Consider the following 57,671-nt stretch of genomic DNA (forward strand, 5'->3'; position numbering starts at 1 on the left):
GTCCGGCCATTGCCGGGCGAGATAACTGACCACTGAACCCACGCTGCACATGTCCTGCTCGCCCGGGCCGAAGTTCCACGCACCGGCATAGGCCGGGCCTTCTTCGTACAGGCGCTCGGCCAGCAGCAGGTAGCCGGCCAGCGGCTCCAGGGCGTGCTGCCAGGGGCGCACGGCCTGCGGGTAGCGCAGGGTGACCGGCTCGCCGGCCGACCAGGCCTTGAGCACGTCGGGGATCAGGCGGTCGGCGGCAAAGTCGCCGCCGCCCAGCACGTTGCCGGCGCGCGCGGTGGCCATGGCCAGGCCGTGTTCGGCGTGCTTGGCGGCGGGGAAGAACGACGCCGCATAGGATTGCGCCAGCAGCTCGCAGCAGGCCTTGCTGCTGCTGTACGGGTCGTGCCCGCCGAGGGCTTCGTTCTCGCGGTATGGCCAGAGCCATTCCTGGTTGGCGTACACCTTGTCGGTGGTCACCAGCACGCAGGCGCGCACACCGCCCACCTGGCGCACCGCCTCCAGCAGGTTGAGGGTACCCATGACGTTGCTCGAATAGGTGCCCAGCGGGTCGCGGTAAGCCTCGCGCACCAGCGGCTGCGCCGCCAGGTGCAGGACGATCTCGGGTTCGGCCTCGGCGATCACCTCAAGCAACGCGCCCAGGTCACGCAGGTCGCCGCGCACATCCTTGATGCCGGTGCCGGCCTGGGCCAGTTCGAACAGGCTCGGTTCGCTGCCAGGGTCCAGGGCAAAGCCTGTCACCTGTGCGCCCAGCTCACGCAGCCACAGCGCCAGCCAGCTGCCCTTGAAACCGGTGTGGCCGGTCAGCAGGACCCGCTTGCCCTGCCAGAACGCCGGGCTCAGGCCCACTGCTTCCATGGGGCCTCCCCGCTTTGCCAGAGTTGCTCGAGGTGGTTCTTGTCGCGCAGGGTGTCCATCGGGTGCCAGAAGCCGTCGTGCTGGAAGGCGTTCAACTGCGATTCGGCGGCCAGCCGGGCCAAAGGTTCGGACTCCCACGAGGTCTGATCGTCGGCGATGTAGCCGAGCACCTTGGGCGACAGCACGAAGAAGCCGCCGTTGATCCAGCCGCCGTCACCGCGGGGCTTTTCGACGAAGCCTTTGACCTGGTCGCCGTCACGCTCAAGGGCGCCGTAGCGGCCTGGCGGTTGTACGGCGGTGACGGTGGCGAGCTTGCCATGGGCGAGGTGGAAGTCCACCAGGGCGCCGATGTTCAGGTCGGACACGCCGTCACCGTAGGTGAAGCAGAAGGCTTCTTCGTCTTCCAGGTAGCGTGCGGCGCGGCGCAGGCGGCCGCCGGTCATGGTTTCCTCGCCGGTGTCCACCAGGGTGACGCGCCACGGCTCGCTGTAGTTCTGGTGCACGTCCATGCGGTTGGCGCGCATGTCGAAGGTGACGTCGGAGGTATGCAGGAAGTAGTTGGCGAAGAAATCCTTGATCGCATAGCCCTTGTAGCCCAGGCAGATCACGAAGTCATGGATGCCGTGGGCCGAGTACTGCTTCATGATGTGCCAGAGAATTGGCTTTCCGCCGATCTCGATCATGGGCTTGGGCTTGAGGTGGGACTCTTCGCTGATACGCGTGCCCAGTCCACCGGCCAGAATTACCGCCTTCATGTTGTCCCCTCTTGTTCGTCACCGGCCATGGCTCGTGTGGCTGCACGATTTATGGCGATATCAGAGGGGACTTGCAGGAAACGCGCCAGAGTGATGCTGCCGGCGAATGTCCATACCCGTCAGCCGACAAAACCCGAGGCCGCTCTGCGGCCTTTCGCGGGCAAGCCCGCTCCCACACGTTCGGCGAACGTCCAAGGCTTCACGCAATCCGGTGGGAGCGGGCTTGCCCGCGAAGGGCTGCACAGCAGCCCCGTCATACACTGGCCTCAGCCCGGCATCCAGCCGCTGTACCAGTGCTGCACGTGGTCCTCGCGCAGCACGTAGTCGCGCAGCACTTCCTGCCTCAGGCGGTCGCCCTGGCGGTAGCTTTCGTCCGGGTCGGCCAGGTGCATGCGGATCGCCTGCAACCACTCCTCGGTGCTGTTGGTCTTGATCCGCGTGCACGGCAGGTAGCCTTCGTAGGCGCGGGTGTCGGTGACGATGACCGGGTAGCCGCACACCCCGTACTCCAGCAGGCGCAGGTTGCTCTTGCAGTCGTTGAAGATGTGGAACTCCAGCGGCGCCAGGGCAAGGTCCAGGTTCAGGCTGGCCAGCTTGGCCGGGTACAGCTCCATGGGCACCGGCGGGTGGAACTCCTTGAGGTACGGGCGCAGCGCCGGCGGGCACATGCCGAAGAAGATCCAGTCCACTTCATTGGCCAGGGCCTTGACCACCTCGGCGATCACTTCAAGGTCGCCGGTGTGGCTGGTACCACCACCCCAACCGACCCGCGGCTTGCGCGAACTGCGGCGCTGGCTGCGCAGGCCGGTCCACAGCTGCTCGGCAAGCATGTTCGGCATTACCCGGATGTCGCTGTGCGCACCGTGCAGCGCATCGGCCAGGGCCTGGGTCGAGACCACCAGGCGGTCGCAGCGCTCGATGCCGCGGCGCAGCGATTTCTGCAGGTCGTGCGGCACGTGCTTGAGGTGGTCGTTCTTTTTCGGCACATCGACCACATAGTCATCCAGCTCGTAGATGCAAAAGCCCTTGGAAAAGGTCTTGAGGCGCTCGATCTCCTTGACGAAGTTCTCTTGGTAACGCCCCTGCACGACCACCACATCCGGCGCGCTGCGCTCAAGCTCCACATTGGTGGGGATCTCGAAGTATTGCTGCTGGGTCACCCAGCCGGCTTTGTCCAGCTCGTTCAGCGGCTGGATCACCCGGTAATGGCCGACGGCGCCGGTGTTCATCGGCAGCGCCAGCACATGGGGCAGCGAGCGCCCGGCAAACGGCATCCAGCCGGCCTTGAGGCCCGGCTCCAGGCAAAAGCCGGAGCCGCCCAGGGCCAGGTTGATGTTGTAGGCCGGGTCCCGTGCCACCATCGGCATCCAAACCTTGGCAAACACCTCGTGCTGCTGCACCAGGCGCGCCTGGCGCTCGGCGCTGCGGGCAGCGTCGGATGCGGCGTCTGCCGGGCGGTCCAGCACCAGCCGGGCATCGGGCGCCCACACCACCAGGTAACCGGCCTGGCCCAGGCGCAGGCCAAGGTCGATATCGCTGAAGGCAACGCCGAACTGCGCATCGTTCAGGCCACCGACGCTGTCGAACAGCGCCTTGCGCACCAGCAGGCAGTCGGCCGTCACCGCCGAGTAGTTCTGCGCCACCTGCAGGCGTTGCATGTAGCCGCCCGCCTCTGCCGGCTCGCCAACGAAGGGTGATGCCACCCCGCCACGCAGGCCCAGCACGCTGCCCGCCTGGACCACCAGGCCGCGGGCATCGCACAGCTTGGCACCGACTGCGCCGACTTCTTGACGTTGGCCATGGCCAAGCAGCGCATCGAGCCAGCCCGGCTCGGTGACCACGGCGAACGGGCTCAGCATCAGCAGGTAGTTGCCCCGGGCCTGCTGCGCTGCAAGGTTCTGCTGCGTGGCGAAGCTGGTTTCTTCACCCAGGCTCAGCACCCGCAGCTTGCCGCCGCCCAACTGCTGCATCGCCGCCAGCCAGGCGTGAATGTCGGCGCCTTGGCTTGCGTTGTCGACGATCAGCACTTCGTAGTGCGGGTAGGCGGTTTTTTCCAGCACGCTTTCCAGGCAGCGCTCGAGCGCCGGCAACTGGTCGCGCACACTGATCACCAGGGTTACCAGGGGCTGCGCGGCATGCAGGTAACGCACCTGGTTGATCAGCCCGTCGCTGTTGCGCAGCTGGTAGGTGACGCCCAGGCGCTCGAGGTGGGCCTTGAGCAGTTGCGGGTTTTCCTCGATCACGGCCGCCGACGACAGCCAGGCGGCATAACCGAAGGTGCTCTCGCCCAGCACTTCAGGGATGTGCTCGATGACTTGCGGGCCCTGCGCTTCCACCAACCGCCAGAGCAGGTCATGGGGGGCCAGTTCGCGGTAGCCGGCGGCAAAACCGCCCAGGGCCTGCAGCGCACTGCAGGAGAACGCCAGCATGCGCCCGGTGTAGGGGTAGCCGCGCATCAGGTCGAGGTTGAAGTCGGGCTTGAACACCGGCTCCTGGGACTCCCCGTCACGCAACACACCCTCATCGCCATAGCAGCAGGCGATCTGCGGGCGCGACACGATGCGTTCGGCCAAAAGCATCAGGCTGAAGGCGCTGAGGCGGTCGCCGGCACGCAGCAGGTAAACCCAGTCCGCCCCGCCCAGTTGCGCGAGCTGGCCGTTCAGTTGCACAGCCCAGTCGGCCTGCAGCGGCTGGCTGATGACCCTGGCGCCCCACTCCCGCGCCTTGGGCGAGCGCGACAACACCAGGGCGGCATCGGCGGCGTAGGCCTGGCCTGCGATGCTGTCCAGCGTCACTTGCAACGCCTGGGCATCGCCGTCGCTGTCGATCACCACCGGCACGATGCGCGGGCGCACCGGCCAGTGCTCGCTCAGGCGCATCAGCCGCGCCAGCACCAGCGGGTCCTGGCGGCAGGCCAGCCATTTGCCGTAGAGCTCGGCAAAACTGTCGCTGTCGCTGCCAACCTTGGAGTCATGAATGGCTTGCAGGCAGCGCAGGGTGTGCACCAGGAACAGGTTGTCCCAGGCACGCGGGGCGTCAAGCTCGTCGCCCTGGAGGAACTGCACCCGCACCCAGCCGCTGAACGGCTCACCCTCGCGGGTGCGCGCGGCGAACATGTCGCGCAGGTGCTGCGCCTCTGTCGCGGCGGCGGTCTTGATGTCGGCCTGGCTGCTCAACTGGCCCGGGTGGAGCCGCTCGATGCAATGTACCCCGGCAGTCACGCCCAGGTGCCCACGGCGCAGCAGGCACACGAACAGCACCAGATCGAGCAGCGCCACGAACCCCGGCGCCAGCGCCGGCAGCAGCTCGCGCAGGTCACTGGCGCGCAGCAGCACGCAGCTCAAGCCACCGATGAAATTGAGCTGGCGCGTCTCGAAGAAGTCCAGCAGATCGCTGCCATTGAACAGCGTGGCGCCAAAGGTGAGCGGGCTGGTTTCCAGGCGCTGCGGCAGGATGTGATCGCCTTCATCCCCCAGGTGGCGGCGGGCCGCGACCAGGCTGATCTCGGGCTGCGCCCTGAACAATTGCACCTGGCTGGACACGCAATCGGCCATCAGGCGGTCATCGTCGCAAAGGAACTTGATGTAGTCGCCCTGGCTTTGCTCAAACCCCTGCTGCAGGTTACCGGCAAACCCCAGGGGCTGCGGGTTGCGCAGGTACAGCAGCGGGTGGCGGGCCAGTGCGCGCAGCTCCTCGACCGAGGCTTCGATCTCGGGCCCGCGGCTGTCGTCGCAAACGATGATTTCGAGGTTTTCGTAGTCCTGGGCCAGGGCGCTGGCCAGGGCCGCACGGAAGAACCGCGGGTTGCAGGCGGGGATGACGAGGCTGACCAGGGGGGCTGGGTTCACGACACAAATCTCTCGACAGGCGACTGCCCGCAGAGAATTCAGAACAGTCGCTACCACAGGGGAAACACGGCGCCGTCACCCTTGCCCCGGGCGGGCGGAGGGTGACGGCAGCAGGCGCACTCAGAGGGCGTTGAACAGGCTCAGCTGGCTGATGCGGGCAAACGCGGTCTGCGACGCTTCGAGCATGGCCTTCTGCTGGGTCAGGCGGATCACCACTTCGGCAGGGTCGGAGTCGCGGATCGACGACTGGGTGTTGGTGTTGGCGATGGTCAGGCTCTCGTTGGTGGCCTGCTGGATTTCCAGCGCCTTGCCCCGGGCACCGATATCGGTGACGGCAGTGCTAAGCGAGTCCTGGCCGCTCTGGATGTTGGCAATGGCCGAGTCCAGGTCGGCACGCAGCTGCTGGTAGGCCGCCGCGTCACCTTCGATCGGCTTGCTCAGGGCAGTGCGCAGCTGGGCCACGGTGTCCAGTACGTTCTGGGTCTGGTGGTTGTCCACGGTCACCATGTACTGGTCGCCCGACTGCTGCGGCGGCGTGGTGCTGAAGGTGAAGTCGACACCGGCGGCCGAGGCCACGTTGCCGGCCATGGTGCCGCTCGCCACCGGGCGGCTGTCAGCGGTCAGCGGCTGGGCGTACAGCCCGAAATCGGTGGCGCTGGTGAACTTGATCACCGCACCGCCGTTGGGGAACATCGCCTGGTACTTGGCCGGGTCGGTGATGCTTGCCGAGGTTACCTGGGCGCTGGACGGGTTGCCCGGGCTGCGGGTGGTGTTGATGGTGTCGGGCTTGCTCTGCAGGGTGAAGCTGTGGCCTGCCACGGCGGTGTCCGGCACGTCGCCATCCTGCAGGTTGATGTTCAGGCGCAGGTCGACACCACGGAAGCTGACCACCGAGCCGCCAGCGACGTTCGGGTCGAAGGTGCCGCCCTGGGTGGCCTCGGCGGTGACGTCGTTGCCCAGGCTGTCGGTGATGCTGAACTGGGTGCTGCTGAGCATGGTGATGGTGTACGGCTGGCCGCTGCGGAAGCGGTCGTTGTAGGTGACGCTGCCGGACACCTGGCCGTTGGACAACTTGACCCGGCCATCATCCACTGCCGGGGTGGCCAGGGTGGTTTCGGTGCGGCTGGTGTTCAGGGCCTGCTGGAACACGCTGAAGCCGGTGCTGTTGCCGGCCATCTTGAGCATGTCGCCGACCTGCAGCTCGAGCTGGGTCTGGTCGCCCTGGTAAGAGTAGGTGCCATCGGCATTGCGCACGAACGGCGCGGTGTCGGTCTTGGAGCCGGCGAACAGGTACTGGCCGTTTTCATCGCGGCTGTTCATCAGGCTCAGCAGCTGGTCTTCCAGCTGGCCCAGCTCGGCGGCCTTGGCCTTGCGCTCGGTGTCGGTGTAGCCGGCGTTGCCCGACTCCAGCGCCAGCTCGTTGACCCGCGTCAGGATGGTGTTGATCGAGTCGAGCGTGGTCTCGGCCTGGTTCAGCGAGTTGGTGATGTTGGTGGCGTTGGTCTTGTACTGCGCCAGCATGTCTGCCTGATTGCCCAGTTGCAGCAGGCGCGCCGCGCCCACCGGGTCGTCGGCAGCGGTGTTGACGCGCACGAAGGAGCTGGCTTCTTCGTTGGTCTTGACCACGTTGGAATAGTTGCGCTGGTAGTTTGCCGCGCTCGACTGGTAGAACTGGGCCGTGGAAATACGCATGGGCAAACTCCTTAAAGCGCAGCGATCAGGGTGTTGAAGATTTCCTGCGCCGTCTTGATGATCTGCGACGAGGCGGTGTAGTACTGCTGATACTTGACCAGGTTGCCGGCCTCTTCATCCAGCTGCACGCCGGACACCGAATCGCGGGCGGCGGTGGCCTGGGTGAGGATGACACCGGTGGCCTGGGAGTCCATCTGGCCCTGCTTGGCCTTGGCACCCACGCTTTCCACCAGCTTGCCGTAGGCGTCGGTGATGCTGATGCCCTTGGTCGAACCGATGTCCATGGTCTGCTTGGTCTGCAGGCCTTGCAGGGCCAGCGCGTTGCGGTTGTCCGAGGAGCCTGCGCCGGTCAGCGCGACGCTGAAGGTATCGCCCTCTTTGGGCGAACCGGCGATGTCCATCTCGAAGGTGAAGTTCTTCTGCGTGCCGCTGGCGTCGTTGATCGGGTTGCCGGCGCTGTCGACCATCGGCACGCTGAAGCTCAGGGTGTTGCTCTGGCCCGGCACGAAGGTGCCGGTGCCGATGCTGTTGCCCTTGGCATCGAAGGCTTCGTAGGTTTGCGGCGAGGTGGTCTCGCTGCCGAACACCAGGCGTACCGGGGTCGAATACTTGATGCCGGTCTGCAGGTCGAGGCGCTGGGCCGGGTCGGCGATGTCCAGTACCGAGGTCAGCACCGGCTGGGTGATCACACCAGTACCTTTGTTGCCGCTGTTGGTGGTGGCGGTCAGCGGTGCGGCCAGGGCCAGGCGCTTGGCGTCGGTAAGCACCACGTCCATTTCGGCCGAGGCATTGCGGGTGGGGGTGATCTTGAAGCTGTCGCCCACTGCCGCGGTACCGCTGGCCAGGTCGATGCTGAAGCCATCGATCACCGGCGCCGGGTCGTCGTTGGTGCTGAAGGTGCCCATGTCGGTGCCGTCAGGCAGCTTCTTGACCTGGTACTGGTCGGTGCCAGGGCCGACGAAGGTCACTTGGTAGTCGCTAGTGCTGAGCTTGCCGGTATCGCGAATGACCACGTTCAGGTCGGCGCTGCCGGTGTTGCCCACCTTCGGCGTGCTACGCGCCGACATGGCCTTGTCGCTGTTGATGTCGTTGAACAGCGCCGCGCCGAATTCACCGTTCTTGTCGATGCCCTGCCCCAACTGGGAGTTCATCTGTTCGGCGACCACCAGGGCGATACGGCCCAGCTCGTTCATGGCCGGGGCCAGGGTGTCGCTGCGGTAGCGCAGCAGGCCGCCCATCTCGCCACCGGTGATGCTGCTGGTGATGTCCATGGTGGTGCTGCCGCGGTCGATCTTGACCGCGTACTGGGTCGGGTCGGTGGCGCTGGGCTCGGCGCTCATCTTGTTGGTGGTCTTGCCCAGTACCAGCGACTGGCCGTTCTTCAGGTAGACGTCGATGCTGCCGTCACGCTCGACGGTCTGCACGCCGACCAGCTCGTTGAGCTGGCGCACGGCTTCGTTGCGCTGGTCGAGCAGGTCGTTGGGCTGGCCGGTGATCGCCGATACCTTGGAGATCTGCTCGTTGTACTGGGCAATGCTCGAGGTCAGTTCGTTGATACGCGAGGTCAGCGAGCTGAGGTTGCCGTTGATGTTGGTGTTCTGCTCCTTGAACTGGGCAGACAGGCTGTTGAAGCGATTGGCCAGGGCGTCGGCGTTGCTCAGCAGCAGTTGGCGCGAGGCGTCTTCGGTCGGCTTGTTGGCTGCGCTTTGCAGGGCCGAGAAGAAGTTGGCCAGGGCACTGGTGATACCGGTGTTGCTGTCGGACAACAGGTTGTTCAGCGGCGTCACCTGGTTCAGGTAGGTGGTGCTGTCACTGTTGAGCGAGGTGGCGGTTTGCAGCTGCGCGTCGAGGAACGAGTTGTACACCCGGCGAACATCGGCCAGCGTGGTGCCGGTGCCCATGAACACCTGGCCCTCCTGCACCGAGCCCTTGCTGCGCTGGATGTTCTGCTGACGGGAGTAGCCGGCGACATCGGCGTTGGCGATGTTGTTGCCGGTGGTATGCAGGCCCGACGAAGCGCTCGTCAGCCCGGACATGCCAATGTTGATCAAACTCGCCATGGTTCAAGCCCTTAAAGTTTCGTTGTGGTACCGAGCGACGCGTAGCTCTCGTACGACTTCATCTGTCTTGCGATCTGCGAGATCTTGCTGGCGTAGTTCGGGTCGGTGGCGTACCCGGCCTTTTGCAGCTCTCGCACAAACTGTTCCGGTTTATCGGCCGACTTCACCGCTTCTTGATAGCGAGAGTTGTTCTGCAACAGGCTGACCAGGTCGTGGAAGCTGTCCTGGTACGAATCGTACGAACGGAACGCTGCGGTTTCCTTGACGAACTGGCCGTCGCGGAACTCGCTGGTGATCGCCCGCGCCTCGCCACCCTGCCAGTTGCCCGTGGCCTTGATGCCGAACAGGTTGTGGCTGCTGCTGCCGTCGCTGTTGCGCATGACCGACTTGCCCCAGCCGGTTTCCAGGGCGGCCTGGGCCACTAGGTAGCGCGGGTCGACGCCAATGCGCTTGGCGGCCTGCTCGGCCATCGGCAGCATGGTGGCGACGAATTCGTCGCTGCCGGCGAAGGCCTTTTGCGGCGCCAGCGGCGGCTGGGCCACGGCGCGCCCAAGAATGCGCATGCCGTTGCTGCTGCTGGCGGCGAAGGCCTGGGCCGGCTCCCAGTCCCCCTTGACCACGCCATCGACCAGTGGCTGGCCGTCGCGGGCCGGCACGGCGGCAGTGTTGGTGGTGGCCGCCGACGGCACGATACCGGCCAGCAGGCGGTCGGTGAGCTTGCCTGGCAGCGCCAGGCGGCGCGAATTGAGCGCCGCCACATCGTTGCGGTGGACGCTGGCCTGGGTGGCGTTGGCTGCGGCATCCACCTTGGTGCCCCACAGCGCCGGGGCATTGCCCTCGATACGCGGGAACGGGCTGGTGTTGACCGGCGCGGCCTTGTTTTTCGACAGCTGGCGCACCAGCACGTCCTGCAAGCCGATACCACCGCCCTCGCGGGACAGGCTCACGGCCAGCTGCTGGTCGTACATGTCGCGGTACTGCTTGACCGTCGAGCTGTTCATCGGGCTGTCTTCGTCGGCCATCACATCGGTGGCCTTGCGCGATGCCTTGAGCATTTCGCTGACGAACAGCGACTCGAATTCCTGGGCCACCTTGCGGATGTTGGCCTCGCTGTCACGGTCACCGTGCTTGAGCGAGTTCAGGCGGTTGAGGTCGGTGAACGCGCCGCTGTCGCCACTGCTCGAAACCAGGCTTTTGCTGTCCATTGCCACCGCCCTCAGATCACGATCAGGTCGGCTTGCAGGGCGCCGGCCTGTTTCAGGGCTTCGAGGATCGCCATCAGGTCACCAGGGGCTGCGCCCACCTGGTTCACCGCACGGACGATTTCATCCAGCGTGGTGCCCGGGCCGAACTTGAACATCGGCTTGGTTTCCTGCTCGGCATTGACCCGCGAACGTGGCACCACGGCGGTTTCGCCATTGGAGAACGGGCCGGGCTGGCTGACGATCGGGTCTTCGGTGATGGTCACGGTCAGGCTGCCGTGGGTCACCGCGGCCGGCGACACCTTGACGTTCTGGCCAATGACGATAGTGCCGGTACGCGAGTTGATGATGACCTTGGCCACGGCCTGGCCCGGGTCGATCTCGAGGTTTTCCAGGATCGACAGGTAGTCGACGCGCTGGTTCGGGTCCATCGGCGCACTGACCCGCACCGAACCACCGTCCACGGCCTGGGCCACACCTGGGCCGAGCAGTTCGTTGACCTTGTCGACGATACGCTTGGCGGTGGTGAAGTCGGGGCGGTTTAGGTTCAGGGTGAGGCTGTTGCCCTGGTTGAAGCCGCTCGGCACCGCGCGCTCGACGGTGGCGCCGGCAGGAATGCGGCCGGCCGACGGAACGTTGACGGTGATCTTCGAGCCGTCGCGGCCCTCGGCATCGAAGCCGCCCACCACCAGGTTGCCCTGGGCAATGGCGTAGACGTTGCCGTCGATACCCTTGAGCGGGGTCATCAGCAGGCTGCCGCCGCGCAGGCTCTTGGAGTTACCGATCGACGACACGGTGATGTCCACCGCCTGACCGGGCTTGGCGAAGGCCGGCAGGTCGGCATGCACCGACACCGCAGCGACGTTCTTCAACTGCACGTTGCCGGAGCCTGCCGGCACCTTGATGCCGAACTGCGACAGCATGTTGTTGAAGGTCTGCAGGGTGAACGGGGTCTGCGTGGTCTGGTCGCCGGTGCCGTTCAGGCCCACCACCAGGCCGTAGCCGATCAGCTGGTTGGTACGTACGCCGGAAATGCTGGCGATATCCTTCAGGCGTTCGGCGTGGGCGGCGAACGCGCAGGTCATGAGCAGTGTCGCGGCAATCAACCGCCTAGCGTTGAACATGGTCATCCGTACTCAGAAGGGCCAGAGCGGGCTGATGAAGAAGCGATCGAGCCAACCGGGCTGGCTGGCGTCGGCGAACGAACCGGTACCGGAATAGGTAATGCGCGCATCGGCCACCCGGGTGGACGGTACGGTATTGTCGGTGGCGATGTCGTCGGCGCGGATCATGCCGGCGATACGCACCAGCTCTTCACCGGTGTTCAGGGTCATCCACTTTTCGCCGCGCACAGCGATGATGCCGTTGGGCAGCACCTCGGCGACGGTGACGGTGATCGAGCCGGTCAGGGTGTTGCCTTGCGATGCCGAGCTTGCCCCCTTGGTCGCACGGGTGCCTTCGTAGCCGGCATTGAGGGTGAGGTCGCCGCTGCCCAACGGGTTGTTGGTGTTGGGCACGGTACCGAACAGCGAGGTCAGGCCGATGTCGGCCTTGCTGTCCTTGGCGATCTGCGAGCCTGCGTTCTTGCTGGCCGAGGTGCGCTCGTTAAGGGTGATGGTGATGATGTCACCCACCCGGAACGCCTTGCGGTCGGTGTACAGGCTCTGCTCGAAACCGGCCTGGTAGATCGAACCGTTGTTGGCCGCTGCCGGCAACGGGGTGCGCGGCAGAACCGGCGCGTAGTACGGGTCGTTGGGCTTGGGCGTCGGCGCGACGCAACCGGCCAGCGACACCGCCCCCCCCAGGGCGAAAACGGACAACAGACGCTTCATGTTGCATACCTCACGGTGTAACGAGCTTTATGGCTTACAGCTGCTGGGTGACGAACGACAGCATCTGGTCGGCGGTGGAGATGACCTTGGAGTTCATCTCGTAGGCACGCTGGGTGGTGATCATGTTGACCAGCTCTTCCACGGTGCTCACGTTGGAGTTTTCCAGGGTTTGCTGCAGGGTGGTGCCGAAGCCGTTCAGGCCTGGGGTACCGACCTGTGGCGCGCCGCTGGCGGCGGTTTCCAGGAACAGGTTGTCACCGATGGCCTGCAGGCCGGCCGGGTTGATGAAGTCGGCGGTCTGGATGTTGCCGATGACCTGCGAAGCCGGGTTGCCGGCAACGGTGATCGACACGGTGCCGTCCTGGCCGACGGTGAAGGTCTGGGCGTCGTTCGGTACGACGATCGCAGGCTCCAGGGTGAAACCGTTGGCGGTCACGACCTGGCCGTCGGAGTTCAGGTGGAAGGTGCCGTCACGGGTATAGGAGACGGTGCCGTCCGGTTGCAGCACCTGGAAGAAGCCGCGGCCGTTGACGGCCATGTCCAGCGGGTTCTCGGTGGTTTGCAGGCTGCCGGTCTGGAAGTTCTTCTGGGTGCCGACGATGCGCACACCGGTACCGACCTGCAGGCCCGAAGGCAGTTCGCTGTCTTGGGTGGATTGGGCGCCCGGCTGGCGTTTGATCTGGTACAGAAGGTCAGCGAACTCGGCACGGTCACGCTTGAAGCCGGTGGTCGAGACGTTGGCCAGGTTGTTGGAAATGACGGTCAGGTTGGTGTCCTGGGCGGACAGGCCGGTTTTAGCGACCCAAAGAGCCGGAAGCATCAGTATTCTCCTCGTGCGCCTGTTTTACGGCACCCGTTCAAGTGTGGTTAGCCGATTTGCAAAACACGCGCCATGGCTTCATCGCCTTCTTTGGCTGCGTTCATCATTTTCACGTGCAGTTCGAACTGGCGGGACAGGGCCAGCACCGAGGTCATTTCTTCGACGGCGTTGACGTTGCTGCCCTCGAGGAAGCCCGAGACCACGCGCACGTTGACGTCGACATCGGCCGGCTGGCCGCTCTTGGTGTGGATCAGCCCGTCGAGACCCTTGGTCATGGTCTTGATGTCGGGGTTGACCAGCTTGATGCGGTCGACCTCGGCCATCACTCGCGGGTCTTCACCCATGGAGCGGATGCTGATGGTGCCGTCCGAACCCACCTCGACCTTTTGCTCCGGCGGGATGGCAATCGGGCCGCCGTTGCCCATGACCGGCATGCCGTTACCGGCACGCAGCACGCCGAGGGCGTCAATGTTCAGGCTGCCGGTGCGCACGTAGGCTTCGCTGCCGTCGGGCGCCTGCACGGCGATGAAGCCCTTACCGGACACTGCCACATCCAGCTCGCGGCCGGTTTCGACCATCGGCCCTTCGCTGAAATCAGTGGCCGGGCGCTCGGTCATGGCGAAGGCCCGCGACGGTAAAACGTCGCCGAATACCGGCATCGAGCGCGCCTGTTCCAGGTCTCGCTGGAAACCATTGGTGGAAACGTTCGCCAGGTTGTTGGCGTGGGCCTTCTGCGCCAGCGCGTTCTGGCTGGCGCCGGTCATGGCCACGTAAAGCATCTTGTCCACAGTCATCCTCCGCTGCACTGGCGAACGCTTGCCGCTCGCCGTTGCTGTGCGAAGTGCTGAGCAAGTTTCACGCCAAGTGCCTTAAAAAAGCCAAAGCCCCGTGTTTACGGGGCTTTGGCCTTATCCGCCCAGCACTAATGCCCAGACAGAGACAAAATGTCGGCGGACTATGTGCCGCCGGCGGCAAGAATTGTCCGCCCTTGACGCCACCAACACGAACCGTCAGGTCACGGTGAAGACATCTCCGTTGCTGGTCTGGAACGACTCGATGGTGTTCGAGCCGGCATACCAATCAGTCAGTTTGACGCCTGTGTCGAGCTTGCCAGCATTCCAGTCAGCCTGGGTGAAGAGGAACGCATCATCCCCCAGGCGACTGAGAATAACGTCGCTGAAAGTCGCGAACTGCTTCAGGATGACCGTATCGACGCCGGTAGTACCGGTGTCCTGGATGGTCACCTGCGAGCGAGAGTCGACCGTATAGGTATCCCCCCCTTCACCCCCGTCAGCAGAACCCGAGGCGTACAGCCTCAACTGGTCGATCCCGTCACCACCATAAAGCTTGTAACCAATGCCGTTACCCACCAGTTGGTCGTTGCCCGCATCACCAAAGGCTGTGCCGCTAGCAGTCTGGATGTAGTCGTTACCAGCATCACCGTGCAGGATGGAGCCGACATCATTGCCACCACCGTAGATGCTGTCATTGCCATCGCCACCATTGATGATGTCAGCCTGGGCCATCAGCTTGTTTTCGTCACGCGAGAGCATGCCGAAGTCACCGTAGTAGATACCGTCCCCATAGAGGAAATCGTTACCCCCACCGCCATTGATGACGTCACTGCCTTCCGCGCCAAAAATGGTGTTGGCGTAGGCATCTCCGTTCAGCACATCGTCATGGGCAGACCCGGCCAGCCCCTCGATACCGATCAACACATCGCCTTCAGCATCGCCTCCATGAGCAGTACCGGCCGCAAGGTCAACCGAAACTCCTGCACTACTGGTGACGTACCAGGCTGCGTCCTTACCGGCACCGCCGTTGATCACATCGGCACCTGCGCCACCCACGAAATTTTCGTTCGCAGAGGTGCCGATGAAGGTATCGTCGAACGATGTCCCTTCCCAGATTTCGATGTTGGTGTAGACGTCGCCCGCTGCAAGCCCAGTCAGTGGCTTGGTCAAGTCGAGCACCAGCGCTTCGCTTGCGTCAGCGAAGCTGACAAGATCATTGCCACCGGCGCCATCGAAAATATCAGCGCCAGCGGTGCCGACAAATTTGTCACTCGTGTTTGAGCCGACGAACTTCTCGATGCTGACAAAGGTGTCGCCTTCGGCATATCCAGTATGCTGGCCGGTTTTCAGGTTGATGGACACGCCGGTGCTGCTGTCAAGGTACGAAGCAGTATCGAGGCCCTCACCGCCAATCAGCTGATCGGCACCACCACCGCCATAAAGTACGTCATTGCCGTTACCGCCGGTAATGATGTTATCGGCACTGTTGCCGTAGCCTGCGAAGGCATTGCTACCGGTGTAAGTCAGGCGCTCGACCCCACTGACCAGGCTGTAACTACCCAACGAGGTGCGCACTTCATCGTCGCCACCCGTGGTGGTTTCGACAATCTTCACCCCCGCATGGTTGACGATATAGGTGTCATTGCCATCACCGCCAATGAAGGTGTAGCCGTTGTTTGCCGAGGTGAAGGTGTCATTGAAGGACGTACCGATGAAGCGCTCGATCAACGAAAACTTGTCGCCTTCGGCATCGCCGCCGGCGCCCGTGCCAGCGCCTGCGGCATCGAACGTCAAGCTGACGGCTTGAGACGAATCGGAATAATCGAGCGTATCGGTGCCGCCGGCACCGACCAAGGTGTGAGCAGTGGCATCACTGACAAAGGTGTCGTTGTAGTTCGAACCGCGGTAAATCTCGATGCTATCGAACGTATCGCCTGCTGCGGCACCGGTATGTACGCCAGTCTTGAAGTTCAACGTGATAGCACCAGTGCTGACGTCCTCATAGGAAGCCGAGTCGATGCCGCCGCCACCGATCAACTGGTCGGCGCCCTCCCCCCCATAAAGAATATCGGCGTTGTTGCCACCGGTGATGATGTTGTCACCGTTGTTTCCATAACCCAGGAAAGAACCTGTTCCGGTGTAGGTCAGGCGCTCGACCCCACTGACCAGGCTGTAGCTACCCAACGAGGTGCGCACTTCATCGTCGCCACCCGTGGCGGTTTCGACAATCTTCACCCCCGCATGGTTGACGATATAGGTGTCATTACCATCACCACCAATGAAGGTGTAGCCGTTGTTTGCCGAGGTGAAGGTGTCGTTGAAGGACGTACCGATGAAGCGCTCGATCAACGAAAACTTGTCGCCTTCGGCATCGCCGCCGGCGCCCGTACCAGCGCCTGCGGCATCGAACGTCAAGCTGACGGCTTGAGACGAATCGGAATAATCGAGCGTATCGGTGCCGCCGGCACCGACCAAGGTGTGAGCAGTGGCATCACTGACAAAGGTGTCGTTGTAGTTCGAACCGCGGTAAATCTCGATGCTATCGAACGTATCGCCTGCTGCGGCACCGGTATGTACGCCAGTCTTGAAGTTCAACGTGATAGCGCCAGTGCTGACGTCCTCATAGGAAGCCGAGTCGATGCCGCCGCCACCGATCAACTGATCGGCGCCCTCCCCCCCATAAAGAATATCGGCGTTGTTGCCACCGGTGATGATGTTGTCACCGTTGTTTCCATAACCCAGGAAAGAACCTGTTCCGGTGTAGGTCAGGCGCTCGACCCCACTGACCAGGCTGTAGCTACCCAACGAGGTGCGCACTTCATCGTCGCCACCCGTGGCGGTTTCGACAATCTTCACCCCCGCATGGTTGACGATATAGGTGTCATTACCATCACCACCAATGAAGGTGTAGCCGTTGTTTGCCGAGGTGAAGGTGTCGTTGAAGGACGTACCGATGAAGCGCTCGATCAACGAAAACTTGTCGCCTTCGGCATCGCCGCCGGCGCCCGTACCAGCGCCTGCGGCATCGAACGTCAAGCTGACGGCTTGAGACGAATCGGAATAATCGAGCGTATCGGTGCCGCCGGCACCGACCAAGGTGTGAGCAGTGGCATCACTGACAAAGGTGTCGTTGTAGTTCGAACCGCGGTAAATCTCGATGCTATCGAACGTATCGCCTGCTGCGGCACCGGTATGTACGCCAGTCTTGAAGTTCAACGTGATAGCGCCAGTGCTGACGTCCTCATAGGAAGCCGAGTCGATGCCGCCGCCACCGATCAACTGGTCGGCGCCCTCCCCCCCATAAAGAATATCGGCGTTGTTGCCACCGGTGATGATGTTGTCACCGTTGTTTCCATAACCCAGGAAAGAACCTGTTCCGGTGTAGGTCAGGCGCTCGACGCCGTCGATCAACCTGTAACTACCCAACGAGGTGCGCACTTCATCGTCGCCACCCGTGGTGGTTTCGACAATCTTCACCCCCGCATGGTTGACGATATAGGTGTCATTGCCATCACCACCAATGAAGGTGTAGCCGTTGTTTGCCGAGATGAAGGTGTCGTTGAAGGACGTACCGATGAAGCGCTCGATCAACGAAAACTTGTCGCCTTCGGCATCGCCGCCGGCGCCCGTACCAGCGCCTGCGGCATCGAACGTCAAGCTGACGGCTTGAGACGAACTGGAGTAATCCATCGTATCGGTGCCGTTGACACCCACGAAAGCCTGGGCAGTGGCATCACTGACAAAGGTGTCGTTGTAGTTCGAGCCACGGAAAATCTCAATGCTGTTGAAGGTGTCACCAGCGGCCGCCCCGGTATGCACACCAGTTTTGAGATTGAGCGTGACAGCGCCCGAACTGATGTCCTCATACGAAACCGAGTCGGTGCCGTTGCCACCGATCAACTGGTCAGCGCCTTCACCCCCGTAAAGAATGTCGTCACCATCGCCGCCATTGAGAATGTCGTCTCCTCCTCGGCCATAAATCTGATCACTTGCAGCAGTACCAACCAAATTGTCGGCACCTGCGGTTCCTTGAATAACTGCCATTGCAACTCCTTCCTTGCACCAATGTTTGAACGTCCGTGTACTAACGCCGATCCTTCGATGGCGCTCAGCCTTCCCTGAATGCTCGTTGCGCGTGATCACCTACCGGCTTAAGCAGGTAGGACAGAACCGTACGACGACCCGTCTGGATCATCGACTCTACCGGCATCCCCGGTATCAGCGTGAGGCCGTCGAGCTTGCGCAGCTCGGCTTTGTCAATATGAATACCGGCGCGATAAAAGCCCAGACCGCTTTGCGGATCGGTCACGAGGTCTGCCGAAAGCCGCACCACACGCCCGGCAACCTCCGGCGTAGTAGCACGATTGAAAGCACTGAAGCGCAACAAGGCCTGCTGGCCCAGCACCACCTGATCGATGTCCTGAGGGGATACCCGCGCCTCCACCAGCAATTCGTCATCCACAGGCACGATCTGCATTACTGTTTCAGCGGGGGAAATAACGCCACCGACAGTGTGCACAGCCAACTGCTGGACCCGGCCAGCACTGGGCGCCAGCAAAGCGACACGCTTGAGCTGGTCGGAAGCGGCAACCTCGCGCTCCACCCACTCCCCCTGCTGCGCCATCAGGTCGCGCAACTCTTGCGAGACCTGCTCACGAAAGCGCTGATCGACCTGCAGGAGCTCAAGCCGAGTTTCGGCAATGCGCGCACGGGCCTCGGCAATGGAGGCGACCAGTTGCCCGCGCTCGCCCTGCAAGCGGGCAATACCGCGGGCCAAGGCATTGACCCGGTCAAGAGTCATCAAGCCTTTTTTCTGCAGCGTCTTGACCGCCTGATACTCCTCGTCCATCAGACGGATTTCTTCCCCCTTGGTGCGCTGTTGCAGATCATGGCCAGCGATAGTCTGGCTCAGTTGGGTAATGCGTTCGCGCAACTGCTGCTTTTGGCCTTCACGGGACTGGAGGCGATCGATGAACAGCTGCCGCTCACTCGCCATGATCGCCACAACCTGAGGGTTGCCGTCGCGCGCAACCAATCGCGCAGGCGTACTGACTTCATGCTGGCCGTCACGCTCCGCCTCCAGGCGCGCCTGACGCGCCAACGCCTGGTCCAACGCGTTGGCGGCAATCGCGTGACTGGCCTCCTGCTGGGTGGCATCGAGGCGCAGCAGCGTCTGGCCAGCTTGAACTTCCTGGCCCTCGCGAACCAACAGCTGCGCCACCACCCCCCCACTGGGGTGCTGAACTTTCTTCACACTGTCTTGCACCGCCACAGCGCCCGGGGCGATCACTGCGCCGGCCAACTCACTAACAGCCGACCACAGCAGCGCGCCACCCAATAGCCCGCCAACCACAGCGGCACCAGCCAACAGATGGCGACGCAACGAGCGTACCAGCATCAGCTCATCATCTACCGACTTCATGCCTGCCCCCCGCTCACTGCCCACGCCTCGGCGATAGGCTTGGGCCGCGCCAGCATGGCATCGCGCGGGCCGAATGCAGCCTGCCGACCTTGCTCCAGCACAAGCACCTGGTCCATGACCGACAGCACGCCAGAGCGGTGTGCAATAGCCACCACCACGCCACCACGGGCCTTGACACCCTGAATGGCCTGAGCCAGCGCCCTTTCACCTTCACTGTCGAGGTTGGCGTTGGGCTCGTCGAGAACGACCAAGAAGGGGCTGCCGTACAGCGCTCGCGCGAGCCCTATACGCTGGCGCTGACCCGCAGAAAGGTTGACACCTCCCGCACCAACGGGCGTGTCATACCCTTGGGGGAGCTGCAGGATCAGCTCATGCACACCAGCCTGACGAGCGGCCTGCACAATGGCTGCAGCATCGGCACCGGCCTGCAGGCGTGCAATATTCTGCCCCACACTCGCCTCGAACAGGTCAACGCTCTGCGGCAGATAGCCGGTGAATGCTGCCCGCGCAGCATCCGGCCACAAGCCCAGCGCCGCACCATCCACCGCCACCTCACCACGTGCAGCCGGCCAGGCACCAACCAGAGCACGCGCCAACGACGACTTTCCGGATGCACTCGGACCGACCACTGCCAACGCACTGCCCGCACTCAAGGTGAAACTCACCCCTTGCAGCACCAGGCGCTGAACACCCGGCGGCGCCACACACAGGCTATCTACCCGCACCTCGCGGCCGAGTACTGGCAACGCCGTCTTTTCTGACTGGGCAGGGAACATCGACAACACAGCTTGCAACTGCTGCCAGGCGAGGCGTGCCGACACTAGGCTGCGCCAGCTGCCTATAATCTGCTCGGCCGGAGCCAGAGTTCGCGCCACAATGAACGAGGCCGCAATGATAGCGCCGCCACTGAGATCCCCCTGAATCACTAACCAAGCCCCAACCCCCAACGATGCGGACTGCACCAACTGGCGCATGGCCTTGGTGATTCCACCGTAGAAGCTACCAACATCAGTGGTGCGCCGTTGCAGCGTGGCGTACTGCCCATGCAGCCTCCGCCAGTGTTCGGCGGCGCGCCCTGCCATGCCCATTGCCGCGAGCACTTCTGCGCCGGCATGCGCCTGCTGACCAAGTCGGTTGCGCTGGCTTAGCAACTCGGCACTGGTACGCATCGCCCGGCGGGTACCATGATCCGTCAGCCCGGTAAACAACACCATGAGCGCAATCATGCCCAGCGCCAGCCAACCTAACGCTCCGTGGATATAGAAACTGAGTGCAAGGTAGACCGGCATCCAAGGCAGGTCGAAGAGCGCCACAAGGCCAGGCCCCGCAACAAAAGCGCGAATTTGTTCGAGCTCATGGGCGGGCTTGAGCGGGTCCTGGTTCAGGGATATCTTCAAAGGTGTGCCGGCCATGACTTCGAACACCCGACCAGACAGCGCCGCATCGACCATAGCTGCGACTCGGGACATGACCCGCGAACGCAGAATGTCCACTGCGGCAAAAACCACATAAACGCCGAATACTAATAATCCCAAGGCAATCAAGCTTGGCAGACTACGACTAGGGATGACCCTGTCGTACACTTCAAGCATGAACAACGGGCCGATCAAGGCCAACAGGTTGATCACCCCGGAAAACAACCCGGCACCCAGCAAGCTGTTTCTGGCGACAACACGAAGCCGACCCGGTAGCACATGCGCGCCGGTGCTCTTACTACTATTCAAAGTTCCGATCCTTGGAAAAGACGTCAGCGTAAACCGCAGCTGCCGATGATACCTCAAGAAATTTTCGCAAACGATAGCATCGAACCATCCTGGACAGCGGCTCAGGGCTCCCGGCAACCAGCATTGGTGTACGGGCCGGCGAACTTCTTCCAGCCCTCCCCCGGCGACCACTGCGAGCACACCAGGCGCCCGTCGACCTGACTTTCCCAGCGCCACCAGGGGGCGGTGCCGGCCTGGGCCTGGTACAGGCAGAACGCGGCCAACAGCGCCACAAGCAACTTGTTCATCATACCTCCTGCAAAAACGACGAACCCCTTTACAGGGAAAGGGGTTCGCCGAACACGCTCAAGCGCAAAGCATCAGGTCATCTGGATGATGGTCTGCATGATGGTGCTTTCGGTGGAGATGGTCTTGGCGTTGGCCTGGTAGTTGCTCTGCGCCTTGATCAGCTCGACCAGCTCTTGGGTCAGGTTGACGTTGGAGGCTTCCAGCGAGTTGGACTCGACGCTGCCCAGGGTACCGGTCTTCGGCGTGTCGATACCCGGAATGCCAGAGGCGAAGGTCTCGGTCCAACGGGTACCACCGATCTGCTGCAGGCCCTGCTCGTTGGCGAAGTTGGCCAGGGCCACCTGGCCGATGGCGCGCGACTGCTGGTTGCTGAAGCTGGCGAACATCACACCGGTAGAGTCGATCGACAGGCTCGACAGGATACCGGTGGCGTAACCGTCCTGGGACTGCGACGAGCGTGCGGTTTCTTCGTTGTAGGAAGTGGTGCTGTTCATCGACAGACGCATGCCGCCGGTAGCAGCTGCAGAACCGTTGGACGCCCAGGTACCCGCGGCGTTCTTGGCAGCCGGAATCCAGCCATTGAGGGTGAAGGTGTTGTTGGTCACGGTCCAGGCGTCGGCCGGAGTTACCGTCTCGGCGTCCATCGACAGCACGCTGCCATCGGAGTTGAACTTGATAGTACCTTCCAGCGGATCGGTGCTGGTTGGATCGAGCGGGTTGCGGCCGTCAATGAGTGTGTACATGGTCCACTCATTGGTGTCGGTCTTGCGGTAGAACTGCTCCATGGTGTGCTCGTTACCCTGGGTGTCATACACCTTGGTCGGGAACGACTTCGTGTAGGTCGTATCGTCCGCAGGGTCGAAGGCCGGGCCGCCGGCATCAGCCGGTGGAGCTGGGGTCGGCACGATCGGCAAAGCGATGATGTCAGCCTCGGAGTCCAGGTTGATGCCCTGGTCGATCAGGGTGGTGGCCTTGGGAGCCAGCGCCGAGGTGTCGATTTTCAGGTCGGTCAGCACGCCCCGCTTGATATTGCCGTTCTCGTCGGCGGCATAGCCTTGCAGGCGCAGACCGTCCGAGGTGACCACGTAGTTGTCCTTGCTGTTCTGGAAGGCACCGGCACGGGTGTACACCTGCGCGCCGTTGTCGGACAGGATGAAGAAGCCCTGGCCCTGGATGCCCATGTCCAGCACGTTGCCGGTGTTGTTGACGTCGCCCTGGCTGAACTGCTGGGAGATCGCCGCCAGGCGCACACCGTTACCAACCTGGTTCTTGCCAACGCCCAGGCGGTTGGCGCCGGCGTACACGTCGGCGAACTCGGCACGGGAGGACTTGAAGCCGGTGGTGGCGACGTTGGCAATGTTGTTGCCGGTAACGTCGAGTTGCTTGCTGGCTGCGTACAGACCGCTAAGGCCGATATTGAAAGACATGCTGTAGCTCCTTTTGTGCCGTTCTGTCGGCCTTAGATACCGATGGTTTGTACGTCGGACAGGGAAACCTTGCCCACGCCTGCGAGGTTGAGAACCATCTCGCCGGTGGTGTTGAAGCTGACGCTGGTGACCTTGGCCGGCAGCAGGGTGTTCATCTGCACCGACTGGCCGTTCACCGTGGTGGTGGCGGTGAAGGTGTAGGTGCCCGGGTCGACCTTCTCGCCCTTGGAGTTGGTGCCATCCCAGATGAAGTCGGCATAACCGGCAGCCTGCGAGCCCAGCTCGATGGTCTTGACCGCGTTGCCGTCCTTGTCGGTGATGGTGATCTTCGCTTCGCTGATGGACTGCGGCACGACGAACTGGCCATTGAAGCTGGCAGTGGTGTCGACCACGGCCTTGTCGTTCTGCACGATCACCGAACGGCCGACCAGCGACGACGCCTGCAGCGCTTGCGACGACGCCATGGCGCTGGTGATGTTGCTGACCGACTCGTTCAGCGAGGTGATGCCTTCAAGGCTGCTGAACTGCGCCAGCTGGGCGACGAATTCGCTGTTGTCTTGCGGGTCCAGCGGGTTCTGGTGCTGCATCTGGGTGACCAGCAGTTGCAGAAACGCATCCTTGCCCAGGGTGTTGCTGCCGGTTGCGGAGCTGGTCAGCGACTTGTTGGTGGTGCTGGTGCTGACGCCGGAGTTGGCGATGACATCGTTAAGATTGACGCCGCCGGTGGTATCGATTGCCATGGTCCGGATTCCTTATCACTGACCCAGGGTCAGCACTTTCTGCATCATGGTCTTGGCGGTGTTCATCAGCTCGGCGTTGGTCTGGAACGCACGGCTGGCGGAGATCATGTCAGCCATCTCCTCGACCACGTTGACGTTGGGGTAGTAGACGTAGCCGTCCTTGTTCGCCGCCGGGTGGTTGGGCTCGTAGCGGGCTTCGAGGTTGCTCTGGTCCTCGACGATGCCGCTGACCTGCACGCCCTGCCCTGCTTCGCCCTGGTCCTGGAACAGCGACTGGCTGACGCCGTTTTGCGCGTTCTGGAAGGTGGTGGCGAACACCGGGTGGCGGGCGCGGTAGGTCTGGTCGATGCTCGACGAGACGGTCTCGGCGTTGGCGATGTTGGAGGCGACGGTGTTGAGGCGGGTGTTCTGCGCGCTCATGCCGCTACCGGCGATGTTGAAAACACTGGACAGGGACATGGTTACTCTCCGCGCAGGGCCGATACCAGCCCTTTGAATTTACTGTTGAGCAGGGTGAAGCTGGCCTGGAAGCCGATGGCGTTTTCGGTGTAGTTCGATTGCTCGATCTGCGCATCAACGGTGTTCTGGTCGATCGACGGCTGGGTCGGGGTGCGGTACTGCAGGGTGTCGTCGGCCATGGCCAGGCCTTCGGCCTCGATGTGCCGGGTGTTGGTGCGGTCCAGCGCAATGCGGCCCTTCTGCTGCTTGTCGGCTTCGGCGGCGAGCACCGACGAGAAGTCCATGTCACGCGCCTTGTAATTGGGCGTGTCGGCGTTGGCGATGTTGTTGGCCAGCACCTCGGCGCGCTGGGCGCGGAAGCCCAATGCCTTTTCGTGGATGCCAAGCGCTTTGTCGAAGCTGATGCTCATGTCGGGGAAACCTTCGAAGGTTGACCGGAATTTCGTTGGCAAAGCTTTAGCAAGGGCTGTGCCAGTTTTACCGAAGCCCGGATTCACTGGGCTGCGCCACTACTTTGCCGGTTGTGCCTGCCAGAAAAGCGGCAAGGCGGTTCCGCCCGATGGCAGGCAAGCGGCAATTGCCAGGCGGCAAAAGCGGCAAAACAAAAAATTGACGTCAGGTTTTGCCGCCTTGCACGGGGAGGCAATAGCTTTGTTCTGGCTGTGCCGGCCTCATCGCCGGCAAGCCGGCTCGTACAGGGGCAACGAAAAAGGCCGGTATCTCGCGATACCGGCCTTTTTCATTGCCACCACCCGCCTTACTTGGCTTGGTAGATGATCCCCGGGCTGCACTGGACCATCTGGTAATGGTCCGGCAGGCCGTTGAGCGCCTCGGAGGCGCCAAGGAACAGGTAGCCGCCCGGCTTGAGGGTGCTGTGGATGCGCATGAGGATGTCCTTCTTGACCTGGGCCGAGAAGTAGATCAGCACGTTGCGGCAGAACACGATGTCGAACTTGCCCAGCGCGGCATAGCTGTCGAGCAGGTTGAACGAACGGAACTCGACGCGGCTGCGGATCGGCGCCTTGACCGCCCAGCGCCCCGGCCCCTTGGGGTCGAAGTAGCGCTGCAGGCGCTCCTGTGACAGCCCGCGGGCGATGGCCAGGCTGTCGTATTCGCCGGTCTTGCAGTTGGTCAGCATGGCACCGGACAAGTCGGTGGCGACGATCTGCGCGCCCATCTTCAATTGGCCGAGATTGGTACGCTCGAACTCGTCGATGGCCATGGAGATGGAGTACGGCTCCTGACCAGAGGAGCAGGCCGCCGACCAGATGCGCAGGCGCTGGCCAGGGTTACCCTTGATGAACTCGGGGATAACCTTGCTCTTGAGCACTTCGAAGGGGTAGGTGTCGCGAAACCACAGGGTTTCGTTGGTGGTCATGGCATCGACCACCTGCTCGCGCAGGCCGCTGCGCGGTTGTGTCTGGATGCGCTGCACCAGCTCGCCCAGCGATTTGATGCCCTGTTGCTCCATCAGCTTGTTGAGACGGCTGGAGACCAGGTACTGCTTATTCTCGCCCAGCAGGATGCCACAGGCTTTTTCCAGGAAGACCCGGAACTGTTCGAAATCCAAATTACCCGTAGACAAAGCTGCCGCCTCTCTCAAATCGCTAGCGCCGGGGCGGGCCCCGGCTGTTTCAATGGGTTGCCTTGATGCGGTCGACAACGCGCTGGGCGAGGTCGTCCGGCCTGAACTTGGCCAGGAAGTCATCGGCCCCTACTTTCTTGACCATCGCCTGGTTGAACACTCCGGACAGCGAAGTATGCAGGCAGATGTGCAGTTTTTGCATACGCGGGTCGTTGCGGATCTCTGATGTGAGGGTATAGCCATCCATCTCCGGCATTTCAATGTCGGAAATCATCATGAGGAACTCGTCCTCCGGCCGCTTGCCCCCATCGACCAGCTTGCGCAGGTAATCCAGCGCCTGACGGCCATCGTTCAACGCCACCACTTCGACCCCGACGGTCTGCAGGCAACGACTGACCTGCTTGCGCGCCACCGACGAATCATCGACCGTCAACACCCGCAGCGACACCGCCTTGACCGCCACTTCCTCGTCGACCACACCGGCCGACACCTGCTGTGACGACGGCGAAACCTCGGCGAGCACTTTTTCCACGTCGATAATTTCAACCATGCGGTTGTCGACCCGGGTCACCGCCGTCAGGTAGTGATCGCGCCCGGTGCCCTTGGGTGGCGGGTGGATCTCTTCCCAGTTCATGTTGACGATGCGTTCCACCGAGTGCACCAGGAAGCCCTGGGTCTTGGTGTTGTACTCGGTAATGATCACGAAACTGTTACGGGTTTCCTCCCGCAGCCCCGGCAGCCCGGTGGCCATCGACAGGTCGAGAATCGGGATGGTCGCCCCGCGAATGTTGGCCACGCCGCGCACCACCGGGTGAGCCTTGGGCAGCAGCGTCAGCACCGGGCACTGCAGCACCTCCCGGACCTTGAACACATTGATGCCGTAGAGCTGTTCGCCATTGAGGCGGAACAACAGCAGCTCCAGGCGATTCTGCCCCACCAGCTGTGTGCGCTGGTTGACCGAATCCATCACTCCAGCCATGCCGGACTCCTTCAACGATTGCCTGCGTACCGAGTCGGCACGGGCTTTGCTTTTTTGAGCACCATGTACACGAAAACGACATTTTCCCGACGACTGACGCGCTTGCTGACCGGCACGCTGGCCGCCCTGTGCTTCATGGCACCCGGCGTTCGCACGCTGGCAGACGCGTTCACCTTGCCTGAACAGCTTATCGGTGTCACCCAAGGGTTTCTTGAATTCACCGTGGAAGACTACCTGGCCACCACCCAGACTGAAGGCCGCTACGAGATCCAGGTCAACAACCTCGACCCGCGCTTGCGCATGCCGCTGTGCAGCCAGCAACTTGACGCTTCGCTGGAAAGCCCGACACCCCTGGGCCGGGTGACGGTAAAGGTCCGCTGCGACGGCGCCGCGCCCTGGACGGTGTTCGTGCCGGCCCAGGTGCGCCTGCTGCGCAACGTGGTGGTGATGACCCGCCCGCTCAAGCGCGAAAGCATGGTCGACGAAGGCGATGTAGCGCTGCGCGAGCGTGATGTCGGCACCCTGGGCCCCGGCTACCTGACGCAGCTGGACCAGGCGGTCGGCATGAAACTTGTAAGGCCGGTGGTGCTCGACCAGGTTTTGACGCAGGTACAACTGGAACAGGCCGAGGTGATCCGCAAGGGCGACCACGTGGTGATCATCGCCCGCAGCGGCAGCCTCAGCGTGCGCATGCCGGGCGAGGCGTTGAGCAAAGGCGGCATGCAGGAACAGATACGGGTACGCAACCTGAATTCCAAACGCGTGGTCAAGGCACGGGTGACCGGCCCAGGCCAGGTAGAGGTAGCCATGTAACACAGGCCCGCAAACGGGTTATCAGCAAACGACAGAAGACTGGCGGTAAGGAACCCCGCCCCCTAAACTGTGTCGGAAATCGGGTCACGCAGGCCTGCTGACGGGCGGCAATGCATTTGCGCCTAAAGTTTGTTTCGGGTTGGCCGAAAACAAGGCATGCGTCCAAATACCCAGAGGTTCTGATCATGGTCATCGACTTCAGTCGTTTGAATAATTCTCCGTCCGTTACGGGCGGCGCTCGCGGTACCGCAGCTTCCGGCAACACCGAAAAAGCCGGTGAAGCCAGCCAAGCCCCAGTGCGCAGCAATGCCAGCGGAGAAACGGTACACCTGAGCCAAGAGGCACAGCAGTTGCAAAAGATCAGCGACAAGCTGCGCGACCAGCCTACCGTCAACAGCGCCCGCGTGGCCGAGTTGAAGCAGGCGATCGCAGATGGCAGCTACCAGGTCGATGCAGGCCGGGTCGCCAGCAAACTGCTTGATTTCGAAGCGCAGCGCTAACCTTTCGGCGCGCTGACTTCAAGGACGCAACAACCCCAAGAGTTAGCCATGCACGACATCACCCTGCTGCAACTGATCGAAGACGACATCGCCCCGACGCAGGAACTGCTCGAGCTCCTGGAACAGGAAGCGCTCGCCCTGCACGGCCGCGACATGCCAATGCTGGAACATATCCTGGCACGCAAGCAGTCGTTGATCGTGTTGCTCGAACAGCAGGGGCAGCGGCGCAGGCTGCTGCTGACCGGACAGGGCCTGAGCCCAGACCGCGCCGGCGTGCAGGTACTGGCTGCACAGTCGCCCAACGGCGAACTTCTATTGCAGCAACTCGATGTGCTCAGCCAGTTGCTCGATACCTGCCAGAAGGTCAACGAGACCAATGGCCGGATCATCCAGATGCAGCAACACACCACGGCCAACCAGATCAGAATCCTCCACGGCGGCGATTCCCCGTCGCTGTACGACAGCCGTGGCACCACCTCACCGATGGCCAAGCCCCGGGCGCTCAGCCAAGTGTGATTGTCTATATTCAAGGCACGGAACATACTGGCAAAATGCCTTTACTTGCGTGTGTCGTTTTTGCCTGGAGATTGAAAACCCGTGTTCAATGAAACCGATGCCCCCCAGCCACCAAAGGTGCTCAGTACCCCTTTGGAGATTGCGGCCAACCTGCGCCAGCTGCTGGAGAGCCACGACCCGCTGATCATCAGCTTCCCTGAGCGCAGCCAGCGGTTCCAGAGCTATGTGGTGCACGTCGACCGCGACACCGGTGTGGTCGCCCTGGACGAGATGATCCCCCGCGACGGCGAGAAGTTCATCGAGAACGGTGAGCCGTTCCGTGTCGAAGGTTTCCACGACGGCGTGCGCATCGCCTGGGAATGCAACACCCCGCTGACCATCAGCGAAATCGACGGCCACCGCTGCTACCGTGGCCCGCTGCCCGAAGAAGTCACCTACCACCAGCGCCGCAATGCCTTCCGCGCCGCGCTGAAGCTGTCGCAGCTGCTCGATGTGATCCTCGACGGCACCTACCTCAAGGGCAATGGCGCCCTGCGCGGCAAACTGCTGGATATTTCTGCCACCGGCTGCAAATTGCGCTTCGAGGGCAACGTCGAAGACCGCCTGCAACTGGGCCAGGTGTACGAGCGTTTCAAAGCGGGCGCCCCGTTGGGCCTGGCCGACACCATGGTCGAGCTGCGCCACCTGCACTATGAAGAGCGCATCAACATTACCTTCGCCGGCATACGCTTCCATAACCTGAGCGGCCAGGCACAGCGCAAGATCGAAGGGTTCGTGTACCAGCTGCAGCGCGAGGCGCGGCGGTTCGACAAGGACGACTACTGATCGCTGCCAACGCCACCCTCGGGTGGCGTTTTCGTTCAAAGACCTGCCCCTCCCGACAGTTCGATCCACCCCGCCCACGCAGCCTTTCCCGCTGTCCGCCCCAGCCGCCCGGGCTTATGTTCAGCCACCGCCCCCAAGCGGAGCCCTGTCATAATTCGGAGCCACCATGATCAACGCGAATTTCACCGCTGAACTGCACTGCCGCTATGGCCAGATAGGCGTGGCCGATACATCGTTTTCCGAGCATTTCATCACCAGCGCAGATGAAGACGGCTGGCTGTGCGCGCAAAGCTGGCGACCGAAAGGACGCGAGAAAGCGTTCAAGGCTGTCAGGTTTGCATTCAGTTTCATCGAACAGGCCGGCGGCCGCGCCCATTACTACATCAACTGTATCGACAACTGGGACTACAAGGGGGCCAGGCTTGAACGCAATAGCAATGGTTGGCTCGGGCTGTATGGCACACATGTGATCGGCAGGCTCACCGAGGCACTCAACCCTGCGAACCTGTTCGGGCGCCAGGACTTCTGGAAGATAGAGCAGCCACCAGAATGGGACGGGTCCCCGAATAGTGTCGAAGAGCTCGAGTTCTACCTGCGCGACCACCTGGGCCACCGGGTGGCAAAGGCCAAGACCCACAGGAATGACCTGGGCACCGGGTACTACCTCAATGCTGGCGAAACAGATAGTGAGGTATTGCAGTTCACCTTGCGCAACCTGGACAGGGTGTGAGGCGGCAACCTCATTGAACACCTTCGGTGGCCGCGCCAGATTGGCCGCCACCGATCACAGCATCACACCTGGCTGTCGGCTCTGGACTGCGTCTTGGCTGCCACCACCGGATCAGCCCCCTCTTGCTCGGTATCTTCCGCCGCCACCGGCGCCTGCATCACCTCCTGCACGGTCTGCTCATCGACCCGCGGGTCAAGCGCCGCCGAAAGGGGCGAGCCGGCCGCCGGCATGGCCACGTGGCCCAGAGGGGCATCCTGCACCTGGTGCAGGCCGGTGACTGCCTGGGGCCGGATGCGCCACACCAGCACCAGGGCGAAGAACAGGAAGAAGGCATAGAGCATCTGCGGCCCCAGCAGCTTCATCAGCACACCCGCTGCCAACGGCCCGATACAGGCGCCCACGCCGTAGGTGACCAGCAGCATGGCGGTCAGCGAGACGCGCCGCTCGCTCTCCACATGGTCGTTGGAGAACGCCACCGCCAGCGGATATAGGCAGAACTGCAACAGCGAGATGACAAAGCCGATACCGAACAGCAACTCCAGTGGCACCCCCGGCAGAATCGCCAGTGGCGCCGAAGCCAGTGCCAGGCCGATGGCCACACTGCGGATCAGCACCGCCCGGTCGTAGCGGTCGGACAGCCAGCCCAGCGGCCACTGCACCAGCAGGCCGGCAAAGATGCAGCTGCCCATGAACAGGCCGATCTGCTCGGTGCTCAGCCCCTGGTTGGCCGCATACAAAGGCGCCAAGCCATAGAACGAGCCGACGATCAGCCCCGAGCCAAGTACCGTGGACAGCGACTGCGGCACGCGCTTGATGAAGAACTTCGGCTCCATGGGCGCCGGGCGCAAGGGGGCGGGGTGAATGCGCCGGGTCATGGCCACCGGCACCAGGCACAGGGCAAAGCACATGGCCACCAGCATGAGCAGTTCCGGGCCCAGTTGCGGGTGTACCACCAGGATCAGCTGGCCCAGCACCAGGCCCAGGTATGAAGCGATCATGTAGCCGCTGAACACCGCGCCGCGGTGCTTGGCATCGGCCTGCTCGTTGAGCCAACTTTCGATGACCATGTACTGGCACATCATGCCCAGGCCCACGATCATCCGCAGGCCGATCCACACCGGCAGCCAGCTGGTCAGGCCATGCCCGAGCACCGCTGCCCCGACGATACCGGCGCAGGTGGCATAGGCGCGGATGTGCCCGACCCGGCCGATCAGCCGGTGGCCGACCTTGCCGCCCACGGCCAGGCCAAAATAGTTGGCCGCCATCAGCGCGCCGACCCACAGGCTGTCGACATGCTCGGCAGCCAGGCGCAGGGCCAGGTAAGTGCTGAGCAGGCCAGAGCCGATCAGCATCATCAGGGCGGCGAAATACAACGACTGAAACGGCTTCCAGATATTGCGCATACGTCCCGTGAAGCTCCCTGGTCAGGTGACGGCGGTGCAAGCAAGCATAAGGGCAAAGCTCTCGCAGCGCAGGCCCCGGCTGCGGAAATTTAAACCGGCGACGCTCCTGGTACAGGTTGCGTCGCGCACAGGCCAAGCGGCCCTTACTGGTGTTCCCCCGGGACAGGCGCCAAACCTGTAGCCTGCGATGAGGCCCTGGGCAGTCACAACAAATCCGGATCAAACATCTGCAGGCCCGGCCCGCACCTCACTCGCGCAGGGTCATGCCATTGGCCGGCAGCGGTAGCGCGGTCTTGTAGCGCACCTGCTTGAGGGCGAAGCTTGAGCGGATGTTGGCCACGCCAGGCAGGCGGGTCAGGTAATCGAGAAAACGCTCCAGCGCCTGAATGCTTGGCAGCAGCACCCGCAGCAGGTAGTCCGGGTCGCCAGTCATCAGGTAGCACTCCATCACCTCGGGGCGTACGGCGATTTCTTCTTCGAAGCGGTGCAGCGACTGCTCCACCTGCTTTTCCAGGCTGACATGGATGAAAACGTTGACATCCAGCCCCAACACCTCAGGCGACAGCAGCGTGACCTGCTGGCGGATCACCCCCAGCTCTTCCATGGCCTTGACCCGGTTGAAACACGGCGTGGGCGACAGGTTCACCGAGCGGGCCAGCTCGGCGTTGGTGATGCGGGCGTTTTCCTGCAGGCTGTTGAGAATGCCGATATCGGTGCGATCCAGTTTGCGCATGAGACAGATTCACCTGGTTTTTGTGTTTGTACGGAATGTTTATCTCCCCGCTCGGGCAAAGGCAATGAACATGAGAGAAAAATTCTCCGCCCGGCCCCCTATCATGTAACTGACGCTGACCTGCCAGTCACAAGCCGGCACTCAGCGGCGGCCGCTTCAGAGCTCACAAAAACAACATCCGAGCGAGCGTAAAAAGCATGAACGAGTACGCCCCCCTGCGTTTGCATGTGCCCGAGCCTACCGGCCGGCCAGGCTGCCAGACCGATTTCTCCTACCTGCGCCTGAACGACGCAGGTTCTGTGCGCAAACCCCCGATCGACGTCGAACCCGCCGACACCGCCGACCTGTCCGGCAGCCTCGTGCGCGTGCTCGATGCCCACGGCGACGCCCTTGGCCCATGGGCTGAGGGCATCGACCCGCAGGTGCTGCGCCATGGCATGCGCGCCATGCTCAAGACGCGCATCTTCGACAGCCGCATGGTGGTTGCCCAGCGCCAGAAAAAAATGTCCTTCTACATGCAGAGCCTGGGCGAGGAAGCCATCGGCAGCGCCCAGGCGCTGGCGCTCAACCGCAGCGACATGTGCTTCCCCACCTATCGCCAGCAAAGCATCCTGATGGCCCGCGACGTGTCGCTGGTCGAGATGATCTGCCAACTGCTGTCCAACGAGCGCGACCCGCTCAAGGGCCGCCAGCTACCCATCATGTACTCGGTGCGCGAGGCCGGTTTCTTCACCATCAGCGGCAACCTGGCCACCCAGTTCGTGCAGGCGGTGGGTTGGGCCATGGCCTCGGCGATCAAGGGCGACACCAAGATCGCCTCGGCCTGGATCGGCGACGGCGCCACTGCCGAGTCTGACTTCCATACCGCGCTGACCTTCGCCCACGTGTACCGCGCCCCGGTAATCCTCAACGTGGTCAACAACCAGTGGGCGATTTCCACCTTCCAGGCCATTGCTGGTGGCGAGCAGACCACCTTCGCCGGCCGCGGCGTGGGCTGCGGCATCGCCTCGCTACGGGTAGACGGCAACGACTTCGTGGCGGTGTACGCCGCCTCGCGCTGGGCTGCCGAGCGCGCCCGCCGTGGCCTGGGCCCGACCCTGATCGAGTGGGTCACCTACCGCGCCGGCCCCCACTCCACCTCGGACGATCCATCCAAATACCGCCCTGCCGATGACTGGAGCCACTTCCCGCTGGGCGACCCGATCGCCCGCCTGAAGCAGCACCTGATCAAGACCGGCCACTGGTCCGAGGACGAACATCAGGCCACCACCGCCGAGTTCGAAGCCGCAGTCATCGCCGCGCAAAAAGAAGCAGAGCAGTACGGCACCCTGGCCAACGGCCACATCCCGAGCGCCGCCTCGCTGTTCGAGGACGTGTACAAGGAAATGCCCGATCACCTGCGCCGTCAGCGCCAGCAACTGGGGGTCTGACATGAACGATCACAACAACAGCATCAACCCGGAAACCGCCATGGCCACCAGTACCCTGACCATGATCCAGGCCCTGCGCTCGGCCATGGACGTGATGCTCGAGCGCGACGACAACGTGGTGGTGTATGGTCAGGACGTGGGCTACTTCGGTGGCGTGTTCCGCTGCACCGAGGGCCTGCAGGCCAAGTACGGCAAGTCACGGGTATTCGACGCACCGATTTCCGAAAGTGGCATCGTCGGCACCGCCGTGGGCATGGGCGCCTACGGCCTGCGCCCGGTGGTGGAAATCCAGTTCGCCGACTACTTCTACCCCGCCTCCGACCAGATCGTTTCGGAGATGGCCCGCCTGCGCTACCGCTCGGCCGGCGAGTTCATCTCGCCGCTGACCCTGCGCATGCCCTGCGGCGGCGGCATCTACGGTGGCCAGACCCACAGCCAGAGCCCGGAAGCGATGTTCACTCAGGTGTGCGGCCTGCGCACGGTCATGCCGTCCAACCCTTACGACGCCAAGGGCCTGCTGATTGCCTCGATCGAATGCGACGACCCGGTGATCTTCCTCGAGCCCAAGCGCCTGTACAACGGCCCGTTCGACGGCCACCACGACCGCCCTGTCACGCCGTGGTCCAAGCACCCGCAAAGCGCGGTGCCGGACGGCTACTACACAGTACCGCTGGACAAGGCAGCCATCACCCGCCCAGGCAACGATGTCACCGTGCTGACCTATGGCACCACGGTCTACGTGGCCCAGGTGGCCGCCGAAGAGAGCGGCGTCGACGCCGAGGTCATCGACCTGCGCAGCCTGTGGCCGCTGGACCTGGAGACCATCGTCGAGTCGGTGAAGAAGACCGGCCGCTGCGTGGTCGTGCACGAGGCCACCCGCACCTGCGGCTTTGGTGCCGAACTGGTGGCGCTGGTGCAGGAGCACTGCTTCCACCACCTGGAGGCGCCGATCGAGCGTGTCACCGGCTGGGACACCCCCTACCCCCACGCACAGGAATGGGCCTACTTCCCCGGCCCTTCGCGGGTAGGCGCGGCATTGAAACGGGTCATGGAGGTCTGAATGGGCACGCACGTCATCAAGATGCCGGACATCGGCGAAGGCATCGCGCAGGTCGAGTTGGTAGAGTGGTTCGTCAAGGTCGGTGATGTCATCACCGAAGACCAGGTGGTGGCCGATGTGATGACCGACAAGGCCACGGTGGAAATCCCCTCGCCGGTCAGCGGCAAGGTTCTGGCGCTTGGCGGCCAGCCGGGCGAAGTCATGGCGGTGGGCAGCGAGCTGATCCGCATCGAGGTCGAAGGCAGCGGCAACCATGTCGACACGCCCCAGGCCAAGCCGGTAGAGCCGGCGCCGGTGCAGGCACAGGAGCCGGCCCGCGCCGAAGCACCGGCACAAGCACCCGCGCAGGCCGCCAGTTGCCGCGCCGCCGCCCCCATCGTGCCGCGCGAGGCAGGCGCCAAGCCGCTGGCCTCCCCCGCCGTGCGCAAGCGCGCGCTGGATGCCGGCATCGAGCTGCGCTACGTGCACGGCAGCGGCCCGGCCGGGCGCATCCTGCATGAAGACCTCGACACCTTCATCAGCAAACCGCACAGCAGCGCCGGGCAGGCCCCGGGCGGCTATGCCAAGCGCAGCGACAGCGAGCAGGTGGCGGTGATCGGCCTGCGCCGCAAGATCGCCCAGCGCATGCAGGACGCCAAGCGCCGCGTGGCGCACTTCAGCTACGTCGAGGAAATCGACGTCACCGCGCTGGAAGCCTTGCGCCAGCAGCTCAATGGCAAATATGGCGAAAGCCGCGGCAAGCTGACCCTGCTGCCGTTTCTGGTGCGCGCCATGGTGGTCGCCCTGCGCGACTTCCCGCAGATCAACGCCACCTATGACGACGAAGCCCAGGTCATCACCCGCCACGGCGCGGTGCATGTGGGCATCGCCACCCAGGGCGAAAACGGCCTGATGGTGCCGGTGCTGCGCCACGCCGAGGCCGGCAGCCTGTGGGGCAACGCCAGCGAGATCGCCCGGGTGGCCAATGCGGCGCGCAACAACAAAGCCACACGCGAAGAGCTGACCGGCTCGACCATCACCCTGACCAGCCTTGGCGCGCTGGGCGGTATCGCCAGCACACCGGTGGTCAACACCCCGGAAGTGGCCATCGTCGGCGTCAACCGCATGGTCGAGCGCCCGGTGGTGGTCGACGGCCAGATCGTCGTGCGCAAGATGATGAACCTGTCCAGCTCGTTCGACCATCGGGTGGTCGACGGCATGGATGCCGCGCTGTTCATCCAGGCCGTGCGCGGCCTGCTGGAACAACCTGCCTGCCTGTTCGTGGAGTGACCATGCAACCGATTATCGACACCACCCTGCTGATCATCGGCGGCGGCCCCGGCGGCTACGTGGCGGCCATCCGCGCCGGGCAACTGGGCATCCCCACCGTGCTGGTGGAGGGCCAGGCTCTCGGCGGTACCTGCCTGAACATCGGCTGCATCCCGTCAAAGGCGCTGATCCACGTGGCCGAGCAGTTCCACCAGGCCAGCCGCTTCACCGAGTCTTCGCCGCTGGGCATCAGCGTGTCCTCGCCGCGCCTGGACATCGGCCGCAGCGTGGAGTGGAAAGACGGCATCGTCGACCGCCTCACCAGCGGCGTGGCGGCCCTGCTGAAAAAGCATGGCGTGAAGGTGATCCATGGCTGGGCGAAGATTCTCGACGGCAAAAATGTCGAGGTGGACGGCCAGCGTATCCAGTGCGAACACCTGTTGCTGGCCAGCGGTTCCAGCAGCGTCGAACTGCCGATGCTGCCCATCGGCGGGCCCATCATCTGCTCCACCGAGGCTCTGGCCCCGAAAGCGCTGCCCCGCCACCTGGTGGTGGTGGGCGGCGGCTATATCGGCCTGGAGCTGGGCATCGCCTATCGCAAGCTGGGCGCGCAGGTCAGCGTGGTGGAAGCGCGCGAGCGCATTCTGCCAACCTACGACGCCGAACTGACCGCACCGGTAACCGACTCACTGAAAAAGCTGGGCATCGCCTTGCACCTGGGCCACAGCGTCGAGGGCTATGTCGACGGTTGCCTGCTGGCCCGTGACACTGCAGGCGGGGAACTGCGCCTGGAGGCCGACCAGGTGCTGGTGGCCGTTGGCCGCCGGCCGCGCACCCAGGGCTTTGGCCTGGAAAGCCTGGCGCTGAAGATGAACGGCGCCGCCATCGCCATCGACGAACGTTGCCAGACCAGCATGCACAATGTGTGGGCCATTGGCGATGTGGCCGGCGAGCCGATGCTGGCGCACCGCGCCATGGCCCAGGGCGAGATGGTCGCCGAAATCATCGCTGGCAAGGCGCGGCGCTTTGAGCCCAGCGCAATTGCTGCGGTGTGCTTTACCGACCCGGAGGTGGTGGTGGCGGGCATGACGCCCGAACAGGCCGGCCAGCAAGGCGTGGACTGCATCGTCGCGCAGTTCCCCTTCGCTGCCAATGGCCGGGCCATGAGCCTTGAGTCGAAAAGCGGTTTCGTGCGGGTGGTGGCGCGGCGTGACAACCACCTGATCCTCGGCTGGCAGGCAGTGGGGGTGGCGGTTTCGGAGTTGTCCACGGCGTTTGCCCAGTCGCTGGAGATGGGCGCGCGGCTGGAAGATGTGGCCGGCACCATCCATGCCCACCCAACCCTGGGTGAGGCGGTGCAGGAAGCGGCACTGCGGGCGCTGGGGCATGCGTTGCATATCTAGGTACTGAAGCGGCGAGAGCCGATTTGGCCCGCGGCGTTACCAGACGTCGCGGGCATTTTTTCGTGAAAATCTTGAGCGCCTGTACCGGCCTCATCGCCGGCAAGCCGGCTCCCACACAGATCGTGCAAAGCCCGGCACAAACGCGGCCCCTGTGGGAGCGGACTTGTCGGGGTGCCGAACCACCGCGAAGCAGGCGACGCGGTGCCTGGCACCGGCTTCGCCGGTGTTCGCGGGCAAGCCCGCTCCCACAGGTCCCTGCTAAATCAATGAGTTATGTGCAGTTTTATGAGAGCCGGCTTGCCGGCGAAAGGGCCGGTACAGGCAAGGTTACTCGGCGACGATGTTCTTGCCCGCCGCCTTGGCCCGGTACAGCGCCCGGTCGGCGCGGGCCAAGAGGCCCTGCTGGTTCTCGCCATCGCACCATTGCACCACCCCGTAGCTCATGGTCAGCCGGCAATCGCCCACCGGCTCAAGGCCGGCCAGGGCCTGGCGAATGCGCCGCGCCATGTCGCAGGCCTCGTTGAGCAAGGTACCCGGCAGCACCACGGCAAACTCATCGCCGCCCCAGCGCGCCAGCAAATCCTGCGGGCGCAGGCACTGGCGCACGCGCTCGGTCACCTCGATCAGCACCGCATCGCCACGTGCATGGCCGTGCAGGTCGTTGATCGGCTTGAAGTCGTCCATGTCCATGGCAATCAGTGCCAACGGCTCGCGAAAACGCCTGGCGCGCTCGCACTCCTGTTGCAGAGTCTTTTCCAGGTGGTAGCGGTTGGCGGTGCGGGTCAGCGCGTCACGCTCGGCCAGTACGCGGTTCTCGTCCAGCTGGCGCTGCAACTGCTGGTTGACCCACGAAAGCTCGCGGGTGCGCTCGGCCACCAGGCTTTCCAGCGACTGGTTGCGTAGCTCAAGCTCGGCCACCAGGCGCTTGCCGGCGTCGATGTTACGGTGGGCACCGAGCATGCGCGCCACCGAGCCATCCTCGTTGCGGGCAATGACATGGCCGCTGTCCTCGACCCACAGGTAACTGCCGTCCTGGCACAGGCAGCGGTATTCGATGCGATAACGCTCGTTGCGCTGCTCGATGTAGGCCTCGAAATGCGCCATCACCCGTGGGTAGTCCTCGGGGTGGATAACGCTTTCCCAGGTGAGCACCGAATTGTCCTTGGAGTGGCTGGCGTAGCCCAGCATCCGGTACCAGCCGGGGTTGCGGTAGACGTAGCCGGTATTGGCGTTCCAGTCCCAGATACCGTCGCTGACCAGATCGAACAAGGTGTGCAGTTGCTGCTCGGTGAAACCGGTCGGTACCGGCTTGGATGCCTGACTCATGGACGCTCCTGTCGTTGCCCAGCAACTGCGCCCCGCTCTCAAGGCTGCCGATGTTCATCAGAATTGCCGCAGCCGGCAACCCTGTTCCTCTGAGGGGCAAGCATATGCCCAGCGCAGCGCTACCGGAATAGCCAAACAGGGCGATTTCAACGGCCTTGCGACCGCTGGCACAGCTTTTGCCACTTTGCTGGCGCCAACGATTTTTCCAGGAGGACAACCATGGTCATCGCATTGAACGGGCTGGGCTGGCAGACAGCCGTCCAGCAGCACAACCGTACCAACAACGAACAGGCCCTGAGCCAGTTCGTGCCGGTACGCCAGGTGGCAGCCACCCGCGACACGGCCGCGCAACAGAACAGCCAGGGCAGCACCTCGCAGCAGAGCAGCGAAGACAACCAGAAAGAAGCCTTTGCCAAGCTGCTGGTGATGCTGCAGAACCCCGACAGCGCCGCACGCCAGCAGGCCAGCGTCGGTAAACAGGAGCAAAGCAGCGCAGCCCAGGACTTCCACGACTACATGGCCAAGTCGCCGGAGGAGAAGATCAAGGAGAAAATGCTGCAGGAACTGGGGCTGACCGAGGACGAATACGAGGCCCTGCCGCCGGAGCAGAAAGCCGCGATCGACGATCAGATCGCCCAGCGCATGAAAGAGGATGTAGTTCTCAAGACCCAGGCCAAGCTGCAGCAGGCGCAGCAGACCCAACAGGCGCAACAGGTCAGCAGTGGCCTGGCCGTGGCCGCCTCGGGGGCCGAGGATAGCGATAAGCAGAAAGCTGCCGAGCTTTGAGCGGCCACCCTGCGGCCGGCATGCAGGGGCCACATTGCCCCTGCATGCCGACGCTGCGCATCAGACGCGGAAGTAGCCCACGGTCGAATCGAACGGCAGGCGCTTGAGCTCGACCTTGTTCAGGTCCAGCACATCACGCAGCGCCTGGGTTTCGCCCGGGAAATTGCGATAGGCCACTTCGTCCAGCACCACGATCGCGCCCTTGGGCATGTACGGCAGGAAGGTTTCCAGCGCCACCTTGGTCGACTTGTACAGGTCGGTATCGAGAATCAGCATCGCCACCACCAGGTCGGGGCGGGTCTTGACGAAGGCCGGCACGGTTTCGAGGATGTCGCCCTTGACGATCTCGCAGCGCGGGATGCGGTTGACCGGACGGATCAGGTCGTTGGCATCGATCATGTCCTGGATCAGGGTTTCATCGGTGTCGGAGAACATGTTCTCGTTGATGTCGGCAGGGTCCTGCTCGGCATCGATGCTCGCAAAACCGCCAAAAGTGTCGAAACCGATGATCGAACGGTTGATCGCGTAAGGCTCCAGGATCATCGACAGCTGCATGTACAGCATCAGCGAGTTGCCTTTGTATACGCCGCATTCAACGATGGCGCCCGGCACATCCTGGACCATCTTGAACAGTTCGATGCGCGACAGCGCGGCGGTCACGGCGATACGGTTGGCAAACACGAACGGCGCATCGGCCACATATTGGGCATCGACACGGCTCAGCACGCTGGCGCGCTTTTCGTTGTACTCGACCTCGGCAGCAGTCAGGCGACGCTTGGTCATGGGTTTACTCCCTGGAATTGCGAAAAGTCGCTGGCATTGAAATAGTCTTTGAAGCCGGCTTCTGGGTCCGAACAGCCGTTGTCGACGTTTGGCGCGCCGCGCTTGTGCAGCAAGTCTTGCAGGTGGATCAGGCGAAAGTCCACGCTGAAACGCACCTTGTCGGTGAAGTTGGCCACGGTGCCGTGCAGGTGGGAGCCGGAGAAGATCAGGATCTCGCCACTGTTGCCCGCCACCCGCAGCTCGGCGCTGGTGTCGATGTCTTCCAGCGGCACCGGGTGCACCCGGGTCTCTTCGGTGATGTTCTGCGCCGCTGCGAAACGCTGCGAGTTGATCCAGTGCTCCAGGCTCCACTCGCCGGAGCTGTTCTGCACCGGGCGGTCGAAGTAGGCCGGGTTGATCATCATGGTCTGCTCGGGCTCGATGCTGTACACCGGCATCCAGGTGTTTACCTGGCTCTCGACGCCGCCATACCAGGTGTCGCGGTGCGGCTTGTAGGCGTAGCTCACGCCGGCATGCAGGTAGTCGTAGTTGGGCACTACGCGCACCCGTGGCACGTCGAAGATGTATTCGTTGAGGTCGGCACCGATTTCACGCAGGAAATCGCGGATCAGCTCCTTGGCTTCTGGGCCGTTGGTGAACTGGCGCTTGAGCGCGGTGACGCGTTCGACGAAGGTTTCCACCGGCATCATCTTGTGCAGCGACTGGTGGTCGGTTTCGCCGTCGAATGCGGCGGTGATGCTCTGCCGGGCCAGGGCACACAGCTGATGTGCGTTGGCAAGGCCGGTTTCGAGGAAGATGTCGCCCTTGAACAGCGAGCCCCGGAAGTCCGGCTTGTTTTTCACCTGGTTGACATAAAAATTCATACTTGCCCCTTCAGAACCCGTTGTGACCAATGCCCGCCACGGGCTGCAGCGACCGGCAGCGTGGCATGAATTGAAGTGAACGCAAGGCGACGCGCCCTGCCTCTGCGGGCAGGTACTCCAACCATTGGCGATACGGATGCATGCCCCGTACCCAGTGACCAAGAGATCGGCATGCTGACAGGAAACTTTAAGCGGCGCGCGTACCGGCGATCAGTATCTGGCGGCTGCGGTGCGGGGGTCGAGGCGTCGGGTGGGCACCCGGGAAGTGAAGCTTGAGAAGCAGCGACTCAGCTGGTGAATCGGGGGGATGCGCTCCCTGCTGGAGTCGAACCAGCATCTAACCCTTAGGAGGGGCTTATTCTATCCATTGAACTAAGGGAGCAAAGAGGCGCCATGTTGCTATGTAGAGGGCCAACGAGCAAGCTTTTTCTAGGTAATCATTGGCTTACAGGCGTGTAGCCCGGCACGGCATAAAGCTTAGCGATGTGCGTTGCCGGCTGTCTTGTCGCCAACGGCGCATGTGCCCGTAGCCTTATTCCCAAGCAGGCCTTGCTCGCGCAAAAGCCCGAGCAAGGCCTGCACTGCCGCCTCAAGCGACGTTGAGTTGTCCAGCACATGCACGTCGGCATCATAGGCCGGCAAAGCCGTATTGCGCGCCAGGCGCTGCTCGATCTCGTCATTGCTCTCGCGCCCCCGCGCCAACAGCCGCGCACGCAAGGCCTGGGTTGACACCTTCAGGCCCACGGCCAACAAGCCAGGGTACTGCCGACGTGCCTCTGCCAGGTGGCCACGAGAACCATTGACCAACACAGGCGTGCCGCTGGCGAGCCAGCGATCCACCTGAGCAGGGATGCCATAGCACAGGCCGTTGGCATGCCAGTGCAAGGCGAACTCGCCCGCTGCGCACATTGCCTCGAACTGTTCGCGGCTCACGCTGTGGGCGGCTTCTCCCTTGGCTTCGGCGGAGCGGGTGATCACCCGCCGGGCGATTTCGATGCCACCGGCGGCCAGATCGCCACGGGCCGCATCGATAAGGGAATCTTTTCCCGAGCCAGACGGTCCGATCAGGAAGATCAGCCGAGCGCGTGAAGGCAATGTGCCGCTTGCGTCATGTTGCATAGCCACTATGCTCAATGTGAGGGAAGCCGGCGCATTCTAGGCTTTTTCCCTAGCCTTTGCCGCCAGTTATCAGATTTTGACGACAAAGGTCTGACGTCGGTGCAATTGGATGAAGGTTAAACTTTTCAAACCAGTGCGCATTTCTGATAATTGGTACTGGCATAAAGCCTTTATCCAGATCACTATTTGTCACAGAATTGACGCCAAGGAAACGGCGACGTTGAGGCAAGATGAAAAACCAAAATCAAACGACGGTTGAACATTTTGTCGTCGCCGCGGTCGTACCACCACCGTGCGGCCAATTTGATAACCGCTTCCCCTGAACCAGAACAACCGGTCAATTTATATGCGCCCAATGAAACAGGCTATCTATTCGAGCCGCACTGCTGACAAGTTCGTCGTCCGCCTGCCAGACGGGATGCGTGAGCGCATTGCCGAGGTAGCGCGCAACCATCACCGCAGCATGAACTCCGAAATCATCGCGCGCCTGGAGCAGAGCCTTATCCAGGAAGGCGCGTTGGGTGACGAGCTGAGCATGCGCCTGGACAGCCCTGAGCTGAGCCTGCACGAGCGTGAGCTGCTGCAGCGCTTCCGCCAACTGTCCCACCGCCAGCAGAACGCGCTGGTGGCCCTCATCGCTCACGATGTGGAAATGGCCGCAGACGCGTCCTGATCGCGCTTTACCGCCGCACACGAAAAAGCCAGCGCAAGCTGGCTTTTTTGTGGGTATTACATTCTGCCCGGCTGGGTATAGGCGCAGCCCTGGGGCCGTTCCTACAGACAGGTTCAGAGCAGGAACAGCGTGGCCAGGCCGAGGAAGATAAAGAAGCCGCCGCTGTCGGTCACCGCGGTGATCATCACGCTGGAGCCCATCGCCGGGTCGCGGCCCAGGCGGGTCAGGGTCATTGGAATCAGCACGCCCATCAAGGCGGCCAGCAACAGGTTGAGGGTCATGGCTGCGGTCATCACCAAGCCCAGCGACCAGCTGCCATACAGCCAGAACGCCACCGCACCGATCACCCCACCCCAGATCAGGCCATTGAGCAAGGACACCGCCAGCTCCTTGCGCATCAGGCGGCTGGTGTTGCCCGGCGACACCTGGTCCAAGGCCATGGCGCGCACGATCATGGTGATGGTCTGGTTACCCGAGTTGCCGCCAATACCGGCCACGATCGGCATCAACGCTGCCAGGGCCACCAGTTTTTCGATGGAACCTTCAAACAGGCCGATCACCCGCGACGCCAGGAACGCGGTGATCAGGTTGATCGCCAGCCATGCCCAGCGGTTGCGCAGCGAGCGCCAGACCGAGGCGAAGATGTCTTCCTCTTCGCGCAAACCGGCCATGTTGAGCACTTCGCTCTCGCTCTCCTCGCGGATCAGGTCGACCATCTCGTCAATGGTCAAACGGCCGATCAGGCGCCCGTTCTTGTCCACCACCGGGGCGGATACCAGGTCGTAGCGCTCGAAGGCCTGGGCTGCGTCGTATGCATCTTCCTCGGGGTGGAATGCCACAGGGTCATTGGCCATGACCTCCGCGACCTTCTTGTCCGGGTCGTTGACCAGCAGCCGCTTGATCGGCAGCACACCCTTGAGAATGCCGTCGTAGTCAACCACGAACAGCTTGTCGGTGTGGTTGGGCAGCTCCTTGAGCCGGCGCAGGTAGCGCAGCACCGTCTCCAGGCTGACGTCTTCGCGGATGGTGACCATCTCGAAGTCCATCAGCGCACCGACCTGCTCCTCGTCGTAGCTCAGGGCCGAACGCACACGTTCGCGCTGCTGGGCATCGAGGCTTTCCATCAGCTCATGGACGACGTCGCGCGGCAGCTCTGGCGCAAGGTCAGCGAGCTCGTCGGCGTCCATCTCTTTGGCGGCGGCCAGCAGCTCGTGATCGTCCATGTCGGCGATCAGGGTTTGGCGGACGGCGTCGGACACTTCCAGCAGGATGTCGCCATCGCGGTCCGAGCGCACCAGCTGCCAGACCGTCAGGCGGTCTTCCAGGGGCAAGGCTTCGAGGATGTAGGCGATGTCGGCAGGGTGCAGGTCGTCAAGCTTGCGTTGCAGCTCGACCAGGTTCTGGCGGTGGACGAGGTTTTCCACCAGATCGTGGTGGTGGCCTTCCTGGCGATGCGTCAGGTCTTCGACCACGCGCTGGCGCTGCAGCAGTTCGATCACCTGAGCCAGGCGATCCTGCAGGCTCTCTTGCGCTTTTTTTACTTCGATTTCAGTCATAGGCGTACTCCACTCCCAGCAGCGGAGCACGCCGGGAGAATCAATCAGGCAGATCTGTCTGGATGAAGCGTATTAACGAGTAACTACTGGGTAAGTCCATGGTGGGATTCCACAAGCCCCGGCGGGGCTGACGGGCGCAATCATACACGGTACAAGCTGCTGGATCGCTTAAATTTTTGGCCAGAACAATCGTTTGCGCGATAAAGCTATGACAACGCTCGAAGCCAACAGTGCGACGGCGCAGGCTTGTCAAAAAGCACATCGATTGGAAAAGGGACTGATTGCAGTCTAGCCATGGACGGCAAACTGATACGAGATACTGCGACTGGGGGCGGAAAAGAAAAAGCCCGCTTATCTGCATAAGCGGGCTTTTCAGGTATGGCGGACTCAGCAGGATTCGAACCTGCGACCGCTCGGTTCGTAGCCGAGTACTCTATCCAGCTGAGCTATGAGTCCGTGGTGGTATTTTTAGACCAGATTACCACTGGTTTGTTGAAGCATCTTTGCAAGCAAAGCCACTTCAAAAGTGGCGGACTCAGCAGGATTCGAACCTGCGACCGCTCGGTTCGTAGCCGAGTACTCTATCCAGCTGAGCTATGAGTCCGTGGTTGGTATTTTTAGACCAGGTTACCACTGGTTATTTAAAGCAGCCTTGAAAACAAAGCCACTTCAAAAGTGGCGGACTCAGCAGGATTCGAACCTGCGACCGCTCGGTTCGTAGCCGAGTACTCTATCCAGCTGAGCTATGAGTCCGTGTCTTGCCGCGCATTATAGGCCGCCAAATCTATTTATCAAGAACTTTTTCGTTTAATTTCAACGACTTAAGCTTTTGAACTTTTCCAGCGACCTACGCAAATAATGGCGGTGAAGGGGGGATTCGAACCCCCGATACCCTTATGAGGTATACTCCCTTAGCAGGGGAGCGCCTTCGGCCACTCGGCCACCTCACCGCAACACGAGGCGAATATTAAACACACCCTTCCTCGTTTGCAACCCTTTTTTTGAAAAAAACTTCAAAAAAATTAAAGGCTTGGCTCTTCATCCTTCTCTTTCTTGATCCGCAGGTAGATTTCCTCGCGGTGAACAGCCACTTCCTTGGGTGCGCTAACGCCAATACGCACCTGGTTGCCTTTGACGCCCAGCACCGTCACGGTGATCTCACCGTCGCCAATGATCAGGCTCTCCGCGCACCGGCGAGTCAGAATCAACATACATTTCTCCTTAATGATCTTTCAGGGACAACAGTCTTTGGTGAAGCCGGGGCAGGCCGGGGACAACGGCAAGGCCCCTTGGCTTTGCCTGGAGGCGTCTACGCGCCTTCTCGGGCAAGCCCTCAGGCCGGCAGAGGCACCTGGACAGGAGCGCCTCCAACAGCCAGAAACGCGAAGGGCGCGGCAAGCCGCGCCCCTCTGGGCAAGGTGTTACTCGCTCTGTCGGGCAGGCGCGTCGAGCTCGAACGCGGTGTGCAGCGCACGAACGGCCAGCTCCAGGTACTTCTCTTCGATCACCACCGAAACCTTGATTTCGGAAGTGGAGATCATCTGGATGTTGATGCTCTCCTTGGCCAGGGCTTCGAACATGCGGCTGGCGACACCTGCGTGAGAGCGCATGCCGACACCGACGATGGAAACCTTGGCGATCTTGGTATCGCCGATCACTTCACGCGCGCCGATTTCGCGGGCGGTGTTTTCCAGCACGCTCAGCGCCTTCTCGTACTCGTTGCGGTGCACGGTGAAGGTGAAGTCAGTGGTGTTATCGTGCGAGACGTTCTGCACGATCATGTCCACTTCGATGTTCGAAGCGCTGATCGGGCCGAGGATCTTGAACGCAACGCCCGGGGTGTCCGGCACGCCACGAATGGTCAGCTTGGCCTCATCACGGTTGAAGGCGATACCGGAAATGATCGGCTGTTCCATGGATTCCTCTTCATCGATGGTAATGAGGGTACCCGGACCCTCCTTGAAGCTGTGCAGCACGCGCAGCGGAACGTTGTACTTGCCGGCGAACTCCACCGAGCGGATCTGCAGCACCTTGGAACCGAGGCTGGCCATTTCCAGCATTTCTTCGAAGGTGATCTTCTCCAGACGCTGGGCTTGCGGCACAACGCGCGGGTCGGTGGTGTAGACGCCGTCGACGTCGGTGTAGATCTGGCACTCGTCGGCCTTCAGCGCTGCCGCCAGGGCCACACCGGTGGTGTCCGAGCCGCCACGGCCCAGGGTGGTGATGTTGCCCTGCTCGTCAACACCCTGGAAACCTGCAACCACAACCACGCGGCCGGCTTTAAGGTCGGCACGGATCTTCTGGTCGTCGATTTGCAGGATGCGCGCTTTGTTGTGCGCGCTGTCGGTGAGGATGCGCACCTGGTTGCCGGTGTACGACACCGCCTCCACACCACGCTTCATCAGGGCCATGGCCAGCAGCGCGATGGTCACCTGTTCGCCGGTCGAAACGATCACGTCCAGCTCGCGTGGCTCCGGTTTGTCGGAGATCTGCTTGGCCAGGTCGATCAGGCGATTGGTTTCACCGCTCATGGCCGACAGCACAACCACCAGGTCGTCGCCAGACTCACGGAATTTCTTGACCTTGTCGGCAACCTGCTCGATCCGCTCGATGGAACCGACAGAGGTGCCGCCAAATTTCTGTACGATCAACGCCATTTCAAAGGTGCCTCGGCCCGCAAGGGGCCCCAAAAAACAATCCAACATGCGGGGCGGCGACCAGACCGCCGCCCCGGCATCTCAAAGTCCCTGCTCGGCGAACGGCACTGCCAGGGCCAGGGCGTTGTCCAGCGCGGCGACGTCGACGCCACCACCCTGGGCCATGTCCGGGCGGCCACCGCCCTTGCCACCGACCGCCGCAGCGGCTTGTTTCATCAGGTCGCCAGCCTTGAGTTGGCTGGAGAGGTCTTTGGTCACGCCAGCCACCAGCACGACCTTGCCCTCGTGCTCGCTGCCCAGCAGGATCACTGCGTGGCCGAGCTTGTTCTTCAGCTGATCGACGAGCGCCAGCAGGGCCTTGCCATCCTGCCCGTCCAGGCGGGCGGCGAGGACCTTGGCACCCTTGACCTCAACAGCCGCGTTGGAGAGATCATCCCCGGCGGCGCTGGCGGCCTTGGCCTGCAGCTGTTCCAGCTGCTTTTCCAGCTGGCGGTTGCGCTCGAGCACAGCCGACAGCTTGTCGATCAGGTTGTCACGGTTACCCTTGACCAACTGCGCCGCTTCCTTGACCTGCTCTTCGGCAGCGTTCAGGTAAGCCAGCGCGGCAGCGCCGGTGACCGCTTCGATACGGCGCACGCCAGAGGCCACGCCGCCTTCGCTGATGATCTTGAACAGCGCGATGTCGCCGGTGCGCTTGGCATGGATGCCACCGCACAGCTCCACCGAGAAATCGCCACCCATGCTCAGCACGCGCACGGTGTCGCCGTACTTCTCGCCGAACAGCGCCATGGCGCCCTTGGCCTTGGCGGTCTCGATGTCGGTCAGTTCGGTTTGTACCGGGGTGTTGTTGCGCACTTCGCGATTGACGATGTCTTCCAGGGCCTTGATCTGCTCTGGTTTGACCGCCTCGAAGTGGCTGAAGTCAAAACGCAGGCGCTGGCTGTCGACCAGCGAGCCCTTCTGCTGCACGTGCTCGCCCAGTACCTGGCGCAGCGCTTCGTGCAGCAGGTGGGTGGCGGAGTGGTTCAGCGAGGTGGCGTGCTGCACGTCGGCATCGACCTTCGCGTCTACTGGCGAGCCGATCACCAGCGCACCGCTGGCAACCACGCCGTGGTGCAGGAAGGCACCGCCGGTCTTGGTGGTGTCGCGCACGTCGAAACGCGCATTGCCGGCCTGCAGGTAGCCGGTGTCGCCCACCTGGCCGCCGGATTCGGCGTAGAACGGGGTGCGGTCCAGTACCACCACGCCCTGCTCGCCTTCGCCCAGCTGGTCGACAGCCTGGCCGTCCTTGTACAGAGCGATGATCTTGCCCTGGCCTTCGGTGGCGTCGTAGCCGAGGAACTCGGTAGCGGTGTCGACCTTGACCAAGCTGTTGTAGTCCATGCCGAAAGCGCTGGCGGAACGGGCACGCTCGCGCTGGGCCTCCATTTCACGCTCGAAACCGGCTTCGTCGATGGTCAGCTCGCGCTCGCGGGCGATGTCGGCGGTCAGGTCCATGGGGAAGCCGTAGGTGTCGTACAGCTTGAACACCACGTCGCCCGGTACCACCTTGCCCTGCAGCTGCGCCAGGTCCTGCTCGAGGATGCGCAGGCCCTGCTCGAGGGTCTTGGCGAACTGCTCCTCTTCGGTTTTCAGCACGCGCTCGATGTGCGCCTGCTGGTTCTTGAGCTCGGGGAAGGCTTCGCCCATCTCGTTGACCAGCGCCGCCACCACCTTGTGGAAGAAGCTGCCGGTGGCGCCCAGCTTGTTGCCGTGACGGCAGGCGCGGCGAATGATGCGGCGCAGCACGTAGCCACGGCCTTCGTTGGACGGCAGCACGCCGTCGGCGATCAAAAAGCCGCAGGAACGGATGTGGTCGGCCACCACTTTGAGCGACGACTGCTCTTCGTTACGGCAGCCAATGGCTTGCGCCGCAGCGTCCAGCAGGCTCTTGAACAGGTCGATCTCGTAGTTCGAGTGCACGTGCTGCATCACCGCACTGATGCGCTCAAGGCCCATGCCGGTGTCCACCGACGGGGCCGGCAGCGGGTGCAGGACGCCGTCGGCGGTGCGGTTGAACTGCATGAAGACGTTGTTCCAGATCTCGATGTAGCGGTCGCCGTCTTCTTCCGGCGAGCCGGGCGGGCCACCCCAGATGTCGGCGCCGTGGTCATAGAAGATCTCGGTGCACGGGCCGCACGGGCCGGTGTCACCCATGGTCCAGAAGTTGTCGGAGGCGTACGGGGCGCCTTTGTTGTCGCCGATGCGCACCATGCGCTCGGCCGGCACGCCGACTTCCTTGGTCCAGATGTCGTAGGCCTCGTCATCGCTGGCGTAGACGGTGACCCACAGCTTCTCTTTGGGCAGGTTCAGCCACTTGTCGGAAGTCAGGAAGGTCCAGGCGAAGGTGATGGCATCGCGCTTGAAATAGTCGCCGAAGCTGAAGTTGCCCAGCATCTCGAAGAAGGTGTGGTGACGGGCGGTGTAGCCGACGTTTTCCAGGTCGTTGTGCTTGCCGCCGGCGCGTACGCACTTCTGGCTGCTGACCGCGCGGGTGTAGGCGCGCTTTTCCTGGCCGAGGAAGCAGTCCTTGAACTGGTTCATGCCGGCGTTGGTGAACAGCAGGGTCGGGTCATTGCCCGGGATCAGGGAGCTGGAGGCTACGCGAGTGTGCCCTTGCTCTTCGAAGAAGCGAAGGAAGGCTTCACGGATTTCTGCGCTTTTCATAGGTTCTTCCACGGAAACGGCGGCCACGTCGAATCGACGAAACGACGGCAAAGGGCCGCATTATATCGGTCCTGCAGTCTCGGTGCAGTGTGTTTATGCAATAGAAACCGTCGTTTGGGCGGTTTGTCAGGCTAAAGCAAAGGTAACGGCTTGATCGCGATGCTAAAGCCTGCCTTTCGCTACTGGCAAGCCTGTTGCGTCGCCGCAAGATGAAAATGGACTGTACGGTGAATCAAACCGGCTGGCTCACGGCTCGAATCAGGCAACACAAGCCTCTGCAGTCGAAAAGGTCAGCCGTCAGCAAGACATGCTGCGAGCCAGCCCTGCTGCCTAGGTGTAGATCATCCATACATCATTACCCCCGCACTCCATCACGGGTGTCAAGCCAGGCGCTCACCCGCATCCGGCACCACCAGAATCCCCGCCCTGAGGCCATTGCGTACCTTGGGGTTGGGGAAGATGATCCGCGCGCCCTCCTCCTCCACCACCCAGCGCATCTCGGCCAGGTCCTCGGCCAGCAGGTAGCCCTTGCTCAACTCGGAGAAGTTCTCGATGTCCGCCGGCAGGTGCAGGTGGAAATTGTCGCTGTGCTTGATGATCTCGCGGGCCACGCTGAACAGCTTCAGGCCATCGAGCGAGTCGCCGGTCTCAGGCTCGGTGCCTTCGATGATCTGGATGAGGCGCTCTTCGAGCTTGTCCAGATTGACCCCTTCGTTCTGGCCGAATGGCCGCGCCTTGCCCAGTTCGAGGGTGAAGGCCTCGGCCTCCAACTGTTCATAAGTGAAGGCACTGAAGGTGATCGAAGACTTGCTCTGCAGCAGCACCGCCTCCATCCCTGCCGCAGCCAGGCGAGCCAGTTCAGCCCGGGAATGGGTGCGCCCCTCCTTGTAGGGGTACAAGGCGAACTGCTCGATCTTCGAGCCACGGATTGCGGTGTGCAGGTCGTAGTGCAGGCGGGTACGCTCGGGCTTGCTGAAGAACACCCGGGCAAATTGTTCGAGTTCCGCGGCGCGCAGCGCCTCGAAACCACTGGTAAGCTCGTGGCGGCCATTGAACAGGCGGTTGATGTCCTGCTCGATGTAGCGCTCGCCCTTGCGAATCGCCGCCGGGTTGCCGAACAGGAACAACACCCGCGCCCTCGGTTTGATCTTGCCGTTGGCCACACCATGCAACAGGCGCTCGAGCAACTCGATCGGCGCTGTTTCGTTGCCATGGATGCCGGCAGACAGCAACAGGTCGAGGCCGCAATCCTCGTTTTCGGCCGGACGCACCTCAAGCGCGCCCTCCCCCAGCCAGCGCAAACGCACGCCCTTGGGTGTCACTTGGGTCTTCTCGGCCGGTTCGTGATCGGTGAGGGTCAGCTCAAGCAGTTTGCCAAGGGCGAGCATAGGCGCTTCCTTAGTGGTGGTGGCCGCAGTCCGGGCCATGCACGTGGTCGTCATCTTCGCCGACTTCAGCCGGCTCCATTTCCAGCTGCAGGCTGACCAGGTTGGTGGCCATCGGGCGCAGCAACAGGTTGGCGTACTCGGCGTCGCCCTCTTCGACATCCACACCAATCAGCAACTGGCCGCGGCCGTCTTGCTGAATCCACACTTCCTTGCCTTGCCAGACCACGGCAAAGCGGGTGCAGGAGGTTTCCAGCTGGGTGCCGTCTTCATCTTCCAGGATCAGGCGCAGGGCATCGGACATTGCAAAACTCTCTCTATCAAGGTTGGCGTTGGAACGGATACACCGAACCCAACTTGAGGATCTGGGTCAATTCATCCAGTGCGGTACGGCACTCTATCAGCAGTTGCGGGTCGGCCAGGTCCGCCTCGCCGAGGCGGTCGCGGTAGTGCTTGTCGACCCACTGCACCAGGGTGTCGTACAACGGGGCGGTCATGATAACCCCTTGGTTGACCGCCGCCAGTTCCGATTCCTTCAGCGCCACGCGCAGCCGCAGGCAGGCAGGGCCACCACCGTTTTGCATGCTCTGCTTGAGGTCGAACACCTTGACCTCCTTCACCGGCCCGCCCTGGCTGGTCAGTTGCGACAGATAGGCCCATACGCGCTCGTTGTTGCGGCACTCTTCCGGCACCACCAGCAGCATCGAGCCGTCGTCGCGGCTGAGCAGTTGGCTGTTGAACAGGTAGGAACGCACCGCATCTTCCACCGTAACCGCAGTACGCGGCACGCAAATGCCCTGGAAATGACCTCCCTTGCTGGCCAGTTTAGCCTGCAGTTGGCCAAGCACCGCGTCGGTGTCGAGGAAGGCGTCCTCGTGGTAGAACAGCACCTCGCCGTTGCCCACCGAAATCACGTCGTTGTGGAACACGCCCTGGTCGATCACCGTCGGGTTCTGCTGAGCGTAGACCACCCCGCCCTCGCTCAGGCCATGCAGCCGGGCTACCGCCTGCGAGGCCTCGAGGGTCTGCCGCGCCGGGTACTTCTGCGGCGCCGGGTAGCGGCTGTCGAAAGCGCTGCGGCCGTAGACGAAAAACTCGACCCCCGCCTCGCCATAGCTGCGGCAAAAACGCGTGTGGTTGGCCGCGCCCTCGTCACCGAAATGCGCCACCGCCGGCAGCGCCTGGTGGTGGGCAAACACCTGCTGGTCATTGAACATCGCCTGCAGCACACGGCTGGTGGTCGGGTGCTCGATGCTGCGGTGGTACTTGCAGTTGAGGTTGGCGGCAGTGAAATGCACGCGCCCGTCTGCGGTGTCGGCACTGGGGCTGACGGTGGCGGCGTTGGCCACCCACATGCTCGAGGCCGAGCAGCTGGCCACCAGCAGCGGCATGGCGTCTTTCGCCGCGCGCTGGATCACCTCGGCGTCGCTACCGGTGAAGCCCAGGCAGCGCAGCGCGGCCACATCCGGGCGCTCCTGCGGCGCCAGTACGCCCTGCTGGAAGCCCATTTCCATCAGCGCCTTCATCTTGGCCAGGCCCTGGCGCGCCGCCTCGCGCGGGTTGGAACCCTGCTGGCTGTTGCTCTGCGAGGCCACGTTGCCGTACGACAGGCCGCCGTAGTTGTGGGTCGGCCCCACCAGGCCATCAAAATTCACTTCGTAGGATTTCATCGGCTAGGCTCCGAGACCTGTTGTTATAGGGTGACGCCCGGCGTCAGGGTCGCCGGCAATGCAAGGCTGGCGGTCTCCAGCGATGCCACGGGGTAGGCGCAGTAGTCGGCCGCATAATATGCGCTGGCGCGGTGGTTACCGCTGGCACCGACCCCGCCAAACGGCGCGCTGCTGGCGGCACCGGTCAGTTGCTTGTTCCAGTTGACGATGCCGGCGCGGCTGCGCAGCCAGAAGTGCTGGTAGCGGGCATTGGAGTCCGACAGCAGCCCGGCGGCCAGGCCGTACTGGGTGTTGTTGGCTTCATTGATGGCGGCGTCGAAGTCGGTGTAGCGGATCACCTGCAACAGCGGGCCAAAGAACTCTTCGTCCGGGCGCCCGACCACCGCGGTCACATCGATGATGCCCGGGGTCAGCAAGGCAGCAGTGGCCTGGGGCTGGGTCATTTCCAGCAGCGCCACGGCACCCTTGCCAAGCAACTCACACTGGGCCGCCAGCAACGCCTGGGCAGCCTGCAGCGAGATAACCGAGCCCATGAACGGCGCAGGCTGCTGGTCAAAGGCCCCCACACTGAGGGTGCGGCTGACCTCGACCAGGCGCGCGATCAGCTGGTCACCCCAGGCCCCTTGCGGCACCAGCAGACGGCGGGCGCAGGTACAGCGCTGGCCGGCCGAGATGAACGCCGACTGGATGATGGTGTACACCGCCGCATCCAGGTCCTTGACCTCATCCACCACCAGCGGGTTGTTGCCCCCCATTTCCAGCGCGAGGATCTTGTCCGGGCGCCCGGCGAACTGCTGGTGCAGCAGGTTGCCGGTGCGGCTGGAGCCGGTAAAGAACAAACCATCGATACCTGTATTGGCCGCCAGCGCCACGCCGGTTTCGCGGGCGCCCTGCACCAGGTTGAGCACCCCGGCCGGCAACCCGGCCTCAATCCAGCACTGCACCGTCAGCTCGGCAACCTTCGGCGTCAGCTCGCTGGGCTTGAACACCACGCAGTTGCCCGCCAGCAGCGCCGGCACGATATGCCCGTTGGGCAGGTGGCCGGGGAAATTGTAGGGGCCGAACACCGCCACCACGCCGTGTGGCTTGTGCCGCAGTACCGCCGTGGCATCGGCCAGCGGGCCGCTCTTTTCGCCAGTGCGTTCGCGGTAACTCTGCACCGAGATCGCCACCTTGTTGATCATGCTGGTGACTTCGGTAGCCGACTCCCACAAAGGCTTGCCGGTTTCCTCACCGATGCAGCGCGCCAGCTCGTCAGCACGCGCCTTGAGTTTGCCGGCGAAGGCTTCCAGCACGCCGATCCGTGCCTCCAGGCTCAGTTGCGCCCAGGCCGGGAAGGCCTGGCGGGCAGCACTGACTGCCGCCTCCACCTGGCCGGCATCAGCACCCTGCCCCGCCCAGACCACCGCCTGGGTGACCGGGTTCAGCGACTGCAGCGCCTCACCGTTGCCTGCGAGCCATTGCCCTGCGATGTAATGCGTGGTCATTTACTGGGCCTCCCGGGCGGCAGTCAGCGGCACGGCGCGCACATTGTCGCCGGCGCCCATGCGCAAGCGCTTGGCGGTCAGCGGGTCGACCACCAGAGTGCCGGCCGCCAGGCGCGCCGGCGCGGCGGTGATGCGGCAGTCTTCGCGCTTGCGGTTGTGAATGATGTACGGGGTGGCGTCATCGCCTGGCGTGCCCACAGCCAGCACCAGGGTTTCGCTCTCGCGCACCGCGCGAATCTTCGCGGTCTCGCACTCGATGGCCGGGCCTGCGTCGAAGATGTCGACAAACCCTTGGTAGTTGAAGCCCTCGCGCCTGAGCATCGCCAGCGCAGGCTCCGTGTCGCTGTGCACGCGGCCGATCACGCTGCGCGCAGCTTCGGACAGGAAGCAGGTGTACAGCGGGAACTTGGGCATCAGCTCGGCGATGAACGACTTGTTGCCCACCCCGGTGAGGTAGTCGGCCTGGCTGAACTCCATCTTGAAGAAGTGCCGGCCCAGGCTCTCCCAGAACGGCGAACGGCCGGCCTCATCGGACATGCCGCGCATCTCGGCGATGAGCTTCTTGCCGAACAGGTCGGGGAATTCGGCAATGAACAGCATGCGCGACTTCGACAGCAGGTGGCCGTTGCGCCCGCTGCGGTAGTCGCTGCGCAGGAACAGCGAGCACAGCTCGGAGTTGCCGGTCAGGTCGTTGGCCAAAAACAGCGTGGGGATCTCGCGGTAAATGTTCAGCTCTTGCGAGGCGCTGACGGTCAGCCCGACCCGGTAGTTGTACCAGGGCTCGCGCAGGCCGACGGCACCGGCGATAGCGCTGATGCCAACTACCAGGCCCTCGTCGTTTTCCAGCACGAACAGGTAGTCGGTATCGCCGCGCTCGGCTTCGCCACGGAAGCTCTTCTCGGCCCAGCCGACGCGCCGCGCCAGGCGCTCTTCGTTGGCCGGCAAGGTGGTCAGGCCGGTGGTGCCGGTGCTGCGGGCCAGTTCGATCAGCGCGGGTAAATCGCTGCTGCGTACGGGACGAACGATCATGCTATCTCCTTGTGCGGCGGGCCTGGCCTGCCGCGAAACTCACTGTTGCGACTCGCCTGCGGCGAACCCTCAGACCGCCACCAGGCGCACGCTGGCGCCTTCACCCACACCCAGCGCCTCGACGGCCTCGGTGCTCAGGCTGACCGGTTTGCCCGGCACCCAGTCCAGCTCCAGCAGCACTGCGCGGTAATCCTGCAACTGGCCGTTGCACACCAGGTACGGGCGCCCGCCCTTGACCTGCGTGTCGTCGACTTTCACCGGCACCACGCGGCTCTGGGCGATCGAGCGGATGCTCGAGGCGCGCGCGTGCAGGGTCGGGCCACCGTCGAAGATGTCGATGTAGTGCTCGGTCTCGAAACCTTCGCGCATGAGGATGTCGAAGGTGATCTGCGCCCGCGGGTGCACTTGGCCCATGGCTTCCTGGGCGGCGTCGTCCAGCAGCGGCACATAGATCGGGTAGTGCGGCATCAGCTCGGCGAGGAAGGTGCGGCTTTTCAGCCCGCACAGGCGCTCGGCGTCGGCGTAGTTGAGGTCGAAGAAGTTGCGGCCTATGGCATCCCAGAACGGCGACTCGCCCTGCTCGTCGCTGTAGCCGACGATTTCGGTCACCACCGAATCGGCGAAGCGCTCCGGGTGCGCAGCCATGAACAGCAGGCGCCCGCGCGAGTTGAGCTCGGCCCAGCCGCTGTTCACCAGCTCCGGCAGCACGTAGAAGCTGGTCAGCAGGCTGTTGCCGGTGAGGTCGTGGCACAGCGACAGCACGTGGATCTTGTTGTGGATCTTGAGCTCCCGGGAGGCGTGCACGAAGGTCTCGTTACGAAAGCTGTAGAACGGCTCGGAATAGCCCGCCGAGGCGACGATGGCCGAGCAGCCGGCCAGCTTGCCGCTGACGCTGTCCTCGAGCACGAAGAAGTAGCTTTCCTCGCCGTTGAAGCTCACTTCGGCGGCAAAGGAGGTTTCCGAGGCGGCGATCTTGTCGCCCAGGCGGCCTGCGTCGTCCGGCAGCGAGGTGACACCAACGGGGCTGTCGGCAGCCATGCGCTGCACTTCGTTCAGATCCGCCATTTGCGCGGGGCGCATCACCAGCATGGTGTCACTCCTTTCGGGATAGCGTGCCGCTCACTTCGGCACGGAAAAACTGCGGGCACGCGCCACTACCTGCAAGCAGGTGCCCGCATTGGAATTCAGGTATCGCCGGCCCTTACGGGGCCGGCGAAAGGGCCGGTCAGGCCTTGGTCAGCTGCGCCACGGCGCGCTCGAAGCGGTCCAGGCCTTCGTCGATATCAGCATCTTCGACCACAAGGCTCGGGGCGAAACGCACCACGTCCGGGCCGGCTTGCAGCACCATCACGCCTTCTTTTTCCGCGGCGTTGAGCACGTCCTTGGCCTTGCCGACCCAGGCTTGGCTCAACACGCCGCCGATCAGCAGACCGACGCCACGCACTTGGGTGAACAGGCCGTACTGCTGGCCGATCTGCTCCAGGCGGGTCTTGAAGCGCTCGTGCTTGGCCTTGATGCCGGCCAGGGTCTCTGGGGTGTTGATCACGTCCAGTACGGCGCAGGCCACGGCGCAGCCCAGCGGGTTGCCGCCGTAGGTGGTGCCGTGGGTGCCGACGGCCAGGTGCTTGGCCAGCTCGCTGGTGGTCAGCATGGCGCCGATCGGGAAGCCTCCGCCCAGGCTCTTGGCGCTGGTCAGGATGTCCGGGGTCACGCCGTAGTGCTGGTAGGCGTACAGCGAGCCGGTACGGCCAACGCCGGTCTGCACTTCGTCGAAGATCAGCAGGGCGTTGTGCTCGTCACACAGCTTGCGTGCGCCTTCCAGGTACGCCTTGTCGGCAGGTACCACACCGCTCTCGCCCTGGATCGGCTCGATCACCACGGCGCAGGTCTTGTCCGAAATCTGTGCTTTCAGCGCTTCCAGGTCGTTGTACGGCACGTGGCTGATGCCGGTGATCTTCGGGCCGAAGCCGTCGGAGTACTTCGGCTGGCCGCCAACACTGACGGTGAACAGGGTACGGCCGTGGAAGCTGTTCACGGTGGCGATGATTTCGTGCTTTTCAGGGCCGAAGCGGTCGTGGGCGACACGCCGGGCCAGCTTGAAGGCGGCCTCGTTGGATTCGGCGCCGGAGTTGCAGAAGAACGCGCGGTCGGCAAAGGTGGCGTCCACCAGCTTGTGGGCCAGGCGCAGGGCCGGCTCGTTGGTGAACACGTTAGAGACGTGCCAGAGGGTGTTGGCCTGCTCGGTCAGCGCCTTGACCAGCGCCGGGTGGCAGTGGCCCAGGGCATTCACCGCGATGCCGCCGGCGAAGTCGATCAGCTCGCGGCCCGACTGGTCCCAAACTCGGGAACCCTCGCCTCGCACAGGAATGAAGGCCGCCGGCGAATAGTTGGGGACCATCACCTGGTCGAAATCGGCACGTTGCACCGGGGCTTGCTCAACGGACATCTGAGTCTCCTGAAGAGGAACGCTGGCCTG

At 63.1% G+C, this 57,671-nt stretch carries 48 protein-coding genes and 5 tRNA genes (1 of these 53 only partly in view); 11 read left to right on the plus strand and 42 right to left on the minus strand.

Going from position 1 to position 57,671, the window contains the following annotated elements; genetic code table 11:
- The 20 genes from rfbG to KSS93_RS21905 all read right to left on the minus strand — a co-directional run.
- Window positions 1–867, minus strand: partial view of a CDP-glucose 4,6-dehydratase gene (rfbG, locus tag KSS93_RS21810; RefSeq protein WP_217885940.1) — the 5' portion only. 216 nt of this gene lie to the left of the window's left edge; the window shows 867 of its 1,083 coding nt (coding positions 1–867); it begins with the start codon at window positions 865–867; its stop codon lies off the left edge, out of view.
- The gene (gene rfbF / locus KSS93_RS21815) at window positions 849–1,622 is read right to left on the minus strand and encodes a glucose-1-phosphate cytidylyltransferase (protein ID WP_217885941.1); all 774 of its coding nucleotides are present in this window, start codon (window positions 1,620–1,622) and stop codon (window positions 849–851) included. Before rfbF ends, rfbG begins: the two co-directional genes overlap by 19 nt.
- Before the next feature lie 266 nt (window positions 1,623–1,888).
- On the minus strand, window positions 1,889–5,470 hold the full coding sequence (locus tag KSS93_RS21820) for a glycosyltransferase (RefSeq protein ID WP_217885942.1): 3,582 nt from the start codon (window positions 5,468–5,470) through the stop codon (window positions 1,889–1,891).
- A 120-nt stretch (window positions 5,471–5,590) separates the two neighbouring features.
- Window positions 5,591–7,162 carry a flagellar hook-associated protein 3 gene (locus KSS93_RS21825; protein ID WP_217885943.1) on the minus strand — a complete coding sequence of 524 codons (1,572 nt, stop codon included), beginning with the start codon at window positions 7,160–7,162 and terminating at the stop codon, window positions 5,591–5,593.
- Window positions 7,163–7,173: 11 nt separating this feature from the next.
- Window positions 7,174–9,222, minus strand: a complete 2,049-nt coding sequence (flgK, locus tag KSS93_RS21830; protein ID WP_217885944.1) for a flagellar hook-associated protein FlgK — start codon at window positions 9,220–9,222, stop codon at window positions 7,174–7,176.
- 11 nt (window positions 9,223–9,233) lie between these two features.
- A complete protein-coding gene (gene flgJ, locus KSS93_RS21835) occupies window positions 9,234–10,427 on the minus strand; it encodes a flagellar assembly peptidoglycan hydrolase FlgJ (RefSeq protein ID WP_217839678.1) in 1,194 nt (397 codons plus the stop codon).
- An 11-nt stretch (window positions 10,428–10,438) separates the two neighbouring features.
- Window positions 10,439–11,548: a flagellar basal body P-ring protein FlgI gene (locus KSS93_RS21840; protein WP_369992253.1), complete on the minus strand. Its 1,110-nt coding sequence runs from the start codon at window positions 11,546–11,548 to the stop codon at window positions 10,439–10,441.
- Window positions 11,549–11,560: 12 nt separating this feature from the next.
- The gene (flgH, locus tag KSS93_RS21845) at window positions 11,561–12,256 is read right to left on the minus strand and encodes a flagellar basal body L-ring protein FlgH (RefSeq protein WP_217839680.1); all 696 of its coding nucleotides are present in this window, start codon (window positions 12,254–12,256) and stop codon (window positions 11,561–11,563) included.
- A 34-nt stretch (window positions 12,257–12,290) separates the two neighbouring features.
- Entirely contained in the window at window positions 12,291–13,076 is a 786-nt protein-coding gene (gene flgG / locus KSS93_RS21850) for a flagellar basal-body rod protein FlgG (RefSeq protein ID WP_217839681.1), read from the minus strand.
- A 47-nt stretch (window positions 13,077–13,123) separates the two neighbouring features.
- Complete coding sequence (gene flgF, locus KSS93_RS21855) at window positions 13,124–13,864, minus strand: flagellar basal-body rod protein FlgF (protein WP_217885945.1); 741 nt, start codon at window positions 13,862–13,864, stop codon at window positions 13,124–13,126.
- Between the two features lie 222 nt (window positions 13,865–14,086).
- On the minus strand, window positions 14,087–17,914 hold the full coding sequence (locus KSS93_RS21860; protein WP_217885946.1) for a beta strand repeat-containing protein: 3,828 nt from the start codon (window positions 17,912–17,914) through the stop codon (window positions 14,087–14,089).
- 64 nt (window positions 17,915–17,978) lie between these two features.
- On the minus strand, window positions 17,979–19,292 hold the full coding sequence (locus KSS93_RS21865; protein ID WP_225917236.1) for an HlyD family type I secretion periplasmic adaptor subunit: 1,314 nt from the start codon (window positions 19,290–19,292) through the stop codon (window positions 17,979–17,981).
- A complete protein-coding gene (locus KSS93_RS21870; RefSeq protein ID WP_217885947.1) occupies window positions 19,289–21,016 on the minus strand; it encodes a type I secretion system permease/ATPase in 1,728 nt (575 codons plus the stop codon). The genes KSS93_RS21865 and KSS93_RS21870 overlap by 4 nt, the downstream gene beginning before the upstream one ends.
- A gap of 101 nt (window positions 21,017–21,117) precedes the next feature.
- On the minus strand, window positions 21,118–21,303 hold the full coding sequence (locus KSS93_RS21875; RefSeq protein WP_217885948.1) for a hypothetical protein: 186 nt from the start codon (window positions 21,301–21,303) through the stop codon (window positions 21,118–21,120).
- A gap of 72 nt (window positions 21,304–21,375) precedes the next feature.
- Window positions 21,376–22,731, minus strand: coding sequence for a flagellar hook protein FlgE (gene flgE, locus KSS93_RS21880; protein ID WP_217885949.1), 1,356 nt, complete (start codon window positions 22,729–22,731; stop codon window positions 21,376–21,378).
- Between the two features lie 32 nt (window positions 22,732–22,763).
- Window positions 22,764–23,471: a flagellar hook assembly protein FlgD gene (gene flgD, locus KSS93_RS21885; protein ID WP_217839685.1), complete on the minus strand. Its 708-nt coding sequence runs from the start codon at window positions 23,469–23,471 to the stop codon at window positions 22,764–22,766.
- A 15-nt stretch (window positions 23,472–23,486) separates the two neighbouring features.
- Window positions 23,487–23,930 (minus strand): flagellar basal body rod protein FlgC, encoded by a 444-nt coding sequence (flgC, locus tag KSS93_RS21890; protein WP_217839686.1) that lies wholly within the window; start codon window positions 23,928–23,930, stop codon window positions 23,487–23,489.
- 2 nt (window positions 23,931–23,932) lie between these two features.
- The gene (gene flgB / locus KSS93_RS21895) at window positions 23,933–24,340 is read right to left on the minus strand and encodes a flagellar basal body rod protein FlgB (RefSeq protein WP_217839687.1); all 408 of its coding nucleotides are present in this window, start codon (window positions 24,338–24,340) and stop codon (window positions 23,933–23,935) included.
- A gap of 347 nt (window positions 24,341–24,687) precedes the next feature.
- Window positions 24,688–25,515: a protein-glutamate O-methyltransferase CheR gene (cheR, locus tag KSS93_RS21900; protein WP_217885950.1), complete on the minus strand. Its 828-nt coding sequence runs from the start codon at window positions 25,513–25,515 to the stop codon at window positions 24,688–24,690.
- A 49-nt stretch (window positions 25,516–25,564) separates the two neighbouring features.
- On the minus strand, window positions 25,565–26,494 hold the full coding sequence (locus tag KSS93_RS21905; RefSeq protein ID WP_217885951.1) for a chemotaxis protein CheV: 930 nt from the start codon (window positions 26,492–26,494) through the stop codon (window positions 25,565–25,567).
- 63 nt (window positions 26,495–26,557) lie between these two features.
- Between KSS93_RS21905 and flgA the strand changes: the two genes are divergently transcribed.
- From flgA to KSS93_RS21930, 5 genes are all read left to right on the plus strand, one after another.
- Window positions 26,558–27,307, plus strand: a complete 750-nt coding sequence (gene flgA, locus KSS93_RS21910) for a flagellar basal body P-ring formation chaperone FlgA (protein ID WP_217885952.1) — start codon at window positions 26,558–26,560, stop codon at window positions 27,305–27,307.
- A 185-nt stretch (window positions 27,308–27,492) separates the two neighbouring features.
- Window positions 27,493–27,807, plus strand: a complete 315-nt coding sequence (gene flgM, locus KSS93_RS21915; protein ID WP_217885953.1) for a flagellar biosynthesis anti-sigma factor FlgM — start codon at window positions 27,493–27,495, stop codon at window positions 27,805–27,807.
- 48 nt (window positions 27,808–27,855) lie between these two features.
- Window positions 27,856–28,323 carry a flagella synthesis protein FlgN gene (locus tag KSS93_RS21920; protein WP_217885954.1) on the plus strand — a complete coding sequence of 156 codons (468 nt, stop codon included), beginning with the start codon at window positions 27,856–27,858 and terminating at the stop codon, window positions 28,321–28,323.
- An 81-nt stretch (window positions 28,324–28,404) separates the two neighbouring features.
- On the plus strand, window positions 28,405–29,148 hold the full coding sequence (locus KSS93_RS21925; protein ID WP_217885955.1) for a flagellar brake protein: 744 nt from the start codon (window positions 28,405–28,407) through the stop codon (window positions 29,146–29,148).
- A 166-nt stretch (window positions 29,149–29,314) separates the two neighbouring features.
- Complete coding sequence (locus KSS93_RS21930; protein ID WP_217885956.1) at window positions 29,315–29,878, plus strand: hypothetical protein; 564 nt, start codon at window positions 29,315–29,317, stop codon at window positions 29,876–29,878.
- A gap of 62 nt (window positions 29,879–29,940) precedes the next feature.
- Here the strand turns inward: KSS93_RS21930 and KSS93_RS21935 are convergent, their stop codons facing one another.
- Window positions 29,941–31,281 carry an MFS transporter gene (locus KSS93_RS21935; RefSeq protein ID WP_217885957.1) on the minus strand — a complete coding sequence of 447 codons (1,341 nt, stop codon included), beginning with the start codon at window positions 31,279–31,281 and terminating at the stop codon, window positions 29,941–29,943.
- Between the two features lie 247 nt (window positions 31,282–31,528).
- Window positions 31,529–32,014: a Bkd operon transcriptional regulator BkdR gene (bkdR, locus tag KSS93_RS21940; protein ID WP_217885958.1), complete on the minus strand. Its 486-nt coding sequence runs from the start codon at window positions 32,012–32,014 to the stop codon at window positions 31,529–31,531.
- 197 nt (window positions 32,015–32,211) lie between these two features.
- Here bkdR and KSS93_RS21945 point away from each other — a divergent pair, with 197 nt between their 5' ends.
- The 4 genes from KSS93_RS21945 to lpdA are packed head-to-tail and all read left to right on the plus strand — an operon-like array spanning window position 32,212 to window position 37,155.
- Entirely contained in the window at window positions 32,212–33,444 is a 1,233-nt protein-coding gene (locus tag KSS93_RS21945) for a 3-methyl-2-oxobutanoate dehydrogenase (2-methylpropanoyl-transferring) subunit alpha (protein WP_217885959.1), read from the plus strand.
- Window position 33,445: 1 nt separating this feature from the next.
- A complete protein-coding gene (locus KSS93_RS21950; protein ID WP_217885960.1) occupies window positions 33,446–34,504 on the plus strand; it encodes an alpha-ketoacid dehydrogenase subunit beta in 1,059 nt (352 codons plus the stop codon).
- Window positions 34,505–35,773: a dihydrolipoamide acetyltransferase family protein gene (locus KSS93_RS21955; protein WP_217885961.1), complete on the plus strand. Its 1,269-nt coding sequence runs from the start codon at window positions 34,505–34,507 to the stop codon at window positions 35,771–35,773. It begins immediately after the preceding gene.
- A 2-nt stretch (window positions 35,774–35,775) separates the two neighbouring features.
- Complete coding sequence (gene lpdA, locus KSS93_RS21960) at window positions 35,776–37,155, plus strand: dihydrolipoyl dehydrogenase (protein WP_217885962.1); 1,380 nt, start codon at window positions 35,776–35,778, stop codon at window positions 37,153–37,155.
- 327 nt (window positions 37,156–37,482) lie between these two features.
- Here lpdA and KSS93_RS21965 read toward each other — a convergent pair whose 3' ends face one another.
- Window positions 37,483–38,481 (minus strand): diguanylate cyclase domain-containing protein, encoded by a 999-nt coding sequence (locus KSS93_RS21965; RefSeq protein WP_217885963.1) that lies wholly within the window; start codon window positions 38,479–38,481, stop codon window positions 37,483–37,485.
- 219 nt (window positions 38,482–38,700) lie between these two features.
- Here KSS93_RS21965 and KSS93_RS21970 point away from each other — a divergent pair, with 219 nt between their 5' ends.
- A complete protein-coding gene (locus KSS93_RS21970) occupies window positions 38,701–39,267 on the plus strand; it encodes a hypothetical protein (protein ID WP_217885964.1) in 567 nt (188 codons plus the stop codon).
- A gap of 60 nt (window positions 39,268–39,327) precedes the next feature.
- Here the strand turns inward: KSS93_RS21970 and KSS93_RS21975 are convergent, their stop codons facing one another.
- From KSS93_RS21975 to phnN, 4 genes are all read right to left on the minus strand, one after another.
- A complete protein-coding gene (locus tag KSS93_RS21975; protein ID WP_217839703.1) occupies window positions 39,328–40,050 on the minus strand; it encodes a TylF/MycF/NovP-related O-methyltransferase in 723 nt (240 codons plus the stop codon).
- Window positions 40,047–40,913, minus strand: a complete 867-nt coding sequence (locus KSS93_RS21980) for a hypothetical protein (protein ID WP_217885965.1) — start codon at window positions 40,911–40,913, stop codon at window positions 40,047–40,049. The genes KSS93_RS21975 and KSS93_RS21980 overlap by 4 nt, the downstream gene beginning before the upstream one ends.
- Window positions 40,914–41,223: 310 nt before the next feature.
- Window positions 41,224–41,295 (minus strand) — tRNA-Arg (locus KSS93_RS21985).
- Window positions 41,296–41,390: 95 nt separating this feature from the next.
- Window positions 41,391–42,032, minus strand: coding sequence for a phosphonate metabolism protein/1,5-bisphosphokinase (PRPP-forming) PhnN (gene phnN / locus KSS93_RS21990; protein ID WP_217885966.1), 642 nt, complete (start codon window positions 42,030–42,032; stop codon window positions 41,391–41,393).
- 346 nt (window positions 42,033–42,378) lie between these two features.
- Between phnN and KSS93_RS21995 the strand changes: the two genes are divergently transcribed.
- Window positions 42,379–42,705, plus strand: a complete 327-nt coding sequence (locus KSS93_RS21995) for an Arc family DNA-binding protein (RefSeq protein ID WP_003254499.1) — start codon at window positions 42,379–42,381, stop codon at window positions 42,703–42,705.
- 113 nt (window positions 42,706–42,818) lie between these two features.
- On the opposite strand, the gene mgtE is transcribed toward KSS93_RS21995, so the two are convergent.
- The 15 genes from mgtE to KSS93_RS22070 all read right to left on the minus strand — a co-directional run bounded on the left by mgtE (window position 42,819) and on the right by KSS93_RS22070 (window position 57,641).
- Entirely contained in the window at window positions 42,819–44,261 is a 1,443-nt protein-coding gene (gene mgtE, locus KSS93_RS22000) for a magnesium transporter (RefSeq protein ID WP_217885967.1), read from the minus strand.
- A gap of 379 nt (window positions 44,262–44,640) precedes the next feature.
- Window positions 44,641–44,717, minus strand: a tRNA-Arg gene (locus KSS93_RS22005).
- 71 nt (window positions 44,718–44,788) lie between these two features.
- Window positions 44,789–44,865 (minus strand) — tRNA-Arg (locus KSS93_RS22010).
- Between the two features lie 72 nt (window positions 44,866–44,937).
- Window positions 44,938–45,014: transfer RNA gene (locus tag KSS93_RS22015), tRNA-Arg, on the minus strand.
- Window positions 45,015–45,120: 106 nt separating this feature from the next.
- A tRNA-Ser gene (locus tag KSS93_RS22020) sits at window positions 45,121–45,211 on the minus strand.
- 72 nt (window positions 45,212–45,283) lie between these two features.
- Window positions 45,284–45,472 carry a carbon storage regulator CsrA gene (gene csrA / locus KSS93_RS22025; protein ID WP_003254503.1) on the minus strand — a complete coding sequence of 63 codons (189 nt, stop codon included), beginning with the start codon at window positions 45,470–45,472 and terminating at the stop codon, window positions 45,284–45,286.
- Window positions 45,473–45,682: 210 nt separating this feature from the next.
- Window positions 45,683–46,918 (minus strand): aspartate kinase, encoded by a 1,236-nt coding sequence (locus KSS93_RS22030; protein WP_217839707.1) that lies wholly within the window; start codon window positions 46,916–46,918, stop codon window positions 45,683–45,685.
- An 81-nt stretch (window positions 46,919–46,999) separates the two neighbouring features.
- Window positions 47,000–49,624: an alanine--tRNA ligase gene (gene alaS, locus KSS93_RS22035; protein ID WP_217885968.1), complete on the minus strand. Its 2,625-nt coding sequence runs from the start codon at window positions 49,622–49,624 to the stop codon at window positions 47,000–47,002.
- 380 nt (window positions 49,625–50,004) lie between these two features.
- The gene (gene astE, locus KSS93_RS22040) at window positions 50,005–51,012 is read right to left on the minus strand and encodes a succinylglutamate desuccinylase (protein ID WP_217885969.1); all 1,008 of its coding nucleotides are present in this window, start codon (window positions 51,010–51,012) and stop codon (window positions 50,005–50,007) included.
- 10 nt (window positions 51,013–51,022) lie between these two features.
- Entirely contained in the window at window positions 51,023–51,313 is a 291-nt protein-coding gene (locus tag KSS93_RS22045; protein WP_217839711.1) for a topoisomerase II, read from the minus strand.
- Window positions 51,314–51,329: 16 nt separating this feature from the next.
- Window positions 51,330–52,679, minus strand: a complete 1,350-nt coding sequence (gene astB / locus KSS93_RS22050) for an N-succinylarginine dihydrolase (RefSeq protein WP_217885970.1) — start codon at window positions 52,677–52,679, stop codon at window positions 51,330–51,332.
- A 23-nt stretch (window positions 52,680–52,702) separates the two neighbouring features.
- The gene (gene astD, locus KSS93_RS22055) at window positions 52,703–54,166 is read right to left on the minus strand and encodes a succinylglutamate-semialdehyde dehydrogenase (protein WP_217885971.1); all 1,464 of its coding nucleotides are present in this window, start codon (window positions 54,164–54,166) and stop codon (window positions 52,703–52,705) included.
- A complete protein-coding gene (astA, locus tag KSS93_RS22060) occupies window positions 54,167–55,195 on the minus strand; it encodes an arginine N-succinyltransferase (RefSeq protein ID WP_217885972.1) in 1,029 nt (342 codons plus the stop codon). It lies immediately after the preceding gene.
- A gap of 69 nt (window positions 55,196–55,264) precedes the next feature.
- Window positions 55,265–56,284, minus strand: a complete 1,020-nt coding sequence (aruF, locus tag KSS93_RS22065; protein WP_217885973.1) for an arginine/ornithine succinyltransferase subunit alpha — start codon at window positions 56,282–56,284, stop codon at window positions 55,265–55,267.
- A gap of 136 nt (window positions 56,285–56,420) precedes the next feature.
- Window positions 56,421–57,641, minus strand: a complete 1,221-nt coding sequence (locus tag KSS93_RS22070; protein WP_217885974.1) for an aspartate aminotransferase family protein — start codon at window positions 57,639–57,641, stop codon at window positions 56,421–56,423.
- Window positions 57,642–57,671 lie beyond the last annotated feature (30 nt).

Source organism: Pseudomonas xanthosomatis (genome assembly GCF_019139835.1).
Taxonomy (GTDB): domain Bacteria; phylum Pseudomonadota; class Gammaproteobacteria; order Pseudomonadales; family Pseudomonadaceae; genus Aquipseudomonas; species Aquipseudomonas fakonensis.

Excerpts from the sequence above, each read along its gene's own strand:
- rfbF (WP_217885941.1), bottom strand. The coding sequence starts at position 1,622 with ATGAAGGCGGTAATTCTGGCCGGTGGACTGGGCACGCGTATCAGCGAA.
- KSS93_RS21825 (WP_217885943.1), bottom strand. The coding sequence starts at position 7,162 with ATGCGTATTTCCACGGCCCAGTTCTACCAGTCGAGCGCGGCAAACTAC.
- flgK (WP_217885944.1), bottom strand. The coding sequence starts at position 9,222 with ATGGCGAGTTTGATCAACATTGGCATGTCCGGGCTGACGAGCGCTTCG.
- flgJ (WP_217839678.1), bottom strand. The coding sequence starts at position 10,427 with ATGGACAGCAAAAGCCTGGTTTCGAGCAGTGGCGACAGCGGCGCGTTC.
- KSS93_RS21840 (WP_369992253.1), bottom strand. The coding sequence starts at position 11,548 with ATGTTCAACGCTAGGCGGTTGATTGCCGCGACACTGCTCATGACCTGC.
- flgH (WP_217839680.1), bottom strand. The coding sequence starts at position 12,256 with ATGAAGCGTCTGTTGTCCGTTTTCGCCCTGGGGGGGGCGGTGTCGCTG.
- flgG (WP_217839681.1), bottom strand. The coding sequence starts at position 13,076 with ATGCTTCCGGCTCTTTGGGTCGCTAAAACCGGCCTGTCCGCCCAGGAC.
- KSS93_RS21860 (WP_217885946.1), bottom strand. The coding sequence starts at position 17,914 with ATGGCAGTTATTCAAGGAACCGCAGGTGCCGACAATTTGGTTGGTACT.
- KSS93_RS21865 (WP_225917236.1), bottom strand. The coding sequence starts at position 19,292 with ATGAAGTCGGTAGATGATGAGCTGATGCTGGTACGCTCGTTGCGTCGC.
- KSS93_RS21875 (WP_217885948.1), bottom strand. The coding sequence starts at position 21,303 with ATGAACAAGTTGCTTGTGGCGCTGTTGGCCGCGTTCTGCCTGTACCAG.
- flgE (WP_217885949.1), bottom strand. The coding sequence starts at position 22,731 with ATGTCTTTCAATATCGGCCTTAGCGGTCTGTACGCAGCCAGCAAGCAA.
- flgD (WP_217839685.1), bottom strand. The coding sequence starts at position 23,471 with ATGGCAATCGATACCACCGGCGGCGTCAATCTTAACGATGTCATCGCC.
- flgC (WP_217839686.1), bottom strand. The coding sequence starts at position 23,930 with ATGTCCCTGTCCAGTGTTTTCAACATCGCCGGTAGCGGCATGAGCGCG.
- flgB (WP_217839687.1), bottom strand. The coding sequence starts at position 24,340 with ATGAGCATCAGCTTCGACAAAGCGCTTGGCATCCACGAAAAGGCATTG.
- KSS93_RS21905 (WP_217885951.1), bottom strand. The coding sequence starts at position 26,494 with ATGGCTGGAGTGATGGATTCGGTCAACCAGCGCACACAGCTGGTGGGG.
- flgA (WP_217885952.1), top strand. The coding sequence starts at position 26,558 with ATGTACACGAAAACGACATTTTCCCGACGACTGACGCGCTTGCTGACC.
- flgM (WP_217885953.1), top strand. The coding sequence starts at position 27,493 with ATGGTCATCGACTTCAGTCGTTTGAATAATTCTCCGTCCGTTACGGGC.
- KSS93_RS21920 (WP_217885954.1), top strand. The coding sequence starts at position 27,856 with ATGCACGACATCACCCTGCTGCAACTGATCGAAGACGACATCGCCCCG.
- KSS93_RS21930 (WP_217885956.1), top strand. The coding sequence starts at position 29,315 with ATGATCAACGCGAATTTCACCGCTGAACTGCACTGCCGCTATGGCCAG.
- KSS93_RS21935 (WP_217885957.1), bottom strand. The coding sequence starts at position 31,281 with ATGCGCAATATCTGGAAGCCGTTTCAGTCGTTGTATTTCGCCGCCCTG.
- bkdR (WP_217885958.1), bottom strand. The coding sequence starts at position 32,014 with ATGCGCAAACTGGATCGCACCGATATCGGCATTCTCAACAGCCTGCAG.
- KSS93_RS21945 (WP_217885959.1), top strand. The coding sequence starts at position 32,212 with ATGAACGAGTACGCCCCCCTGCGTTTGCATGTGCCCGAGCCTACCGGC.
- KSS93_RS21950 (WP_217885960.1), top strand. The coding sequence starts at position 33,446 with ATGAACGATCACAACAACAGCATCAACCCGGAAACCGCCATGGCCACC.
- KSS93_RS21955 (WP_217885961.1), top strand. The coding sequence starts at position 34,505 with ATGGGCACGCACGTCATCAAGATGCCGGACATCGGCGAAGGCATCGCG.
- lpdA (WP_217885962.1), top strand. The coding sequence starts at position 35,776 with ATGCAACCGATTATCGACACCACCCTGCTGATCATCGGCGGCGGCCCC.
- KSS93_RS21965 (WP_217885963.1), bottom strand. The coding sequence starts at position 38,481 with ATGAGTCAGGCATCCAAGCCGGTACCGACCGGTTTCACCGAGCAGCAA.
- KSS93_RS21970 (WP_217885964.1), top strand. The coding sequence starts at position 38,701 with ATGGTCATCGCATTGAACGGGCTGGGCTGGCAGACAGCCGTCCAGCAG.
- KSS93_RS21975 (WP_217839703.1), bottom strand. The coding sequence starts at position 40,050 with ATGACCAAGCGTCGCCTGACTGCTGCCGAGGTCGAGTACAACGAAAAG.
- KSS93_RS21980 (WP_217885965.1), bottom strand. The coding sequence starts at position 40,913 with ATGAATTTTTATGTCAACCAGGTGAAAAACAAGCCGGACTTCCGGGGC.
- phnN (WP_217885966.1), bottom strand. The coding sequence starts at position 42,032 with ATGCAACATGACGCAAGCGGCACATTGCCTTCACGCGCTCGGCTGATC.
- KSS93_RS21995 (WP_003254499.1), top strand. The coding sequence starts at position 42,379 with ATGCGCCCAATGAAACAGGCTATCTATTCGAGCCGCACTGCTGACAAG.
- mgtE (WP_217885967.1), bottom strand. The coding sequence starts at position 44,261 with ATGACTGAAATCGAAGTAAAAAAAGCGCAAGAGAGCCTGCAGGATCGC.
- csrA (WP_003254503.1), bottom strand. The coding sequence starts at position 45,472 with ATGTTGATTCTGACTCGCCGGTGCGCGGAGAGCCTGATCATTGGCGAC.
- KSS93_RS22030 (WP_217839707.1), bottom strand. The coding sequence starts at position 46,918 with ATGGCGTTGATCGTACAGAAATTTGGCGGCACCTCTGTCGGTTCCATC.
- alaS (WP_217885968.1), bottom strand. The coding sequence starts at position 49,624 with ATGAAAAGCGCAGAAATCCGTGAAGCCTTCCTTCGCTTCTTCGAAGAG.
- astE (WP_217885969.1), bottom strand. The coding sequence starts at position 51,012 with ATGCTCGCCCTTGGCAAACTGCTTGAGCTGACCCTCACCGATCACGAA.
- KSS93_RS22045 (WP_217839711.1), bottom strand. The coding sequence starts at position 51,313 with ATGTCCGATGCCCTGCGCCTGATCCTGGAAGATGAAGACGGCACCCAG.
- astB (WP_217885970.1), bottom strand. The coding sequence starts at position 52,679 with ATGAAATCCTACGAAGTGAATTTTGATGGCCTGGTGGGGCCGACCCAC.
- astD (WP_217885971.1), bottom strand. The coding sequence starts at position 54,166 with ATGACCACGCATTACATCGCAGGGCAATGGCTCGCAGGCAACGGTGAG.
- astA (WP_217885972.1), bottom strand. The coding sequence starts at position 55,195 with ATGATCGTTCGTCCCGTACGCAGCAGCGATTTACCCGCGCTGATCGAA.
- aruF (WP_217885973.1), bottom strand. The coding sequence starts at position 56,284 with ATGCTGGTGATGCGCCCCGCGCAAATGGCGGATCTGAACGAAGTGCAG.
- KSS93_RS22070 (WP_217885974.1), bottom strand. The coding sequence starts at position 57,641 with ATGTCCGTTGAGCAAGCCCCGGTGCAACGTGCCGATTTCGACCAGGTG.